The following is a 57,671-nucleotide window of genomic DNA, read 5'->3' as shown; positions in this document are numbered from 1 at the left end:
CTTGGAATTGTGCGTGGCTGAGCCGCTGAAATATATCGGTATGGTGGATAACGCCGGTTCTGTATTTCTGGGCAATTGGTCCCCGGAGCCCTTGGGCGATTATTACGCAGGCCCCAATCATGTGCTGCCCACCAGCGGTACGGCTCGGTTCTTTTCGCCCCTGTCGGTAGATAGCTTTGTGAAGAAGTCATCCTTTATTTATTACACCCCGGAAGAGCTGAAAAAGGCCAAGGACGATATTATGCTTTTGGCAGAGACGGAGGGCCTGACCGCCCACGCCAACTCAATAAAAGTACGGTTTGAATAAGAGGTGCGGTTTATGCGAACGGCAACGGTAGAACGAAATACGAAAGAGACCCAAATTGCGGCCACCCTGTGTCTGGACGGCGGGGAAGTGGCCGTGTCCACCGGCAACGGCTTTTTTGATCACATGCTTACCGCCTTTGCGGTGCACGGCGGCTTTGGGCTGCAACTGTCGGTGCAGGGAGACCTGGAGGTAGACACCCATCACACGGTAGAAGATACCGGTATTGTGCTGGGGCTGGCACTGCGCCGGGCGCTGGGCGACTTTGGCGGCATTGCCCGGTACGGCAGTTTTGCGGTGCCGATGGACGAGAGCCTGGCACGGTGCGATCTGGATTTGTCCAATCGGCCGTTTTTGGTGTTCCGCGCCACATTCCAGCAGGAACGGTGCGGCGATTATGAAACCTGCGTAACAGAGGAATTTTGGCGCGCCTTTGCGGTGAACGCCGGGATCACTCTGCATATTGATGTGCCTTACGGCGCCAACGCCCACCACCAAATTGAGGCTGTCTTTAAGGCTGTTGGTCACGCCCTGCACGGCGCGGTACAGCCCACCGGCGGTGCGGTGTTGTCTACCAAGGGCGTATTATAAACAAAAATTAGAGAGGGTAACGACTTATGATTATTTTTCCCGCCATTGATATTATGGACGGTACGCCGGTGCGGCTGCTGCGAGGCGATTTTGACACCGCAGAGCAGGTGGCAGAGGATGTACTGACGACTGCCAAGCAGTTTGCCCGGGTGGGCTGCACCTGGGTGCACATGGTGGATCTGGACGGCTCCCTGCAAAAGAAGCCGGTAAACACAGACCCGATTTTGCAGGTGGTGGAGCACACCCCGCTGAAAGTGGAAGTTGGCGGCGGTATTCGCACCATGGAGGATATTGCGTTCTACCTGGATCGGGGCGTGGATCGGGTCATTCTCGGCTCCGTTGCCCTTAAAAATCCGGAGCTGGTGCAGCAGGCGGTAGACGCCTATGGGGACAAGATCGCCGTAGGGATCGACGCCAAGCAAGGTATGGTGGCCACCGAGGGCTGGACCGAGGACTCCCAAATGGACTTTATCGACCTAGCAAAGGCCATGGAGAAGATGGGCGTTGCCACCATTATCTATACGGATATTGGTCGGGACGGTACCCTCAGCGGCCCGGATGTGCAAGGGCTGGATCGGCTGAACAAAGCGGTGGGCTGCAATGTGATCGCCAGCGGCGGCGTTACCACCATTACAGATATTTTGGTGATGAAAGATAAGAAAATGTATGGCACCATTTGCGGCAAGTGCATTTATAAAAAGACGCTGGATTTGCGTGAAGCGGTAGGTATTTGCAAATGACAGAAGATTTGGAGCAGTATTTTGCCAAGGGTGAGTTGATCCCTGCGGTGGTGCAGGAGGCCTCTACCGGACAGGTGCTGATGCTGGCTTATATGAATAAGGAATCCTTAAAGCGCACCCTGGAGAGCGGCTACACTTGGTTTTGGTCCCGCTCCCGGCAGGAGCTTTGGAATAAAGGCGCCACCAGCGGCCACCTGCAAAAGGTGGTGGCCATGTACAGCGACTGCGATAACGACACCCTATTGGTGCAGGTGGAGCAGACCGGCGCCGCGTGCCACACCGGGCACCACAGCTGTTTTTATACCAAGATGGAGGGCAATTTCAATGACTGCGATTGAGCGTGAATATCAGGTGATTCTGGATCGTCGGGCGGATCGGCAGGAGGGGTCTTATACCTGCTACCTGTTTGACCAGGGCATCGACAAAATTTTGAAGAAAGTGGGCGAGGAATGCACCGAGATGGTCATTGCCGCCAAGAATAATGACAAGGACGAGACGGTGTATGAGATCACGGATTTGATCTACCACACCCTTGTCATGATGGCCAATCAGGGCATTACCCCGGCGGACATTCAGGCGGAGCTGGACAAGCGCGCCGAAAAAGCCGGCAATCTGAAAAAATTCCACCAGGTGGATAAGAATACATAATGCTGCATAAAAAATGGGTGATCCGGCAGGCAGACAAAGAGGCTGCCTCTGCCATTAGTGAACAATTCAATATCGACCCGTTTTTGGCATTTTTGCTGGTGTCTCGCGGACTGACGGACGACCTGGCGGTGCAGGAATTCCTCCACCCCGGTCAGGCGCTATGCGCTCCGGAGGGCTTTGCGGATATGGAGGCGGCGGCGGCCAGACTGCAACAGGCGCTGGACAGCGGCGAAAGAATATGCGTGTACGGAGATTATGACTGTGACGGTGTGACCGCCACAGCTTTGCTATACTCTTTTTTAGAGGCCATGGGCGGCAATGTGATCTACTATATCCCGGATCGGGAGACAGAGGGCTACGGCCTAAACAAAGGCGCCATTGACACCCTGGCCGCCAAAGGCACCGGCCTGATTGTTACGGTGGATAACGGTATTTCGTCTGTGGACGAGGCAGAGTATATCTACCGGCTGGGTATGCAGCTGGTGGTGACCGACCACCACCAGGTAGGAGAGCAGCTGCCCCGCGCAGAGGCCGTGGTGAACCCACACAGAACGGACAATCAGCTGCCCTTTACGGATTTTTGCGGCGTGGGCGTGGCCTTTAAACTGGCTTGCTGTTTATATGACGGTGAGCCGGCGGAATTGTTGGAACAGTTCGGCGACTTGGTTGCCATCGGCACTGTGGGTGATCTGGTTCCCTTGGTAGGGGAGAACCGGGCGCTGGTGCAGGCCGGTTTGCGAACCCTGCAAGAGGAACCGCGCCCCGGCGTATATGCCTTGTTACAGGCAGCCGGAGCCGGAGAAGAGCTGAGTGGCACTGATGTGGCCTTTAAGCTATGCCCGCGCATTAACGCAGCCGGGCGAATGGATAGTGCCCTGCGGGCGCTGGAGCTGCTGCTGGCGGAGGATGAAGAAACGGCTGCGGCGCGCGCCCGCCAGCTGTGCGACGATAACGCCCTGCGGCAAGAGCTGGAACGTAAAATCATAGATGATATTACTGCCAAGCTGGCTGCAGATTCGGCACCCTTGCGCCAGCGTGTACTGGTGGTGGCCGGGGAGGATTACCACCCGGGGGTCATCGGCATTGTGGCTTCCCACTTGGTAGAGCGCTACGGCAAACCCACTGTGGTGCTGGATATGAAGGCGGACGGCACCGCCTGCGGCTCCGCCCGGAGCATTGAGGGCTTTGACCTGTACCGGGCAGTGGCGGCGTGCAGCCATGTGCTCACGCGCTTTGGCGGTCACCCCATGGCTGCGGGTATGGGCTTGGCAGTGGCAGATATTCCTGTTTTTGCCCGAGCCATCAACGCTTATGCTGAGAAGGAATATCCTCGTATGCCGGCTTTGCAGCTGCATCTGGACTGCAAGCTGTCCCCGGCGTACTTGACCTTAGATTTGGCAGAGAATTTGCAGCTGCTGGAGCCTTGTGGCACAGATAATCCGGCGGCGCTGTTTGGTCTGTTTCACTTGCAGCTGGTGTCTGTCAGTCCCCTGGGGGCAGAGGGCAAGCACTTGCGTCTGGAGGCGGAGAAAAAGGGTCGCCGTCTGCGAATTGTGCAGTTTGGGGTGAAGCCAGAAGATTTCCCCTATGTGCCCGGTGATTTTATCGACTGCGCGGTACAGATTTCTAAAAATCCCTATAAGGGCAAGGTCTATCTTTCTGTGCGGGCGGCAGATGTGCGCCGCAGCGGCACGGACGATGACCGGTATTTTAACGAGCTTTATGATTACAGAGCCTTTTTGCAAAACGGTACCCACCAATACCCGGTGTACCCTGATCGGCAGGTTTGCGCCGCGGTATATCGGTTCTTAAAGAGCCGGGGCGGTTGGGATTTTGGCACCGAGGAGCTGTATTTTGCCCTGCAAAAAGGGGCAACCTACGGACAGGTGCTCGTGGCGCTAAAAGCCCTGCACCAGGCGGGACTGATTCGCCGTGGTAAAAGCCAAATTCGCCTGGCACAGCCTGCGGGCAAGGTTGATTTGGAAGCCACGCCCATTTTGCGAAAACTGAGAGAGGGTGCAAGCCTTGGAGAATAAAAAAACAATACCCCCGGTGCCGGCAGCGGCAGAGCTGCCCCCGGAACAGACGGCGGACCATAAGCCCTATGACGATGGGTTTGCGCCGTTCTTTGCGGAAATACAAAAGAAACCCCAGTATGACAGCGCCCGGATCGAAAAGGCCTATTCCTTGGCCCGCTCTGCCCACGAAGGGCAGTTTCGCCGTTCCGGGGAGCCGTATATTATGCACCCGGTGGCGGTGGCGAAAATCCTGTTTGAACTGGGCATGGACAATGAGTGTATTATCGGCGCACTGCTCCACGATGTGGTAGAAGACACGCCCTATGACATTGACTATATCTCCCGCGAGTTTGGCCCGGAGGTGGCGCTGTTGGTGGACGGCGTAACCAAGCTGGGTCAGATCCCCCTGTCTACCCGGGAGGAAGTGCAGGCGGAAAACATTCGCAAAATGTTTATGGCCATGAACCGGGATGTGCGGGTGATTATCATTAAGCTGGCGGACCGGCTGCACAATATGCGCACCGCCAAGTTTTGGCCCCCGTATAAGCAGCGGGAGAAGAGCCTGGAAACGCTGGAGATTTATGCCCCCATTGCCCATCGGTTAGGTATTCGTGCCATTAAAGAGGAATTAGAGGATCTGGCGATTTTTTACCTAGATCCTATTGCTTATAAGGAAATTGAGCAGAACCTGCGCTTAAAGCAGGTGGAGGGCGAGCGTTTCTTAGCGGATATTAAGGCGCAAATCCGCGCCAAGTTAGAGCCGATCATGAAGAATGTCCAGATCACCTCCCGGGTGAAGTCCGTTCACGGAATCTTTCGCAAGGTGTATATCAAGGGCAAGGATTTTGAACAAATCTTTGACATTTACGCCGTACGCATTATCGTGGACTCTATGATCGACTGCTACAATGCCTTGGGTATTGTGCACGATATGTTTACGCCCCTGCCCGGTCGGTTTAAGGACTATATCTCTACCCCCAAACCCAATATGTACCAGTCCCTGCATACTACGGTGCTGGGCCCCGGTGGCATTCCCTTTGAAATTCAGATTCGCACCTGGGATATGCACCGCACGGCAGAGTACGGTATCGCTGCCCACTGGAAGTATAAGCTGGGCAAAGGCGGCAAGGACTCCATCGACAATCGGTTGGAGTGGATTCATAAAATGCTGGAGACCGGTGAGGCGTCTACCAACGCTGAGGATCTGGTGCGCAACATTAAGGGCGACCTGTCCTCGGATGAGATCTTTGTGTTTACCCCCAATGGGGACATTAAGACTTTGCCCAGCGGCGCCACGGTGATCGACTTTGCCTACGCCATTCACTCGGCGGTAGGCAACCGCATGACCGGTGCCAAGGTCAACGGCAAGATCGTACCTATCACCTATAAACTGAAAACCGGCGAGATCTGCGAGGTGCTTACCAGCAATCAGCCGGGCAAAGGCCCGTCCAGAGACTGGCTGAAAGTGGTGACCACCGGCGAAGCCCGGTCCAAAATTCGCTCTTGGTTCAAGAAAGAGCGGCGGGACGAGAACATCGTCCAGGGCAAGGCTGAGGTGGATCGAGAACTGCGGCGGAACTTTATCCGCCTGGACGGCGAGCAGTACGACGCCTTTTTGCAGCGGATTGCCGAGCGCCAGCACTGCGCTTCCGTGGAGGATTTCTACGCCACCGTGGGCTATGGCGGGCTGGTCATCAGCCGTATGATGCCCGGTATCAAGGACGAATATAACCGCAACTGGCGCCAGGCGGAGGAGTCTACTCAACCGGCAAAAGCGCCGGAGCGCCCCCGCAAATCCGGCGGCAGCAGCGGCGGTGTAATCGTGGAGGGCATTGACAACTGCCTGATCAATATGGCCCGTTGCTGTGCGCCGGTGCCCGGTGAGGAGATCATCGGCTTTATCACCCGGGGGCACGGGTTGACCATTCATCGGCGGGATTGTGTGAATGTGCCTCGAGATTTGGCAGAGTGCCCGGAACCGGAGCGCTGGGTCAAGGCTCGGTGGGACGACTCTGTGCAGGTGGAGACCATGTCCACCTTGGAAGTCTACGCCATTGACCGGGACGGCTTGGTGCTGGATATTGCCAACGCCATGTCCAAGGCCCATGTGAAAATCCAGTCTATTAACGCCAGACCCATTAACGAAGGCAACTGCCTGACCACCCTGACATTGTCGGTAAACAGCCGGGAGCACCTGGAAAATGTGGTCAAGATTTTGAAGAAGATACCCAGTGTGTATCATATTGAGCGAGGTGCAGGACGATGATTACCGTATTACAGCGTGTGCAGCACGCCAAAGTGGAAATAGACGGCAAGACCGTGGGCGCCACCGAACAGGGGCTGTTGATTCTCCTGGGCGTGGCCGAAGGGGACACTCGAGCAGAGGCAGACAAGCTGGTAAAAAAAATTGCCAACTTGCGGATTTTTGAAGATGAAAACGGCAAGATGAACCTGTCGCTCTTAGACATTGGCGGCGGGGTGCTGGTGGTGAGCCAGTTTACCCTGTGTGCGGACTGCACCCACGGGCGGCGCCCCAGCTTTACCCGTTCTGCCCCGCCGGCACAGGCCAACGAATTGTACGAATACTTTACCCGGGCACTGGGGGAGCAGGGCGTGTCCCATATTGAAACCGGTGTGTTTGGCGCCGATATGGCGGTGACACTCCTAAACGACGGCCCGGTGACCATTATACTTGACTCAAAGGACTTAAAATAATGCAGATCAAATCAGCCACCTTTGGCCAGTTGCAGAACAACTGCTACCTGGTTACGGACGAAGCCAGCGGTCGCAGTGCCCTGGTGGATTGTACGGAATACAGCGACAAGATGAAAGATTTTATCGGCGACGCCAAGCTGGATTATATTCTGCTGACCCATGGCCATTTTGACCACATCGGCGGCGTAGCGGCGGTAAAGGCTGCCACCGGCGCCAAGGTCGTCATCAGCGCCGAGGATGCCCCGATGCTCACTTCTTCTCGCAAGTCGCTGGCGGCGTTTTCGTTCCTCTCTCAGGCGCCGGCGCAGGCGGATATTTTAGTGCAGGATGGCGATACCGTCACCTTGGGCAACACGGCCTTTACCGTGCTGGCCACGCCCGGTCACACCCCCGGCGGTGTGTGCTATATTGCCGGGGACTGTATTTTTAGCGGCGACACGCTGTTTTTCTGCTCTTGCGGGCGCACGGATTTTCCCGGCGGCAGCAGTAGAGAAATTATGGATAGCCTGCAAAAACTGGCGGCCCTGCCCGGGGACTACACCGTCTATCCCGGCCACGATCGCTTTTCCACCCTAAATTTTGAACGGCAACATAACCCGTATATGAAGAAATTATGATTTTACGCGTCATTAACCACCCTTATGAATTTGATATGAAGAACCTGTGCATCACGTTCTTCCCCCATGAAAAGATCCGTTTGGAGGGGGAGGAGGACCCGGTGGTGGTCACCACCCGCCGGGAGACGGACGGGTCCTTTTTTGTGTCTGCCAAGGTATACGATGTGTACCGGGAGACAACAGCCAAGCCGGAACCGGCAGACGAGGAGCACCTTGTGCTGTCCGTTACCCTTTATCGGCTGCTTAGCGGTATATTAGGCTTTGCGCCCCCTTGGGGCGTGCTGTACGGTGTGCGCCCGGCTAAATTGATGCACCGCCTGTGTGCCCAAATGGGGGACGATGCGGCGGTTGCACACTTCCAGACTGCCTTTTTGGCCCAAAAAAGCAAGGCGGAGTTGGCGCATGAGGTGATGCTCCATGAAAATCGCTCCATTGCTCGTTCCGGGCCAAAGTCGTTCTCTCTCTATGTGTCTATTCCGTTTTGCCCCACTCGGTGCGCTTACTGCTCTTTTGTGTCTCATTCGATTGAAAAGACCCACAAGCTAATGACCCCTTATGTGGATCTGTTGCTGCGGGAGCTGGAGGAAACCTCCAAGTACGCCAAAGAATTGGGGTTGGAGCTGGCCACCGTGTATTTCGGCGGCGGTACGCCCACCACATTATCGGCGCAGGATTTAGGGCGTATTTTCAGCACCATTGAACAGAATTTTGACCTTTCGCACCTGATGGAATACACAGTGGAGGCCGGTCGACCGGATACGGTCACCCGGGAGCGGCTGGAGGTCATTCAAGCCGCCGGCGTGCAGCGGATCAGCATTAACCCCCAGAGCTTTAACGACAAGGTGCTGGAGGCCATTGGTCGCCGCCATACGGCGCAGCAAACGCTGGACGCCTTTGCATTGGCGCGGGATTGCGGCTTTGACCATATCAATATGGACTTTATCGCCGGGCTGCCGGAGGACGATCTGCCGTCTTTTCAGCGCAGTATTCAAACGGCGCTGGACTTACAGGCAGAGTCCATCACCGTGCACACCTTGGCTCTGAAAACCTCTGCCTATATGGTTACAAGAGAACAGACCTTTGATTTGAAAGATCGGCTCACTGTGTCCAATATGGTGGACTATGCTGGGCAGACCCTTCACGGCGCCGGGTACTATCCCTACTACATGTACCGGCAGAGCAAATCTCTGGGCAATTTGGAGAATGTAGGCTGGTGCAAACCGGGTTATGATTGTCTCTATAATGTGTATATGATGGACGAGACCCACACGGTTTTGGCAGTTGGCGCCGGTGCGGTGACCAAGCTGCGAGGCCAAAACAGCGGCATGATCGAGCGGATTTATAATTATAAATACCCCTATGAGTACATTCGGGATTTTGACACCCTGTTGGAGCGCAAAAAACGCATACCCGGCTTTTACGCGGAATATGATTAAACAGACGGTTGAAATAGACATTGTGGGCGGATTGTATAGCGCAATTCTACAAAAACTTTGCAACTTGTATTGCAATTCTTTACCCTCTGTAATATAATAACAATACGGAGGGATATTATGGCTAAGAAATTCGGTGATCTTTTTGGCAATATGGACGATGTGTTCTCCGGTGCCAAGATTTCTAATTTTGATTTAGACGATATGTTGAGTCGTACCCGTACCTTTACGGAGGAAGTCAGCAAAAGAAGTGCGGAGGCGTTGGAACTGTCCCGCAAAAAAGTGGAGTGTCTGGATATAAAGGCCAAGCTGAGTAAGGCGTATGAGAGATACGGCCGACTGGCGTATGAAGCGGTGCAGCAACCTCAGTTGCAGCAGACGGAGGCGTTGGAGAGCTGTGGGGCGGAGATTACCGCTCTGCGTACCAAGCTGGATCAGCTGACGGCGGAGCTTGAGGCCGCCAAGAATCCGACGGTCACCACTGTTAGTGATGACGATGTGAGCGTATCCTAACCCCCACGCAAATAGAGGAAGAAGAAAGCAGTGTATGGACCCTATGGTCTGTGCGCTGCTCTTTTTTCACACCGGGTGATGGAATGGAACGGACAACCAAACAAAAGTACCTGTCCGCTGCAGGGCTGCTGTTGGTAGCTACGGCTGCCGTTAAGGTTATTGGTGCGGTGTATAAAATCCCGCTGACCGGCCTGATCGGTGGCACCGGGCGGGGCTATTTCTCTACGGCTTATACGCTGTTTATGCCGGTGCATGCCATCACATTGGGCGCCTTTCCCGTTGCGTTGTCCGGACTGGTGAGCAAGTACCGTGCTACCGGTGACAGTGCCCGGGTGGCTGCTTTGCAGCGCAGTGCCTGCGGGTTGTTTTTTTGGGTAGGTCTTGCCGGCACGGCACTGATGGTGCTGTTGGCCAGACCGTACACCCGGCTGGTGGCCGGTGCGCCAAAAGCGGTTTATACGGTGCTGATCCTGGCGCCTACGGCGCTTTTTTCCGCCATGGCGGCAGCCCACCGTGCCTTTGCGGAAGGACACCTGAATATGGTGCCGACTTCTGTTTGCCAGGTACTGGAAGCACTGTTCAAGATGGTGTTCGGTCTGCTGTTTGCCAAACTGTCTATGGGGCGGTTGTACCAAATTTACTTAGATACCGGCATGGTACTGGGCAATCGGGCAGAGAGCGAGACGGCGGCTCTGTCTATGATGTACCCGGTAACGGCAGCCTACGCCATGCTGGGGGTAACCCTGGGGGCGTTGGTGGCTTGGGTGTATGCGGCGCTGTACGATCGGTTCCGGTATCCACACCGTCTGCCGCGGCAGCAGTTGCCCGGTGGCTCGACCCGAGAGCTGGTACGGTTTGCCCTGCCGCTGGTGGTGGCAACGGTGATCCAGAGCCTGTCCGGCTTTGCAGATACTGCCAGTGTACAGATGTGTCTGGGGCTGTGCGGTACGGCGCAGTTGCAGCAAATTTTTGCAGTGCCGCTGTCGCTGACCAAGGTAGCGGAAAAAGATGTGGTTACTTATGTATACGGTCTGTATTCTACCGTGCAGGATTTTGCCCACCTGGTGCCGTCCTTAACTATGGCGCTGGGGGTGGCGGCGGTTCCGGCGCTGTCCGGCGCTTATCAGGACCAGTCCGCGCGTTTTGGCAGCCTGTATGCGGGCATCCTGAAATATACGGTTATCTTAGGCGCCGCCGGCAGTGGGGGACTGGCGCTGTTCTCTTATGAGGTGCTGTCTTTGTTTTACGGCACTTCGTCGCCGGACCTGGTACTGGGGTGCCACCAACTGCTGTTTTGGTTTGCCTTTACTGCGTTGCCGGCAGCTCTATCCTCTACCTGTGTGTTCGCTTTGCAGGCGCTGGGCTATGCCAAACGGTTGCTGCTGCCTTTTTCTCTGACGGCGGTACTGCGGGTGGGGCTGAACTTTCTTTTGATCCCCAATGGGCGGTTCCATCTTTACGGCTCGGCTATCGCCACTGCTGTTTCATTTTTGTTTCTTTCCGTTTATTGTTTGGTGCTGATGCGTGGGATTACCAAGGTCAAATTCTCCCGGACAGAGGTGTTCGTAAAGCCGGTGTTGGCGGTGATTTTTTCTTGTCTGACGGTGAAAGGTGTGGCCGGTGTGTTCTTTACCCAGCTGCAAAATACCTGGAATTTTGTCTTATCCGCGGTTTTATTTTCGGCAGTTCTAACAATTTTGTTGCTGCTCTTTGGTACACTTTCCACAAAAGATCTGCATTTTGCCGGAGAAAGGTAAAAAAAACCGCTTGGCTACTTGAAATTTCCCGTTGTATCATATATAATTTCTTGGAACGAGTTGATCAAAAGAGGCGTCGGTATGGCATTGGATTTTATACGCAAAGAGCACTATAATACGGAGGATTTGATTCGCATTGTGGCGCTGCTCCGTGCCCCCGGCGGCTGTCCCTGGGATCAGGCGCAGACTCATGCTTCTATCAAGAAGAATTTTATTGAGGAGACCTATGAGGTCATTGAGGCCATCAACCGGCAGAGCACTGCGGGATTGCAGGAGGAGCTGGGCGATGTGTTGCTTCAGGTTGCGCTTCATGCCCAAATGGAGGCAGAAGCAGGTCGCTTTGATTTTAACGATGTAGCGGACGGGATTTGCAAAAAGTTGATTTTCCGTCACCCCCATGTGTTTGGCGATGTAAAGGCCGAGAATACGGACGATGCACTTGCCAGCTGGGACGCTGCCAAGTTAAAAGAAAAAGGAATGAAAAAAGTCAGCCAGTCCATGGTGAGTATTCCCCGAGAATTGCCGGCACTGATGCGCGCCCAAAAAGTGCAGCATAAGGCCGCGAAGCAAGGGTTTGATTGGCCGGATCGCTCCGGCGCAATGGACAAGCTGGATGAAGAGATTAACGAGCTCAAAATCGCTTTGGACCAAGGAGAGCCTACCAGCATTGCGGACGAATTCGGCGATGTGCTGTTCTCCTGCGTAAATATTGCCCGCTTTATCGGCGTAGACAGTGAAGAGGCCTTGACCGCAGCCACGGACAAGTTCCTTTCCCGCTATGTGCTGGTGGAGCAGCTGGCAGCGGAGCGCGGCATGGAGATGAAATCGTCTTCCTTGCAGGCGCTGGACGCCCTTTGGGACGAAGCAAAACAAATATTATCCGATCAATCGGAAATGGAGGAAATGTAAATGAACAAAACTGAACTGGCAGCTGCCGTAGCTGCAAAGACCGAACTTTCTAAGAAAGACGCTGAAGCCGCAGTAAACGCTGTTCTGGCTTCCATCACCGACGCACTGGCTGAGGGCGACAAGGTTGCTCTGGTTGGCTTTGGTACTTTTGATGTGAAGACCCGTGCTGCCCGCACCGGCCTGAACCCCCGCACCAAGGAGACCATCCAGATTCCCGAGGCAAAGGTTCCGTCCTTCAAGGCCGGCTCCGCTCTTAAGGACGCTGTGAAATAAGTCTTGTTTTTATGTGCAGGCATCCGTATCTTGCGGGTGCCTGTCTTTTTTGGAGGTCAGTATGCGACTGGATAAGTACCTGAAAGTCAGTCGAATCATCAAGCGCCGCACGGTGGCCAACGAGGCCTGCGACGCCGGACGCGTCAGCGTGAACGGCAAGGTGCAGCGTGCGTCCTACGATGTAAAGGTTGGGGACAAGATTGAGGTGGCTCTGGGCCAAAACCGCCACACCTACTTGGTCAAGGCCGTGCAGGAGCACGCGCTGAAAGAGGACGCCGCCCTTATGTACGAACCCCTGGACTGACATAATCACCCGCCGGAGCGCATAGGCTCTATCGGGTGATTTTTTTATGGAACAGAAAAAGACGACCGGTCACAGCCTGACCCTGTGCGATCGGGAAAAGTTGACCCTTACCGGCGTGACCGATGTGGACGCTTTTAATGAAGAAGAAATCACGGTAATTACGGATTTTGGGGAATTGACAGTAAAGGGTGAGCTGCTGCATGTGGAGGCGTTGGACCTGGAGTGCGGCAGTATGCAGATCACCGGCAAGGTTACGGCGCTGCTCTATACCCAGCACCGGGAGGGCGGCGGATTGTTTGGCCGTCTGTTCCATGGTTAAGGCGCTATGGGCCTTTTTCCTATTGGGACTGGCGCTTTTCTTCTTCTATGATGTGCTGCGGTTTTGGCGCAGCGTGTGGGGGAGCAGGCGAGCGACATTTTTAGCGGATGTGCTATGGTGGTTGGTTGCCGCCTTTAGTTGCTATACGCTGTTTTTGGCCTACACCGACGGGGTGATCCGTGCCTTTTGTCTAGTGGTATGCGGCGGTGGTTTTGCCTGTGGATATTTTACGCTGGGTACGCTGACCGGGCACCTGTGGGCACGCCTGGGGAAGCGCTTGGCGGGCAAACGCAATAATCGGCGAAAAAAACGGAAAATCCTGCAAGAAAAAGCAAAAAAACTATTGCAATCCGCCTATAATATATTATATAATAAATTAAACGCACGAAAGCGAAAACGGAAAAGAAAAAGACATCTCGCAGCCACGGCTGCGCCGGAACAAAGAAGTGTTGAGTATGATTCAAAATTTGAAGAACTCCATGAAGCGGAGTAAGTACCTGCGCCTGCTTTTGGTGGTGCCTATGGTGGTGCTGTTTCTCTATTGCAGTGTGACTCTGGTGAATCAGTCTGCGGACATTAGCCGCATGCAAAAGCAAAAGCAGACCCTGACTGCCCAACTGGCTTCCGTCCAGCAGGAAAATGCCCGACTGGAAGAAGTGGTAGGCGCCGACAATAAGGATGACTACATCGAGCAAAAAGCCCGGGAGAAGGGCTATGTAAAAGGCGACGAGATCGTGTTTTACGATATTTCCGGCACGGAATAAACAGAACAAATACAAGGGGGCAGCAATCAGGTTAGTACTTTTTGCTGCGCCCTCTTTTTATTGCAAAAAGGTGGACAAGCGTATGAGAGAGATCAAAGCAGAAGTGGTCACCGCGGCGGTGCGGCAGCTGTGCATCACGGCCAATAAAGTGCTGCCGGAGGATCTGGTACAGTGTATCGGTTGTGCCCGCCGGACGGAGCCGAATTCCACGGCCAAGAGCATTCTCGGTGATTTAGAGAACAATTTGGCAGCAGCCAAAGAACTGGATCTGCCCATTTGTCAGGACACCGGTATGGCTGTTGTGTTTGCAGAAATTGGGCAGGATGTGCATATTGACGGCGACTTTGAGGCGGCGGTGCACGCCGGCGTATCTGCCGGCTATACGGACGGCCTGCTGCGCAAGAGCGTCGTGCGAGACCCGTTCTTTGACCGGGTAAATACCGGCGACAATACGCCTGCCGTGATCCACACCCGCCTGGTGCCAGGGGATCGGGTACGGCTGACAGTAGCACCTAAGGGCTTTGGCAGTGAGAATATGAGCGATTTGCGTATGTTTACCCCTGCCGCCACACGGCAGGACCTGGTGGATTACATTGTGGGCGTTGTGCAAAAGGCCGGCTCCAATCCCTGCCCGCCGGTGGTGATCGGCGTTGGAATCGGCGGCGATTTTGAAAAGTGCGCCCTGCTGGCGAAGGAGGCGCTGTGTCGCCCACTGTCCCGTCGCAATCCAAACCCGGACTATGCGGCGCTGGAGCAGGAGCTGCTGGAGAAGATCAACGCACTGGACATCGGGCCTCAGGGATTTGGCGGCCAAACCACAGCGCTGGGTGTAAATATTGAGACTTACGCCACCCACATTGCCGGGCTGCCGGTGGCGGTGAATGTAGGCTGCCATGTGACCCGGCACGCAACAAAGGAACTTTAATTTTATGGAATTACAAATGACTGCCCCCTGTCTACTGGGCCTGGAGGGCTTGGTGGCAGAGGAATTAAGACAAATGGACGCCCGGGAGGTGACCGCCGAAAACGGCCGGGTGTTCTTTAATGGCGACCAGGCCATGCTGGCCCGTGCCAATATCAACAGCCGCTTTGCGGAGCGGATCCTGATTGTGCTGGATCGCTTTACGGCGGTGACTTTTGAGGAACTGTTCCAGACGGTACGGCGATTGCCCTGGAGCGAGTTTATCGGCAGTACAGACACATTTCCTGTGAAAGGGTACTCTATTTCCTCTACCCTGCACAGTGTGCCGGATTGCCAAAAAATCATCAAAAAAGCTGTGGTAGAGAGCCTAAAAGAGGACTACCACATCAGCTGGTTTGACGAGACCGGCTCGGTGCACCAAATTCAGTTCTCCATACTGAAAGACCAGGTGACCATTATGCTGGACACCACCGGCACCGGCCTGCACAAGCGGGGCTACCGGCCGGAGAGCAATGCCGCTCCCATTCGGGAGACTTTGGCGGCGGCGTTGTGCAGCCTGTCCCGCCTGCGGCATTACCACACTTTGTATGATCCTTTTTGCGGCAGCGGCACGATTCTTATTGAAGGTGCCATGCTGGCAGCCAATGTGGCGCCGGGGATCAACCGTAATTTTGCCTGCGATCGCTGGGGCTTCGTGCCGGAGGCGGCCTGGAAGCAGGAGCGCGCCCGTGCCCATGAGAGCATTAAGACAGACATTGATTTCCGGGCGTTCGGGTCCGATTTGGACCCTCACGCCATTGAACTGACCGCCATCAATGCCAAGCGGGCCAGGGTGGGGCAGTACCTGCACCTGGACACGGCGGATATTGCCGATTTTAACCCCCAAACGGAGCGGGGCACCTTGGTGACCAACCCGCCCTATGGCGAGCGTATGCTGGATATTCGAGAGGCGGAACGGCTCTATCGCATAATGGGCGAGAAATTCAGTCCTCGCAAGGGCTGGAGCTACGGCGTCATTTCGCCGGATGAACAGTTTGAAAAGTGCTTTGGCCGCAAGGCGGATAAACGGCGCAAGCTGTATAACGGTATGATTAAATGCCAATTTTATATGTACTTTAAGTAAAGGATAATAGGATGAATTACAAAGAGATATACCGGCAGTGGCTTACCTTTGCCGACCCGGACACCAAGGCGGAATTGGAAAGCCTGACAGACGAAAAAGAGATCGAGGATCGGTTCTATAAGGACCTGGCCTTTGGCACCGGCGGCCTGCGGGGCATTATGGGTGCCGGGTCTAACCGGATGAACCGCTACACCGTAGGTAAGGCCACCCTGGGCCTTGCCAATTATTTGAAATCCACCGGCAAGGCGGACTTGAAAGTGGCTATCGCTTACGACTCCCGCAACAACTCGGCAGATTTTGCCAAGACGGCGGCGGGCATTTTTGCAAACTGCGGTTTGCAGGTGTATCTGTACGACCGGCTGGTGCCGGTGCCGGTGCTGTCTTTTACCACCCGGTATTTGCACTGTGACGCAGGGGTGATGATCACCGCCTCCCACAATCCCAAGGAATATAACGGCTACAAGGTGTATGACGCCAAGGGCTGCCAGCTGTGCACCGCAGACGCGGCGGCAGCACTGGATTACATTAACGCAGTAGACGATTACAATGCCATTCCTTTTTGCAGCGACCATGCAAATATCCATCCGGTAGGGGACAGGGAACTGGACGCCTTTATCGCTGCTGTGGAGCAACAGAGCCTATATACGCAGCCGTCGGATTTGAAGATCGTTTATACCCCGCTCCACGGCACCGGCAATGTGCCTGTGCGACGGGTGCTGCGGAATATGCATGTATCTGTGGTCAAGTCCCAGGAACTGCCGGACGGCAATTTTTCTACCGTGCGCAGTCCCAACCCGGAGGAAAAGGACGCCCTGACTTTGGCTATCGCGCAAGCAAAGGCAGAGGGAGCAGATTTGGTGCTGGGCACTGACCCGGACTGTGACCGTGTGGGCATTGCGGTGCGTGACGGCGACGATTATGTGCTGTTTACCGGCAACCAAACCGGCGCACTGCTGGTGCAGTTTGTACTGACCATGAAGAAAGCGCTGTTAAACGAAAAATCTACGCTGGTCAAGACCATTGTGACCAGTGATCTGGGCGCTAATATCGGTCGCAGTTTTGGTTTGCAGATTGAGGAGACCCTCACCGGGTTTAAGTATATCGGCGACAAAATCAATACTTACGAGCAGACCGGGGACAAGGAATTTGTCATCGGCTATGAAGAGAGTTACGGCTACCTGGTGGGTACCCACGCCCGGGATAAGGACGCGGTGGTGTCCGCTATGCTCATTTGCCAAATGGCCGCCTGGTATAAAAATCAGGGCAAGACTTTGGTGGACGCGCTGCATGCTGTTTATGAGAAATACGGCTACTATTTGGACGCGTTGGACAGCTTTGTGCTGAAGGGCAAGGACGGCGCCGAAAAGATCGGGGCGCTGATGCAGACTTTCCGCGCCGGCGGGGATCAAATGTTTGCCGGTGTGGAGCAGGTACAGGATTTTGCCAAGGGGATCGGTGATCTGCCTAAGGAAAATGTGCTGAAATTCCTGTTTACCGACGGCTCCTGGCTGGCGGTTCGCCCCTCCGGCACGGAGCCGAAGATCAAGGTGTACTACTCCATTGTGGATCCGGATAAAGCAGCCGCCCACAGCCGCCTGGCCGCCTTGCAGGCGCAGATCAAAGAGATGATCGGAGAATGAATATGACAGCGAAGAAAGAGGCCGTACAGGCGTATATAGACCGGGTGCTGGCGCCAAAGATTCAAGGCGACGGCGGCTGGGTAGAATTTATATCTTTAGAGGGTGACCGTTTGACCCTGCGCTTTCGGGGCGAGTGCTCCAAGTGCCTGATCCTTCACCGGTGCGTGGCATGGATTGAAGAGCAGCTGAAGGCGGATCTGCATTTGCAGCTGACGGTGGAGCCGGTGCGGAAGAAACCCTATTTTCAGGATCGTTAAGGAGGTGCAGGTATGGCACATATTAAAGTGGAACGGCGCTCTATGCGCCCGGAGGAGTGGACGGACCTGCGCTTCTGTTGGCTGAAACACTATATTTACAGCGAAAAGTGGGAGATCCAAAACCTGATGATTCGGGACGCCCGCCAGGTGGCGGAAATGGAATTCCAGTTCTATCCCGGTGAGCCACGGCCCTTAAAGCGGGGGGATATGTATTTCACCCCGGACGGTACCGCCTTTATGACGGCGGATGTGCAGGTGCCAAAGCACTTGCAGGGGCAGGAACTTTGGTTCTCTCTGAAAACAGCGGCAGAAATTTGCGTGAAGGTCAACGGCCGCTATGTTGGCGGCGTGGATCCTAACCGGGAGCGTATGCTGCTGTCGCCCTATGCGGATACCAGAGAGACCCTGCATTTTGAGATGATGGGCTATAACCGCTCCAAGCCGGATGATGAGCGTAACCCGGAGAGCCTGTCTGTTCGCGGTTGTCGCCAAATCTTTGAGGGCGCGTATCTGTGCACTGTGGATCACGCCGTGCAGAATTTGGTCTATGACTTTGAGCTGCTGCTGGATATTGCCGGCAGTGACCTGTTTAATGAAGATTACCGTTCGTTCCTGAACCGGGAGCTGAACAATGCCATGAACTGCCTGGACTTTACCGATGATGGTGTGACCGGTGTGGCAGCGTGCCAGGCGTATCTTAACGATGTGGTCTTTGCTAACGATACTTACAAAGGCGCCGGGGATGTGGCGCTGATCGCCCACAGTCACCTGGATATTGCCTACTACTGGCGGCGGATTCATGCGGTGCAGAAGAACTTGCGCACGGTGCTCATCCAGCTGCGGCTGATGGACCGCTACCCGGACTTTAAGTACACCCACACTCAGCCCTATGTGTATGAAACACTGGAGAAGTATTACCCGGATGTGTTTGCCGAATTGCAGGAGAAGGTGGCCCGGGGGCAATTCGAGCCGGTGGGGGCTATGTATGTGGAGCCGGACTGCAATATCCCAGCGGCAGAGAGTCTCATTCGTCAGTGTCTTTACGGCCAGCAGACCTATCAGCGTATGTTTGGCAAGCGAGTGAATAATGCTTGGCTGCCGGATGTGTTCGGCAATAGCTGGATTCTGCCGCAGATTTTGAAAAAATGCGGTGTGGACTACTTTGTCAGCAACAAAATGTCCACCTGGAATGATACCAATCGCTTCCCCCACAACAACTTTATTTGGCGGGGCATTGACGGCAGCAGCGTACTGGCTTGCGTGCCGCCCACCCACTTTATCACCTGGAACGCACCCTCCCAAATTCAGGCCAACTGGGAGGCGTATATTGATAAGGACACCGGCGGCCAGACGATGAATATGTTTGGCTACGGTGACGGCGGCTCCGGCTGCACGGAAGAGATGATCGAACTGATGCATCGGTTCTCCAAGGTGTCCGTACTGCCCAAGTGCACCCACATGGGCGGCGCCGAATTCCTGGAAAAGAATTTGAAGGACAACGAGAACTTGGAAACCTGGGACGGCGAGCTGTACCTGGAAATGCACCGGGGCACCTTTACCACCAAGAGCGACTTAAAGCGCGCCAATCGGCGGCTGGAAAATAAGTTCCGCTTGGCGGAAATGCTCACTGTGCTGCGTGGCGAGAATCGCACACCGGAGATCACGGCACTTTATAAGAAGCTGCTGATCAACCAATTTCATGATATTTTGCCCGGCTCCCATATTCACCCGGTGTTTCAGGACGCCATGGCGGATTATCGAGAGATTGAGACGGCGTTGGATGCCATAATCGGCACCGGAAACCGCTATTTTAACCCGCTGAACTTTACTTATGATGCCCTAACTTTTGTGGAAAACAAACGGGGTACCGCCACCCGTATGGGCAAGCGAGGCAACTGGCTGTTGCCCAATTTGGCACCCCTGGGCAGCGGCACCCTACGCAAGACCGCCTATCGCGGCGACTGGCTGCAAGTGGACGGTAATCGGGTGGAGACGCCTTTCTATACCGTTCGTCTGAATGAGGACGGCTCCGTTGCAAGCCTGTATGACAAGAAAATGCAGCGTGAGTGGGCAGACGGCGCCTTTAATAAACTGACTCTTTATGAGGATAAACCCGGCAACTATGACGCATGGGACATTCTGCCGAATTACAGAGACAAGCAAGTGCCCCTGACCGTGGCGCAGCCGCTGACTTTGATCGAGCAGGACAGCGAGAGCGTCACATTTAAGACCGTGCTGCAAACAGATCAATCCACCTGGACCCAGTACCTGCGGCTGTTCCGCAGAGACGGCGCCATTGAGGTGGAAAATCAGGTGGACTGGCAGGAGAAACATGTGTTGGCCAAAGTGCTGTTTGACTGCAATGTGCTGGCACGGCAGGCGCTGTGCGATACCTCCGCCGGTTATATTGCCAGGGACACCCACCGCAATACCACTTGGCAGCAGGCTCGCTTTGAGTGCTGCCACCACAAGTGGTGCGATCTCAGCGAGACGGACGGCGGCGTCGCCATTCTGAACGACGGGAAGTACGGCGTAGGCTTTTTGGAAAATCAGATCAGTCTGTCTCTGCTGCGCGCTCCCATTCGTCCGGATGTAACGGCGGATATGGGTCACCACAGCTTTTGCTACCGCATTGTGCCCCATGCCGGCGATCCGGTACTGGCGGGGATTAACCGCCGCGCGCTGCAATTCAACCAGCCGCCCATCAAGAGCGACGTGGCCTACAACGGCACGGACTTTGCGCCGCTTTATTTACAGGCCATGAAGTTTTCTGAGGATGGGAAGCGCATTGTGGTGCGCTTGAGCGAGCAGGACGGCCGCCGTGGCACCCTGCGCCTGCCCCGCAAGGTACAGGTGCTGAATATGCTGGAAGATGTGGAGCGGGAGACGGATTCCGTTGACTACACGCCCTTTGAAATTCTGACCCTGGGGTGGTCGGTAGAATGAGCGGCTGGCAAATTGCACTGATCGTTGCCGCCGTGCTGTTGATTGGCCTGGTGCTGCTGCCGGCATTTAACCGCTGGCAGGTGCGGCGCATGCCTGCGGATCAGCAAATTCTGCTGATTATGAAGCAAGCCAAGGGGCTGCATTACATTCGCAATGTATCCGGCGGCAAGCAGGGCTTTCTCTACTATGTAAAGAACAAGCGCAAAATTCTGGTTTATCCTTGGGTGTGCCGGGGTCGTGTGCGGGTCATTACCAAGAAAGACCCCTTTGACCGCTGGGACTACCCGGAGGAGCAGGCACCCTTGACCCGGGAGGAGCGGACGCAGGCACGGCAGGTGCTGGCAGACTATGCCCGGCGCTCAAATCAGCGGATCGTTTGGAATGACAAAACGGAACAGTAAAAAACTAAAGCCCAGCCAAATCAGCGTAAAGGGCAGGCAGATTTGGCCCCATAAATTCAGCGGCACCCGGCTGTAATCCCAAACGCCCATACCCAGCGCCCGGTTAAATACCAGGCCAAATACCAGTTCTATCCCGGTGATGATCCCGGCACCCATTAGGCACTTGAGCGCCAGCCGCAAATCCGGTTGCGTGCGCTCCAGGCAGTAAAAGGCTGCTAAGATGATCCCACCGGCAAAGAACATGGAGTAATGTGTGCGGCCCCGGTATACCAACTCTATGGTACAGTAGGCGGCGCCGCCGAACAGAAAGCGAAAAAGATAAAAGAAAAAATCAGTCATACCGTTAGCATACCCCTAAGGCAGGTGATTATTTGCAACTGGATAGAGAAGCCCGGCAGCTTTTAGATCTGCTGGAACAGGCAGGCTACCGCGCCTATGCGGTGGGCGGCTGCGTGCGGGACGCCTGTATGGGTCGGGCGTATGCGGATATTGATCTGTGCACCTCTGCACTGCCCCGGCAGACGGAGGCGGTGCTGGCAGCGGCCGGCATACGGTATATTGAGACCGGCTTACAGCACGGCACGGTCACCGCGGTCCTAAATGGCAAGACTTATGAGATCACCACCTTTCGTACCGACGGCAGCTATACGGACAGCCGCCATCCGGACGGGGTGACCTTTGTGCCGGAGGTGGAGACGGATCTGGCGCGCCGGGATTTTACCGTCAACGCCATGGCTTACCACCCGGTGAGAGGATTGGTAGATCCCTTTGGCGGCCAGGCGGATATGAAAGCGAAGTGCTTGCGGTGCGTGGGAGAGCCGCGCCTGCGGTTTACCGAGGACGCTCTGCGTATTCTCCGCGCCCTGCGCTTTGCTGCCGTTTTGGGCTTCACCTTGGAGGAAGAAACGGCAAAGGCTGCTTTTGAACTGAAAGAGCGACTCCACCTGGTGTCCGTCGAGCGGATCTATGTGGAGCTGAAAAAGTTGCTGCTTGGCGACTGGGCCTTTGATGTGCTGGTAGAATACAAAGAGATTATCGGTGTGGTGGTGCCGGAGTTGGTACCCGCTTTTGATTGCCCCCAGCAAAATCCATGGCATGTATACGATGTGTTTACCCACATTGCCAGGTCTGTGGAGGCGGCGCCTAAGGACGCGGACTTGCGGTTGGTCATGCTCTTTCACGACACCGGCAAACCGGCGTGCAAAACTACGGACGAAGAAGGCATTGACCACTTTTACGGTCATCCGACTGTCAGCGAACAGCTGGCAAAAGCGGCGCTGGAACGGTTGAAAGCAAGTCGAGCCAGTATGCAGCGTATTTTGCCTCTAATCCGTTACCACGACGGCCATATTTTAACGGACGAAAAGAGTATCAAGCGTTGGCTGAACCGGCTTGGCCAGGCGGGCACGCTGGATTTGATTGATGTTAAGACGGCGGACCTGGCGGCACAGAATTTGGCCCGTACCCAGCCGGAGATTGAGGAACTGTACCGGACTAAAGCGCTGCTGCGGCAGATCTTGGAACGGGGCGACGCCTTCGCTCTCCGGGATCTAGCCATCGGCGGCAAGGAATTACTGGCGCTGGGGTACCATGGCAAGGCCATCGGCGGAGCGCTGGATGCGCTGCTTTCCGGGGTAATTGCCGGAGAAGCAGAGAATGACCGGGCGGCACTGCTACAATATTTGGCGGCGCTGAACTTGCCCAAATCAGAATAATCCTTAATAAATAAGCGGACAAACCCTTTGCGAAATTTGGCGCAATTTTGGGGTTTGTCCGCTTTTTTTTGTTGCCCGGATATGACAAAATCGGCCTGCCTTGCCGGCTATACTGGGAGCAAGGGGGCGAGGGCGTGCAAGTGGTGTATGTGGATGTGTTGCTGGTGGTCAATTTCTTTATGACCCTTCTACTGTTGCTGCTGACGGCAGCGCTGACCAAGCAGCCTCGGCGGATCGTTCGATTGTGCATAGCCGCGATGCTGGGGGCGGCGTATAGCCTGATCTTGTTGGCGCCGAAGCTGCCCACCTGGGTAGTGGTGCTCTCTAAAATCGCCGTTGCGCTGGTACTTGTACTGGCAGCCTTTGGCTTTGGTTCCGTTAAGAAGTACCTGCGGTGCCTTCTGTGCTTCCTTGCTGCCAATTTTGTCCTGTTGGGCTTCATTGTAGGAGTGTGGTTGCTGTTTCGTCCGCGGCGTATTGTGGTGAAGAACAGCGCCGTCTATTTTGATCTGCCCGCCCGCACGCTGTTGTTGCTGGCTCTGGCGGCGTATGTGCTGGCGCTGCTGATCCTGCGGCTGTATGAGAAGCACGCCGGGCGCCGTGCGCTCTTGGAGCTGACCGTAGATACCGGGGCGCGCCAAGTGCGTTGCTTTGCTCTGGCAGACAGCGGCAACCGACTGCGTGAGCCATTCTCCGGCGCACCGGTGATCGTGGCTCGTCGCAGTTTGTTCCCGGATACGGAAACGCCTCGGGTGATCCCGTACCAAACGGTGGGTGGAGAGGGTATGCTTACTGCTTTTCGTCCCCATCGGGTAACGGTACATAGCGGCAAGCGGCGTGGCACAGTGGGGGAGGTGTATGTGGCACTGAGCGAGCATATTCAAAATGAGGACTACCAAGCGGTGGTCGATCCGAAAATTTTTTCCTGGGAGTGACAAGCATGTTTGCAAGAATTATGGACTGGTTGCGGCGACTGTTTCGCCGAGAGTGCCATTATATCAATGGGCCGGAGACTCTGCCGCCTCCCTTGACCCGTGAGGAAGAAGAAACGGTGATGAATGAACTGCGGGCTGGGGACAACACCCATCGGGAGCTTTTGGTGGTGCGCAATCTGCGGCTGGTGGTGTACATTGCCAAGAAGTTTGACAGCTGCCAAACCGCCACGGAGGATTTGGTGAGTATCGGCACCATTGGGCTGATGAAAGCGGTGCGCACCTTTGATCCCAATAAAAATATTAAACTGGCCACTTACGCCTCTCGCTGCATTGAAAATGAAATCCTCATGCACCTACGCAAGGTGTCCAATATGAAAACGGAAATGAGCTTTGATGAACCCCTTTCTGTGGACTGGGACGGGAATGAATTGACCCTAAGCGATGTGCTGGGTACAGAGCCGGATGCTGTGTCGGAGCTGCTGGAGGACGACGACGAAAAGCGGCTGCTGCGGGGGATCGTTCGGCGCTTGCCGGAGAAAGAGCGGCAGCTGATGGTGCAGCGATTCGGTTTGTTTGGCGCCCGGGTACATACGCAAAAGCAGTTGGCGGATCAAATGGGCATTTCTCAGTCTTATATTTCTCGGCTGGAAAAGCGCATTTTATCAAAGATCCGCAAGGAAATGCTGCGGGAATGTGCCAAATCTTAGTTGACAAACGGCTGCGTTTGTGGTACTCTATCTTACGCAGTCGGTGCTGATTGTGATGAGGGTCCACCCGTTCCCATCCCGAACACGGTAGTTAAGCTCATTCACGCTGACAATACTTGGAGGGCGACTTCCCGGAAAGATAAGTAGTGCCGACATAAAAACACGGTCCGTAGACAAAGCTATGGACCGTGTTTTTTTGCGCTTATTCTTCTGTGATCTTGCCCTTGCCAAACAGCAAGCTGATACACCACACGGCAGCAAGACCCACAATGGCATAGATAATTCGAGCAAAGATTGCGTCTTGCCCGCCGCAGATCCACGCCACAATGTCAAATTTGAATAGCCCGATGCTGCCCCAGTTGATCCCACCGATAATGGCTAGGATCAGTGCAATATTGTTGAGTACACGCATAAATTTCATCTCCAAAAAATTAAGTCATTGCTATCTTGCCCATAGCAATGACTTTTTATGCATGTTGCTGGATTTTCGGTTAAATAGAGGTGACAAGCAACTCTAATTGACCGCTGACGGCAAAGTTGCCGTACCCGGCAGGTACCAGGAAGCTGTCGCCTTTTTGCAGCAAACGGCCGTCAATGGTGCCGTTGCCGTCGGTGACTAAGATGTGCTGAAAGCTCTCTGTACCGGCAGTCAGTTGTACCGTGTCGCTGACGGCATAATGATAAACGGTGAACAGAGGGCAACGCGCCAGCAGTTGCCGGCTGCCGCCACCAATATTTTCTTTTTGCCCCATAGGCTGCGTATCGTATTTGGGCGGTTCCGGCACGGCTACATCCAGCGCTTTGGCTACATGCAGCTCCCGGGGCTTGCCGTCTGCGCCCCGCCGGTCATAGTCGTACACCCGGTAGGTCACATTGCTGTTTTGCTGAATTTCGGCGATCAGCGCGCCCTTGCCGATGGCGTGCACCGTGCCTGCTTCAATAAAGAATACATCGCCCTTGTGAATATCCACATGGTTGAGCACCTGCGGCAGCGTGTTGTTCTCAATGGCGGCTTTGAATGCTTCCTTACTGATCTTCTCCTTAAAGCCATAGATCAGCTGGGCGCCGGGGGCTGCGTCCAGCACATACCACATCTCGGTCTTGCCGAATTCGTTCTCCACACGGCGGGCATAGTCGTTATCCGGGTGCACTTGAATAGACAGGTTGTCCTTGGCATCAATCAGCTTAATGAGCACCGGAAAATAGGGGAATCGGGCGGCGTTGGTGCCGCAAAGCGCTTCTTTGCCCACGGACTCTACCACCTGCTCCAGAGGCTGACCGTCATAGCTGCCGCCGTCGATGGTGTTCATACCCGCCTGGTGGCAGGCAAGCATCCAGCCCTCTGCCAGTTTGGGCAGGTCACTTTGGAACCCTAAGTCCTCTCGCAGGCGCTGACCGCCCCAAATATAATCCTTAAAGATGGGCTGTAATTTTAAAATCTCCATAGTTGTTTCCTCTGTTTTTATTGATTTCCTAGATATAATAACAAAAAAGGACTTCACTTTCAAGCCGGGATAGTGTAAAATATGGGCAAATCTATTTTGCAAACCGGGAGGTGGGCGCCTGTGGCCGTTTTAGATGTACAAAACTTAACCTTGTCTTTTGGGGAGCGCACGCTGTTTGCCGGTGTGTCTTTCTCCATCAAAGAGCGGGAGAAAGTGGGCTTTGTTGGCGCCAACGGCGTGGGTAAGACCTCACTGTTTAAGGTGATCTGCGGCGACTACACGCCGGACAGCGGCGGCGCCTTTCTCTCTAAAAATTGCAAGTTGGGCTATATGGAGCAGCACACCTGCTCTGCCGGCAATACCGTGTGGAACGAGTTGGTCAGCGTGTTTGCGCCGTTGATGGAACTGGAGCGCCAGCTGGAAGAAGTGGGCGATCGCCTGCGCAGCGGGCAAGGGGATACAGCGGCGGATATTGCCCTGCAAGACCGTTTGACGGAGCAGTTCCAGCGTGAGGGCGGCCTGACTTATAAATCCATGACACGCTCGGCGCTGCTGGGCCTGGGCTTTACGGAAAAGCAGTTTGATATGTCCACGGACAAGCTGTCCGGCGGACAGAAGTCTAAGTTGATTTTGGCAAAGCTGCTGCTGTCCAAGGCGGATTTTTTGCTGCTGGACGAACCAACCAACCATCTGGATATTCACGCAGTGGAGTGGTTGGAGAGCTTTCTTTCCGATTTTAAGGGTGCCTGCCTGATTGTGTCCCACGATCGCTATTTCCTGGATCGTATTACGGACAAAACCATTGAACTGGAAAATCAAAAGATCCGTTGCTTTAGCGGCAACTACTCCGTTTTTCTGCAAAAAAAAGCGGCGGAGCAAAAGGCCATTGCCGAGAAGTACGACAATGATATGAAAGAAATCGCCCGCCTGGAGGGTATTATTGCCCAGCAGCGGCAGTGGAACCGGGAGAAGAATATCAAAACTGCTGAGAGCAAGGAAAAGGTGATCCAGCGTATTCGTGACCAGCTGGTGGTGCCGGACGCCAAGTTGCAGAAAATCCGCTTTGACTTTACTCCCAAGTGTGTCAGCGGTGAAGATGTGCTCAGCTGCGACGGCTTGTCTAAGTCCTTTGACGGCAAAGCGCTGTTCCGTGATGTGTCCTTTGACATTAAGCGGCAGGAGCGGGTGTTCCTGCTGGGGGATAACGGCTGCGGCAAGACCACGCTGCTCAAAATATTGACCGGTGAATACCCTCGCCAGGACGGCACTTTTCGCTTTGGCAGCAACTTACTCACCGGCTACTTTGACCAGGTGCAGGCCAAGCTGGACCTGACGAAAACGGTGATCGGCGAGGTGTGGGACACCTTCCCTCAAATGACGGAGACCCGCGTGCGCAATGCGTTGGCGGCGTTCCTGTTTAAGGGAGAAGAGGTGTATCGGCCTTTGTCCGTGTGTTCCGGCGGTGAGCGTGCGCGTGTGGCACTGCTGAAGTTGATGCTGGGCGGCTATAACTTCTTGTTGCTGGACGAGCCTACCAACCACTTGGACGCTGCCTCACGGGAAGAACTGGAAAACACGCTGCTTCATTATGACGGCACCATGCTCATTGTGTCCCACGACCGATATTTTATCAATAAGCTGGCAACCCGGGTGCTGGAGCTGACGCCTAACGGGGTGCAAAGCTATACCGGCAACTATGACGACTATATGGCGCATCGTGCGGTCACACAGCAGAGGACAGCTGCCGTCAAAGAAAAACCAAAGACCAATTCTTATAAAGAGCAAAAGGAGCGTGCCTCCCGCCTGCGCAAGCTGCGTACCGCCGTTACCCGGTTGGAAGCGGAAATTGAGGAGACGGAGGCAGAGATTGAAGAACTGCAAGCGCAGCTGTCTGCCGGTGCGGACTATCAGGCGCTGATGGACCTAACCGCCAAGCTGGACGCCGCCACTGCCCGCAGAGACGATCTGTACGCCCGGTGGGAGAATGCAAGCGAGGAACTGGCCGCCGGTGAGGAAGAAGTATGAGTGAACCAAAAATTGTCATCGGCGCCGGTGCTGCCGGGCTGACCGCCGCAGCGGTGTGTGCCGAGAGGGGCAGCCGTGTGCTGCTGATTGAAAAAATGGAGCGCCCCGGGCGCAAACTGCGCATTACCGGCAAAGGGCGCTGCAATGTGACCAATGCTACCTTTGACCTGCAAGGGTTGTTGGAGCATATTCCCACCAACCCGCGGTTTTTGTATTCCGCCTTTTCTAATTTTATGCCTTATGACACCATCGCTCTGATGGAGGACTTGGGCGTGCCCACTAAGATTGAGCGAGGGGAGCGGGTATTCCCGGTATCGGATAACGCAACGGATATTGTAGACGCCTTGGTGCGCCGTGCCAAAAATGCCGGTGTGCAGTTTCTGCAAGGCACGGTAGAGCGGCTGGAGCTGACCGAGGACGGTCGGCGGGTACAGGCGGTGCATTTGACCGATGGTCGCCGCTTGACCTGCCATAGCGTTGCCGTATGTACCGGTGGGTGTAGTTATCCTGCCACCGGCTCTACCGGCGACGGCTATACATTTGCTCGCCAGTGCGGCCACACCATTGTACCCATTCGCCCGGCGTTGGTGCCTCTGGTGTGTGATAATAATTTTATCCCGGAGTTGCAAGGCCTGAGCCTGCGGAATGTTGAGATTCGGGTGACCCAAGGAAACAAGGAAGTCTATACGGATTTCGGCGAAATGCTGTTTACCCACTATGGGGTTAGCGGACCGGTGGTGCTCTCTGCCTCCAGCCATTTGACACAGCCGGAGCGGGGGGTGTATAATCTGCATATTGACTTAAAGCCCGCACTGGCCTTTGATGTGCTGGATCGGCGGGTGCAGCGGGACTTTTCCGCGTTGCAAAATAAAGATTTGATCAACGCCTTGGGCGGGCTGCTGCCCCGGAAGCTGATTCCGGTATTTGTACGCCGCAGCGGGCTGGAACCGGGCAAGAAGGTCAATCAGATCAGTCGGGAGGAGCGCCACGCGTTGGTGCGGCTGATGAAGGACTTTGCTGTGCATATCACCGACTTTCGCCCGGTGGAGGAGGCCATTGTTACCGCCGGAGGCGTAGATGTGCGCCAGGTGTCGCCAAAGACTATGGGCTCTAAGCTGGTGGAAAATTTGTATTTTGCCGGCGAGGTGCTGGATGTGGACGGCTATACCGGCGGGTTCAATTTGCAGATCGCATTTTCCACCGGCACTCTGTGCGGCCAAAACCTGTAATTCTAAAAGGGGGATTTTTTTATGATGATCAATGTTGCCATTGACGGACCTGCCGGCGCAGGCAAGTCCACCATCGCCAAGGCGGCAGCCAAGGCGCTGGGCTATATTTATGTGGACACCGGTGCGCTGTATCGCACGGTGGCGCTGGGCGCGGTGCGCGCCGGCGTCTTGGAGTCGGACGACGGCATTGCTGCGTTGCTGCCAAATTTGCAGGTGGAATTGAAGTTTGTGGACGGCAGCCAGCATGTGTACCTGAACGGAGAAGATGTGTCCGACCTGATTCGCACGCCGGAGATTAGTATGGGTGCATCCAAGGTCAGCGCCGTGCCGGTTGTGCGGGCGTTCCTGTTAGACTTGCAACGAGATTTAGCGAAGAAAAACAATGTAATTATGGATGGTCGGGATATTGCCACCGTGGTGTTGCCCAATGCCCAGGTGAAGATCTTTTTGTCCGCTACGCCGGAGTGTCGCGCGCGTCGCCGGTATAAAGAGTTGGTGGAAAAGGGACAGACGGTGACCTATGAAGAGGTGCTGGCGGATGTGAACCGCCGGGATTACCAGGACAGCCACCGGGAGATCGCCCCGCTGAAACCCTCTGCCGACAGCATTATGGCAGATACCTCGGAGCTGGATTTGCAGCAGTCCACCGACCTAATCATCAATATCATTCGGGAGCATACAAAATGAAAGAATTTGACTACACCCAGGTAAAACATTACAAAACCTATGGCTTCATCAAGACCGTATTTCGCCCGCTGGTGAAGCTTGTGTACAAAATGCGCTTTAAGGGGCTGGAGAATATTCCCAAGGGTCGCACCAACTATATTGTTGCCATCAACCACACCTGCGCGGTTGACCCGGTGTTTGTGGCGTTACCCAAGGAGGTGCCGCCCCTGCATTTTATGGCCAAGGCGGAACTGTTTAAGAATCCCATTGCCGCCTGGTTTATGACCCGGATGTATGCCTTCCCGGTGCGCCGGGGCAAGGGTGATACCTCTGCTATTGACTACGGCGTGAAGATTATAGAGGAAAATCATGTGATGGCCATTTGTCCGGAGGGTCGCCGCATTAAAGACAAGGACGGCGTGCCCCAAAAGGCCAAGGCCGGTGTGGCAGTGATCGCCAAGGCCACAGGCGCCGATGTGCTGCCGGTGGCCATTTGCTGTGACGGCAAAATCAAAGCGGGCAAGCAGGTGACTGTCCGCTACGGTAAGCTGCTGACCCAGGCAGACCTGGGACTGGATCGAGAAGAACTGGGCCCCCACGATATTAAGGACGCTGCCGGCAAGGTGATGGACGCCATTACCGCCCTGTGGGAGGATGAGAGAGCGTGCAAATAAAACTGGCCAAGACCGCCGGCTTCTGCTTTGGCGTCAACCGGGCGGTGGAACTGTTATATGATAAAGTGGAGGCAGGGGAGCAGGTGTGCACCCTTGGCCCCATTATTCATAATGCCCAGCTGGTGGGTGATCTGGCGGCGCGCGGGGTCAAGATCATTGATCGGGTAGAGGACTGTCCGCCCGGGTATCAGATTGTGGTACGCACCCATGGGGTGGACAAGTGTGTGGTGGAGGAAATGGAGACACGCCATTTGCCTTTTACGGATGCTACATGCCCCTTTGTTTTGAAGATTCATCGTATTGTGGGCAGCCAGTCGCCGGACACCACGGTGCTCATTGCCGGAGACGCGGATCACCCGGAAGTGGTTGGTATTCGTTCTTATTGCCCCGGCGCCAGTTATGTGTTTAAAAATGCCGAGGAATTGCAGGAGATCCTAAAAAGTGGTGCAATTTCACCAAACAACCCGATGATTTGCGTTTCTCAGACCACATTTAGCCTAAAAGAATGGAAAAAGTCTGAGAAAATTCTTAAAAAGGTATGTACAAATACCAAAATTTATAGTACAATATGCAATGCTACTTCTGAAAGACAGGAAGAAGCGGCGGCTCTGTCCAGGGAGTGCGACGCGATGCTTGTGATCGGAGGTCGCCATTCATCAAACACCTGTAAGCTGCGAGATGTGTGTGCTGCGAATGCGCCCACCTTTCTGATTGAAACGGCGTCGGAGCTGCGCGGTCTGCATCTTAGTGCCTATGCGGTGGTTGGTGTTACAGCCGGGGCGTCTACGCCGTCGGCAATCATCAAGGAGGTACTCAAAACCATGTCCGAAGAAATTAAAGAAAAGGAAGTTGAAACAACTTCAGCCGCTACTGAAGAAGTTGTGGAGACAGCAGATGCGAATCAGGCCGCTGAGGCTGCTGTCAACACATCTGCTGATGGTGAGGCATCCTCATTCGCAGAAATGCTGGAAGAATCCTTTAGCGAAGATGATAACAGCAAGGTCGTAAAGGGCACTGTTGTAAACATCACACCCACCGAGGTATTCGTTGATGTAACCGGCAGAAAGCAGACCGGTGTGATCGCATTGGCTGATCTTTCCGCAGAGCCGGTGGATAAAGCAGAGGATGTTGTCAAAATCGGCGATGTACTGGACCTCGTCATCATGAAAACATCCGATGAAGAGGGCGTTCTGAAGCTTTCCAAGAAGCTGGTGGACGCATTCAAAGGCTGGGACGAAATCGTTGCAGCACATGAGAACGATGAAGTGCTGGAAGGCACCGTCGTTGCTATCGTAAAGGGCGGTGTTCTGGTAACCGCCAAGGGCACCCGCGTGTTTGTGCCCGCTTCTCTTACCGGCGTACCCCGTGGGCAGGAACTGGATGTGCTCAAGGGCACAACCGTTCGCTTTAAGGTTATTGACCTGAACCCGGCTCGCCGCCGTGCCGTTGGCTCCATTAAGGTGGTAGCCAATGAGGAGAAGAAAGCCCAGCAGGAGGCTCTGTGGGCTACCCTGTCCGAGGGTCAGAAGCTGACCGGTACCGTGAAGTCCCTGACCAGCTACGGCGCGTTCGTAGATATCGGCGGTATTGACGGTATGATTCATATCAGCGAGCTGAGTTGGAACCGCATTAAACACCCCAGTGAGGTGGTTAAGGTTGGCGACACCGTAGAGGTGACCATCAAGAAGCTGGATGACGAGAACAAGAAGATCTCTCTTGGCTTCAAGAAGCTGGAGGACAACCCGTGGGAGATTCTCAAGCGCGATTATCCTGTGGGCACCGTTGTGGATGCTAAGATCGTTGGCCTGGCTGCCTTTGGCGCCTTTGCCAATGTAATCCCCGGTATTGATGGCCTGATCCATATCAGCCAGATCAGCTGGGATCGTGTAAAGACCCCCGGCGATGTGCTGAAGGTGGGCGATGAAGTGAAGTGCGAGATCACGGACATTGACTTTGACAAGAAGCGTGTCAGCCTGTCCATGAAGACTTTGCTGCCCAAGCCGGAAGAGGGCATTCCCGCTCTGTCCGACCAGGACTAATGGATTAAAAAAAGATCCCGCTTGCGGTTGCAGGCGGGATCTTTTGTGCTTGTATTTATAAAAAAGAGCCGCTGATGTCAGCGGCTCTTTTCGCCTCAGTCAATGGGCGGATCCTGTTCCTCACTAAAAAGTGTGTTAATTACCGCTTCATAGACGCGCACCGGATTGGCCTGGAACTTCTCTTTAACTGCCTGGGCCTGTGCCTTGGTGGGCATATAAAGTTTGAGCGCCATAAAGTCCCGGTCAATATCGCTCACATGCAGCGTCACCTGGAAAGCGTTGCCGTCCGGCTCAATATCCACTCGATTCTCTCGCTGATACGTCTCTTTGGCCAGCGCCCGTTGGCAACAGGCAATGCTCTTTTCTCGCATGGTCAGAGGCAGGTCGTTCTCGATCAGTTCCACCGCCGCTTTGCACTGGGGTGTAGCGTACAGCCGGTCGTCTTTTTCTACAATTTGACCGGCGGCTTTCAGCCGGTCAATGGAGTCGCAGATCTCAAAATAATTGGCAATGCAACCGGCAGTCAGCGCGTCGGTAATATTTTTAATGCTTAGGGGCTTTTCAATATTGGCAAGAATGTAGCACACCATAGCAGAAATGGAACTTTTTGCACGCAGGCCGCCGTCCTCAATGCCTGCTGTAAAGGCGTCGAATTGCAGCCCAGGATTGTAAGCGCCGTCTTTTGGATTTAGATTTTGCATAAAATCACCTGATTTATCCATAGAAATAAGGCCATAACTTGAACCGGTGACTATTTTACCACAATCGGCTTGAACTTGCAATTCATTTGTGCTATTATGTCAAAGTAGGTTATACTATATATAGTATAACGGATTTAATACTACCGGAGGACAACAAAATGACGGAAATTACAAAAGATACGGTGATCGGCGATATTTTAGACATTTGCCCGGATGCGGCCCCTTACTTTTTACAGATGGGTATGCACTGCTTGGGCTGCCCTGCATCTCGGGGTGAGACGGTGGAGCAGGCTTGCGCTGTGCATGGCGTAGATACAGACGATCTGCTGGAGCAGATCAATGCTCTGATCCGGAAATGATCGTTTTAACTCCGCGATTGCAGGCTGTGGCGGACATGGTGCCGCCCGGCTGCGCGGTGGCGGATATTGGCTGCGACCACGGCTATGTGAGCGCCTATTTGGTGCAACAGGGGATTGCGTCCCGTGTGGTGGCTGCCGATGTGCGCCCGGGCCCGCTGGGTGCCTGCCGCCGATTGGTAGAAGAACTGGGCTTGACCTTCCAAATTCAAACCCGCCTTTGCAGTGGGCTGACGGATATTGCAGATACCGAGTGCGATGCGGTAATTTTGGCAGGTATGGGCGGAGAACTGATTGCTGAGATCTTGTCCGCCTGCCCGTATATACATAAAAAAACATTGATTTTGCAGCCCATGACCCACCCGGAGGTCGTGCGGCAATTTTTGTATACAAATGGCTTTGAAATTCGCTGCGCCCGGGTGGTGCAGGAGGGACGGCATCATTATTTGGTGCTGCTGGCTGTACCCGGCGGTGCGCCGGAGGGCTATACCCCGGCGGATTTGTATTTGGGCGGAATTACGGATTTTAGCGACAAGGCTTATTTTGAGCAGCTAATCCGCTACCTGCGCAATCGCCAAAAGGGCGGCGTGGATACGGCGGATGTGATCCGCGCCATTGAGGAAAAATTATGACGACTGTTGCAGATATTAACAACTGGATCAATTCTATTGCGCCTTATGACACCATGGAGGAGTGGGACAATTCCGGCTTCTTGGTGGGGGATATGCAGGCGCCTGTGCGCCGTTGCGTGCTGTCCCTGGACGCAACCCTGGCGGTGGTGGACTTTGCCGTGGGTATGGGGGCAGAGCTGCTCTTGACCCACCATCCGCTGATTTTTCACGGACTGAGGCAGGTCTATACCGGCACGCCGGTCAGCGAATTGGTGCAAAACGGCATTGCGCTTATTAGCGCCCACACTTGTTTTGACAAGGCACCCGGCGGTATTGGTGATTGTTTGGCTGCTTTGCTTGGGCTTACGAACCTGACCCATAGCGCCGACGGATTTTTGACCGTTGGCCGCCTGTCCCAGGCTATGAGCGTGGACGATTTTGCCGCTATGGCCGGTGAAGTGCTGGAAAGCGATGGCTTGCGCTATACAGACACGGAGGCGCTGATCGAAACGGTAGCCGTTTGCGGCGGCGCCGGTGGTGAGTTTTGGCGACAGGCGCAACAACTGGCAGACTGCTATCTTACCGGTGAGGTGCGTTACCATGATCTGCTGGAAGCGGCAGAGGCGCAGTACCCGGTACTGGCTGCCGGTCATTATGAGACCGAGTATGCCGCCTTTATGACCTTAAAAGAAAGATTGGAACAGGCGTTCCCGGATGTGGAATTTATTTGTGCACCCCAGAAGAACCCTGTGCTGACGGTGTAAATATGGCTCTGGACGGTATTTTTTTGCACTGCTTGCAACGGGAGATCGCAGACGGTGCGGTGGGGGATCGGGTGGACAAGATCCACCAGCCTACCAAAGAGGAGATCGTGCTGACCCTGCGGGGGCGCAGCGGCGCCAAAAAGTTGCTGCTCAGCTGTCGCCCGGACAGTGCCCGTGTGCATTTTACAGATTATGCGCCGGAGAATCCGGCGAGACCCCCTATGTTTACCATGCTGCTGCGTAAGCTGCTGCAAGGGGCGCGGCTGGACGATGTGACCCAGCCCGGTTTGGAGCGAGTGCTGGAACTGCACTTTACCGGCACCAATGAGCTGGGAGATCTGGTGACCTACCGACTGGTGATCGAGATTTTAAGTCGTTACGCCAACATTTTACTCCTGGACGGCAACGGTAAAATTATAGATTGTATTCGCCGTATGAACGGCGAGACCGGCAACCGGCGGCTGCTGCCCGGGGTGGACTACACTTTACCGCCGCCCCAGGACAAATTGAATATTCTGACCGAGGATTTAGACACCATTATCCATCGGTTGCAAACCTGCGGTGCCACCGGCGCCAAGGCAGTGCAAAGTACCCTTTTGGGTGTGTCGCCCATTATCTGCCGTGAGGTGGAGCATGGGCTGACCTTGGAACAGCTGCGCGCCTATGCGCTGGCGCCGTCGCCCACGGTGGTGCTGGACGGGGTGCCCAAGGACTTTGCCTTTACGCCGATCCATCAATATGGGGATTTGCTGGAATGCCGCAGCTTTGACAGCCCCAGTGCGCTGCTGGACTTCTTTTTTTACGAGCGGGTGCGGCTGGCGCGGATCAAGAGCCGCAGCGCCGATCTGTTTCACCACCTGACCACCCTGCAGGAGCGGGCAGTACGCAAGGCGGAGAATCGGCGGCAGGAGCTGCTGGACTGCGCGGATAAGGACAAGTACCGCATTTACGGCGACCTAATCACCTCCAACCAATATGCGCTGGAGAAGGGCGCGCCTTTTTATGATTTAGAGAATTATTATGAGCCGGGCACGGTGGTGCGTATTCCGGCAGACCTGGCGCTGAGTCCCTCGGCGAACGCCCAAAAATATTATAAAGACTATCGCAAAAAGCAGGTGGCGGAGCAAAAGCTCACCGGCTTTATTGCCCAGGCAGAGGCGGAAGCGGCGTATTTGGACAGTGTGCTGGACGCCTTGAGTCGTTCCTCTACCGATGCGGAGATTTCTGCCATTCGAGCAGAACTGACCGCCGGGGGCTATTTGCGCCATCGGGGCAAGGAGAAGCCGGCCAAGGCGCTGAAGCCGTTGGAATACCAAACGGCGGACGGCTTTCGCATTTTAGTAGGCCGCAACAATGTGATGAACGACAAGCTGACCTTAAAGACGGCAGCGGGAGAGGACTACTGGTTCCATACCCAGGACACGCCCGGCTGTCATGTGGTGCTGGTCACTGCCGGGCGGGCACCGTCGGAGTCGGCGCTCCATGACGCGGCGGTACTGGCTGCCTATAACAGCAAGGCTCGCGCGTCCTCCAATGTACCTGTGGACTATACCCGAGTCAAATATGTAAAGAAACCTGCCGGTGCAAAGCCCGGTCGGGTGATCTACACAGATTATAAAACGATTTTTGTGACCCCCACCCGGGAGGAGACGGAGAGGATGATTCAACTTGGCTAATGTGGCTGTGATCGTGGCTGCCGGTTCCGGCAGTCGTATGCAAAGTGCAAAGAACAAGGTGTTGCTGCCCCTGTGCGGCACGCCGGTGATTGCCCGCACGGTGGCCGCCTTTGCGGATCTGCCCCAGGTGGACGAGGTGCTGGTGGTTTGTCGCCCTGCGGATGTGGACGCTATGTCCGCCCTGTTGCCTCAGGAGAAAGTGAGCTTTGTCTTTGGCGGCAAGACTCGCCAAGAGAGTGTGCAAAATGCAGTAGACACCATTGACGACTGCGATCTGCTGCTGATCCACGATGGTGCCCGACCCCTGGTGACCCGAGACGAGATTTTAGACACCCTGCATCGGGCGGAGGAGACCGGCGCAGCGGCCACCGGCGTATTTGTAAAAGACACGATTAAGGTGATCAATGATGACTACGAGATCACGGATACCCCGGATCGTTCCCAACTGATCGCCATTCAAACGCCCCAGATTTTTCGCTTTGACCTGTACAAGCAGGCAATGGAGAAGGCCAAGACCCAGGGCGGGAATTTTACCGACGATTGCAAGCTGATGGAGAACCTGGGCGTGCCGGTGTCCGTTGTGATCGGCGAGTATACCAATATGAAGATCACCACCCCGGAGGATCTGCCCATGGCAGAGGCAATCTTAAAAGCAAGGGAGGCAGAGTAATGCGTATCGGCCACGGCTATGATGTACATAAACTGGTGGAGGGCCGCCCGCTGATCTTAGGCGGTGTGACCATTCCGTTTGAAAAGGGTCTGCTGGGGCACAGCGATGCGGATGTGTTGCTTCACGCCGTCTCTGATGCCCTGCTGGGCGCGGCGGCGCTGGGTGACATTGGGCACCTGTTTCCGGATACAGATGACCGCTGGAAGGGGGCGGACAGCCTAAAATTGCTGGAAGAAGTGGTGCGGGTACTGGCCGACCGGGGTTATCAAATCGAGAACATAGACGCTACGCTTTTGGCCCAGCGGCCAAAGCTGGCGCCGTATATAGATGAAATGCGGGGCAACATTGCCGATGCCTGCCGGGTGGATATAGCGCAGGTCAGCGTAAAGGCCACCACCGAGGAGGGACTGGGCTTTACCGGCACCGGCGCGGGTATGGCAGCCCACGCTGTGGCGCTGATTGAAAAAGCGTAAGTTGCTGCAAAGAGGGGGAGTATGTCACAGATGATGGAAACAAAGGCACGGATGCGGGCGGCTGTCTTCGGCATCTGCGTCAACCTGTGCCTGTTTATGGTGAAGCTGTATGTGGGTATTTCCACCAACAGTATTTCGATTTATGTAGACTCGCTGAATAACGCGCTGGACAGCGTGGTATGTATCATCGCGCTGGTGGGCTTTTGGCTTTCCGTGCGCACTTCGCCGAAGTACCCGTTCGGGTTAGGTCGGGCGGAGGATCTCACCGGTTTTATCACTGCCGTGGTGATCGTGGGCACCGGCTTTGGCTTCGGTTATGTGTCCTTAGAGCGAACCCTGTACCCGGCGCCGGTGTGGTTTTCGGTTCGCTATGCGGTGATCATTGCGGTAACGGCGGTTGTGAAGCTGCTGCTGGGCGCGTACTATAAGTTTAAGGATCGGCGCCATCCGTCGCCGGTGCTGAAAGGGCTGTTTACGGACAGCGTGCTGGACTTCTTCATCACCTTGTCCACCCTGATCTCCTTTACCCTGACCCGGGTTGCGGGGGTACCGGTGGACGGCTACTTCGGTATTGCCATCAGCGCGGTGTTGCTGATCAGCGGCGCTAAGTCCTGTGTCTCCTCCTTTGCCTGTATTTTGGGCAAGCGAGAGACGGAGAATTGCGACCGTGCCCAGGCATTGCTTACGGCACAACCGGGGGTGACCGGTGTAGCCAATGTGCAGTGCCACCGCTACGGACGGCACCTGGCCTTTACGGCAGATATTACCACGGATCAAATGACGGTAGAAGCAGTGGCGCAGTTACAAGAGGGGCTGCGGGCGCTTTTGCAGACAGAAATGGGTGCGGATTTTACGGCGGCAATCAGCCCCGGCACATCTACTGTCCAAATAGAACAAAACAAAAATGGGGGAGTAACAAATGTCTAACAAAAAAGGGGCTCTTTTGACAGAAGAGCAAAGATTGGAAAAGGCGCTGACCAAAAAGAAGCGCAGGAAGATTGCACTGAAAATTTTTATCGGCTTTTTAGTTATTTTGGCGCTGTTCGTGGGGATCACTACCTTGATCTCCGTAATCGGTGTTCAGTCTAACATCAACAAAGCCCACAACTACGGTTCTGCCGGTTGCGCCCAGCTGGAATACAGCGTAGAGGACAACGGCTATGTGAACATTAAGAGTGACAAGGGACTGAAAGTGATGCAGCTGACGGATGTACATATCGGCGGCGGTTGGATGTCTATTAAAAAGGACGCTATGGCGATCAATACCGTAGCTACAATGATTCGGGTAGAAAAGCCGGACTTCGTGGTAGTCACCGGCGATATTTCTTACCCGGTGCCGTTCCAGGCAGGCACTTTCAATAACAAGTCCGGCGCCAAGATTTTTGCAGAGCTGATGGAAACGCTGGGCGTGTACTGGACTTTGGCTTACGGCAACCATGATACAGAGGCGTACAGCTATTACACGCGCGAGCAACTGACGGACTTTTACCGCAGCGAGCAATACAAGCACTGCCTGCTGCAGCCCGGTCCGGAAGATGTGGACGGCGTGGGCAACCAGGTCATCAACATTGTTAACAGTAACGGCGTGATCACACGCTCTTTAATTACGCTGGACAGTCACTCTTATATTGACGGTGATGTTTTGGGTATTCGTTGGCTGTACGATAATATCCACGAGAATCAGATCAATTGGTACAAGAATGTAGTGCTGGATCTGGCAAAACGGAACCAAGACGCGGCCAAGGCTCTGCCGGCTGCCAAGCAGAAGTCGTATGCAGAACTGGAAAAAGTGGTGCCCACTTCCGTCTTTTTCCATTTCCCCATGGAGGAGTACCGCTTGGCCTGGACTGAGTATGTGGAGAATGATTATAAAGATACGAAGAATGTGAAGTACCGTTACGGCTTGCCCGGTGAGAGCGGCAAAGTGGTGTACTGCGGTATCCACCCGGATCAGCTGTTTGAGACGATGCAGGAGTTGGGTAGCACGGACAGCACCTTCTGCGGCCATGATCATTACAACAACTTCTCCCTGAATTACAAAGGAATCAACTTGACCTACGGCTATTCTATTGACTACCTGGCTTATGTGGGTATTTATAAGCAGGGCACCCAGCGCGGCTGCACCATCTTGGACTACGACAAAAACGGCGGTCTGGACTTCCACCAGGAGAATTATTATCAGGACAAGTACCAGAATGACGCCCGTGAGTCCGTTACCATGCAGGAGATCACCACCTCCGGATTGCCGGTGCTGGACGCGCGATAATGCCTCTTTTGCGCACTGTCGGTTTTTGCCGACGGTGCGTATTTTTTGTTGCTTTTTGACGATTGGATTACGGATTATCGGATTTTTTATGAAGAATTTTGAAATCCTATTGACAAATGGAAAAAACTTGCTAAAATAAATATTAGCACTCGGAAGTGAAGAGTGCTAACATAAAACAAATACTTTTGACGAGGTGAAAAGTTATGACTATTAAACCGCTTGCAGACCGTGTTCTGCTAAAAGCCTGTGAGGCTGAGGAAACCACCGCTTCTGGCATTATTCTGGCAGCTTCTGCACAGGAGAAGCCCGAGGTGTCCGAAGTTGTTGCCGTTGGTCCCGGCACCGACAAACACCCCATGACTGTTGCTGTTGGCGATAAGGTGATTATCGGCAAGTACAGCGGCACCCAGATTAAGGTGGACGGTCAGGAGTACACCATTTCCGAGGTCAAAGACATTTTGGCTGTAGTTGAGTAAGGAGGAGTTCCGTTATGGCAAAAGATATTATTTATGGCGAGGATGCTCGCAAGGCGTTGCAGACCGGTATTGACAAGCTGGCCAATACCGTTAAGATTACCCTTGGCCCCAAGGGCCGCAATGTGGTACTGGATAAGAAGTACGGCGCACCGCTGATCACCAACGACGGTGTGACCATTGCCAAGGAGATTGAGCTGGAGGAGCCTTTTGAGAATATGGGCGCCCAGCTGGTGAAGGAAGTTTCTTCCAAGACCAATGACGATGCCGGTGACGGTACCACCACTGCTACGCTGCTGGCGCAGGCGCTGGTGCGCGAGGGCATGAAGAATGTGGCTGCCGGTGCCAATCCCATGGTTGTGAAGAACGGCATTAAGGCCGCTGTGGACGCTGCTGTGGCCGGCATCCAAAAAGAGAGCAAGGCCGTTAGCGGCAGCGATGATATTGCCCGCGTGGCTACCGTGTCTGCTGCAGATGAGACGGTTGGCAAGCTGATTGCTGAGGCCATGGAAAAGGTATCTGCCGACGGCGTGATCACCGTAGAGGAGTCCAAGACCGCAGAGACCACTTGCGAGGTGGTTGAGGGTATGCAGTTCGATCGTGGCTACATTTCTCCTTATATGGTGACCGATACCGATAAGATGGAAGCTGTGTTGGATGACGCTAAGATTCTCATTACCGATAAGAAGATCAGCACTGTACAGGATATTCTGCCCCTGTTGGAGGCTGTGCTGAAGAACGGCCAGAAGCTGGTAATCATTGCAGAGGATGTAGAGGGCGAGGCCTTGCAGACCATTCTGCTGAACAAGCTGCGCGGCACCTTTACCTGCGTGTGCGTTAAGGCTCCCGGCTTTGGTGATCGCCGCAAGGATATGCTTCAGGATATTGCCGTGCTGACCGGCGGCCAGGTGATTACTTCTGACCTGGGTCTGGAACTGAAGGACGCTACTATGCAGATGCTGGGTACTGCCCGCCAGGTGAAGGTGACCAAGGAGAACACCATTATCGTAGACGGCGCCGGCAACAGCGATGATATTAAAGCGCGTGTGGGTCAGATTCGCACTGCCATTGAGGCTTCTACCTCTGACTTTGATCGGGAGAAGCTGCAAGAGCGCCTGGCAAAGATGGCCGGCGGCGTAGCCGTTGTTAAGGTGGGTGCTGCTACCGAGACAGAGATGAAAGAGAAAAAGCTGCGCATTGAGGATGCTTTGGCTGCTACTAAGGCTGCTGTGGAAGAGGGCATCGTTGCCGGCGGCGGTGTGGCACTGATCAACACCATTCCCGCTGTGGAGAAGCTGCTGGATACCGATGACGCAGACTTTAAGACTGGCGTGAAGATCGTGCTGAAGGCTCTGGAGGAGCCGGTGCGCCAGATCGCTGCAAATGCAGGCCTGGAGGGCAGCGTGATCGTAGACAAGATCATGGCTTCCGGCAAGGCCGGTTACGGCTTCAACTTCGCCACCAATACCTATGGCGATATGATCGAGGCCGGTATTGTGGACCCGGCAAAGGTGACCCGTTCTGCAATTCAGAACGCCGCTTCCGTGGCTTCCATGGTGCTGACTACCGAAAGTTTGGTGACTGACATTAAGGATCCGCAGGCTGACGCTGCAAATGCTGCTGCGATGGCCGCAGCATCTCAGGGCGGCATGTACTAATGCCGCATGAGATGATGCGGCACAAGGCTCCAAATCTTTGATTTGGGAGCAAAGGTCCGGTGGACCTTTGCGTAGCCGCATGGTCGATGTGTTGCGGAAATAACCGCATACCACCGAGAGCAGTGCGGAGAAAGCTTAATCTGCCAGGGCGGCATGTACTAATGCCGCGTGAGATGATGCGGCACAAGGCTCCAAATCTTTGATTTGGGAGCAAAGGTCCGGTGGACCTTTGCGTAGCCGCATGGTTGATGTGTTGCGGAAAGAACTGCATACCACCGAGAGCAGTGCGGAGAAAGCTTAATCTGCCAGGGCGGCATGTACGAATGCCGCATGAGATGATGCGGCACAAGGCTCCAAATCTTTGATTTGGGAGCAAAGGTCCGGTGGACCTTTGCGTAGCCGCATGGTCGATGTGTTGCGGAAATAACCGCATAAATATAGCAAAATTTGGCCGTTGTGCGTATGCACGGCGGCCTTTTTGCGTGATGCTGATCGGTTTTGACGAAACACAGACAGATACGGGTGGTAAAGCAGTCATCAAAATTGAACAAACAGAAATATCTGTACCACTTATCTACAATGTATTGACTTTTGACCCCTTTGGGGGTACTATATATCAGATTTTGGTGCAGTCTGTTTTTTTCTGCCCAAAAAGGAAATCGGAGGTGCAAATCTATGCGCAAAAAATTAACCGGCAAACGGCTGCTTGCAGTTTTCCTTGCAGTGCTGATGGCGCTCACTTGCTTTACTGCTCTGCCTTTTGCTGCTTCTGCCGCCACCCCGGCAACTTCTGCCGGCGGTAAGTATGTTTTTGCCTATTTTACCGGCAACAATACCAGTGAACAGAAGATTCGTTTTGCTGTTTCTGACGACGGCTACAACTTTACTGCCATTAACGGCAACCGGCCTGTTGCAGAGCAGACTACCGGCACCGGCTGTGCCCGTGACCCATATCTGTTCCGTGGTCAGGACGGCTACTTCTATATGGTAGCAACGGATATGGATGCTTCCCTTGGCTGGTGGGATGTGAACGACGCTATGACCGTGTGGCGTTCTGCGGATCTGGTAAATTGGTCCGAGGAGTCTCATATCTCCATTAAGGATGTGAAGAATGCAGACGGCACTCCTGCTTTGCCTGCCAATGAAACTGTTCATTGCTTTTGGGCGCCTCAGGTGATCTGGGACGCTTCCACCGGCAAGTATATGGTGTATTTCTCTCTGTCCACCTCCAGCTTTACCGGCGGTTCGGAACAGAAGATTTATTATATGCTTACGGACAATCTGATGGATGTGACCCATTACAGTGCGCCTCAGTTGCTGTATAAGAATCCCAATGGTGACGCCTCTATTGATGCGGATATCATCTACGATTCCGCTAACGGCATTTATTATATGTATTATAAGAATGAGGCGGACGGGGAAAAGACCATCTACTATGTGTCCTCCACGGGTCTGAAAGACGCGGAGCAGTATTCCGCCTGCACGCCTGTTAAGGTTTACAACAGCCGTTCCACAAAAATGGAGGGGTGCAATTCCCACTTTATTACCGGCACCAACACCATGGTGATGCTGGCAGATGAGTACGGCAACAGCGGTCACTATCTGGCGTTCCAGTCTACGGACTTTAAGAACTTTGAAAAGCTCACGGACAGCCAGTATACCTTAAACCAGCTGTCTCCCCGCCACGGCTCCGTGCTGGCCATTACCGATGAGGAATATAATACCATGCTCAAGGCCCAGCGCTCTACGGATATGCGCTATCGCTTTGACTCCGACCTAAACTTGACCTCTGACTGGACCTATACCAAGCAGACGGATTCCAGCGGCTACACCTATGAGTACCAGATGAACAAGGCCGGCATTGCAGAGCAGGGCGGCAAGCTGTGGCTCAATCAGGGCCAAGTGTTCGTCAATGACCCGGTGATTCAGGCACTGATGAAAACGGACAGCTTTACCGTGTCCTTTAGTCATACCCGACAGACGGACGATAACGACCTAGGCACCAGCGGCACCGTGTTTGCACTGGCTGCTGCGGACAAGGACTTTATCCGCCTGGGCTGCGACGGCACGCTTTCCGTTTATTCAGGCGGTACAAATAAGACCGCTGCCCAAAAGGTGACCGTACCTGCCGGCCAAGAGGCCAATTATACCATTTCTTATAATGGCAAAGAAACGGTTCTGTATGTGAATGGCAAGCTGGCTGCCACGGTTGCGGGCGTGATCGACGCCCGGGAAGTGGCCGACGGCGCTGCATTTTATGTTGGCCTTGGCTATTCTGACGCAGCCAACAAAGATAACGCTGTTCGTATGATCGGCAATTACGGCAACTTGCAGTTCTCTGCCACTTCTGCCCAGGGCACCCAGTCTGAGCTGACTACGCAGGTGGCTGCCTTTGAGGCACTGCTGCAAGGCGGCAAGCTGTACACCAACGCTTCTGCCGCTTACGCTGCTTATGTGCAGGCCAACCGTCTGCTGGACGCTGCCCGTTACGGCGGGGCCGATGTGTCTGCTGCCCGGCTGAAAGCAGCCACGGACGCACTGATTGCCGGTATGGCTGCCATGCAGGAATACACCCGGCCCCAGATGGGCAAGGGCTACTTTGGCACCACAGAGGCCACCGACGGCTACACCGATGTGCTGTACAGCACCAAGGATTATGTGTACAGCGGCGAGACCACCGCTGACAGCTATCAGAGCGTCGGTTATGTAAACTTTAAGATCGCAAGTCCCAGCACCACCGTGCTGCTGAAAAACGGCGACAGCAATCCCGGTTTCCCGGTGGTTGTGGAGAGTAAAAAGATAGAGAACAGCAGTGGCAGTATCTTCAACAAAAAGACCACTTACGGCAAAATTGCTTATGTTGCACCCCTGAGCAGTGACCTGATGCTCAGCCACCTGTGGTATGGTTATGCGGAAGGTGCGTATAGTACCTGGCCCGGCAAGACCGCCACCAGCAACAACGCCACCTTTGGTCACCAGGCGGGCACCACGGCAGATATGACTGCCAATCAGGATAATACCGGTACTTCTCGTTTCTGGAACAACCAGGCATTCCTGAACCCCACCTTCGGCACCAATGAATATGCCAAGACCTACACCGGCTTGCAGTTCACGGCTAAGGTGATCGGTAACCGGAACAATGAGAATACGGACAACGCAGCGGAGAACCTGACCCTGAACAGCACCCAGTACGTGCTTAATTACACGCCCCTAGCAAATGCTGTGGCCGGTCTGGACACCACCACCCAAAAGCAGGTAGCCGCCCAGTACAAAGAGGGCGGGCTGGCAGATCTGCTGGCCAAGGCGGATACCGTTAGCGGTGTCAACCCGGCAGCTTATAACTATGCCTTTGATCTTGCCGGTGCAGTGACCGGCTATCAGGCTGACGCAGACGCAGCGATGACTGCTTATAACGCAGCTACGGTAAACACCGCTGCCGATGTTTATACCAACTTGCGCACGGTAATGGACAACTGCATGAGCACCTACGCCGTAGGCAACACGGTGCTGGATAACGGTTCTACCAAATATGTAGCCGCTTTGTGGAGCGACTTTGTACAGGCTTATCAGGCAGCGCAGAGCGCTTTTGTCGACCTGAAAGATAATGACTATAAAAAGGACGGCAGTGCCCTGCAAACCTTGGCCGATCACTTGCAAAAGGCGTATGACGCCCTGTGCGGTTATGGTGCATACGAGGCACTGGACAGCGCAGTCAGCCGGGTAAAGACTGTGGTGGCTGCCGGTAAGGACGGCTACTATGCCGCCGACAAGTACCAGGCACTGGAGCAGGCTTTGACCGAAGTGTTGGCTACCGCCTATACCAATGACGGCACCGCTTATGCGCTGAGCGAAAAGCAGCAGGCTACCATTGATGCTTGCACGGCTCAGCTGCTGTCCGCCTATACCGACTGTATGTATAGCAACCGGTTTAAGGTGACCTTTATTGCAGACGGTCAAACGGTCAGCACCGATTCTTGCGACGCCAACGCCGCCGTGACCTTGACTGCGCCCAATGCCACCAACGGCACCTGGACCGTCAACGGTGTAACCGTAGCAGGGGAGGGCGCCAGCTACACCTTTGAGGTGGTGGCTGACAGTACCGTGACCTTTACCTCCGCTGCCAAGGCAGATACCGTGACGGTGACGAACCTGTCCGCCTTCGGTGACAGCGTGTACAGCCAGTATGCGGTGACTGCGAACAAGACCCTGTCTACCGTACTGGCAGCAGCGCCTGCCCGCACTTTGGTGGGCTACCACTTGGACGGCTGGCTGGTGAACGGCAAAAACGCCGCCAAGCTGGATGGCAGCCTGGCAGTGACCTCCTTTGCCAAGAACGGCACCGTCCTGATCAAACCTGTGTACAGCGCCAATGCAGGTACATACACCTTTGACGCACCGTATACCCTCACTTCCGACGCAGCGGACTTCCTGTGCTGGGCGCTGCCGGTAGACGGCAACACCTATCGTGTGGTCAGCTACTCTGCCACCTACAACTGCTACGCTACCGGCGCCAAGAGCGACTTTGTGGCAATCACCCAGTCCAACTTCAATCAGTACACCCTGCAGGGTGTGACTTCCATTGCCCAGTTACAGCAAAAGGCCCCCATTGCTTCCCTGCGCGGCGCTGCGGAAGATGCTTCTTCCCAGAACGGTCAGGTGTGGAACACAGAGATCGGCAAGCTGACCTTTGTGGCGCAATACACCCAGGGCGCAGACCCGGCCTATACGGTCACTGCCTGCGGTTTGGAGTTTAATAATGGCTCAGATGGTAAGGGTGCCAAGACGGTGATTACCAAGTCCAACAGCCAGACGGACAGCTGTCAGTACCTGATCAGCTACACCTTCAGCAATCCGGCAGGGCAGACCTACTCTGCACGCAGCTATGTGGTTTACACAGACGGGCAAGGCCAGCGCCATACCTCGTACAGTCCCTGGACGAATGTGACTTTGGCAAAATAAGGAGAAACAGTATGAAGAAACTGAAATATATCAAGCCTGAGGCGGAAGTGGTACACTTCCATCTGATGGACGGGGATCTGTACACGCTGTCCGGCGGTCAAAACGGAAACGAAACCGGCGGCGGCAGCGACCCCTTTGACGACAGCCAGTTTTAATGGCAACCTTGCAGACGGCAGCGCTTTTGCTGCCGTCTGTTTTTATGTCTAAGACAAAAATGTGAAAGACCGTGCGCATAAAATACAAAACTCTTGGCGAATAACGCATAAAAATAGAGAAAATCACGAAAAAATAATAAAAAAATCGTGAGTAATCGCTCACTTTTCTGTTGCAATTTGCATTTAATGATGTTATGATGAATTTGGCAAGGAGTACTGGACAGAATTCTGTTTCTGTTCAGTACCAAATTATAACTGCCTGGGGGATTTTGTATGAATGCATATATTCAAAGCGTAATTGATACCGTTAAGCGCCGGGATAATGCCAAGCCTGAGTATATCCAAAGCGTGGAAGAAGTGTTTAGCTCTCTGACACCGGTGATTGAGCAGCACCCAGAGTATGTGGAGGACGATATTCTTACCCGTATGGTGGAGCCGGACCGACTGATCACTTTTCGTGTGGCTTGGGTGGACGACGACGGCAAGACCCGTATCAACCGAGGCTACCGTGTGCAGTTCAATTCATCCATTGGCCCGTATAAGGGCGGCTTGCGGTTCCATCCCAGCGTGAACTCCAGTATTATGTATTTCCTTGGGTTTGAACAGACCTTCAAGAACAGCCTGACCGGCCTGCCGATGGGCGGCGCTAAGGGCGGCTCGGACTTTGACCCTCGGGGCAAGAGCAAGGGTGAGGTTATGCGCTTTTGCCAGGCGTTTATGACAGAGCTGTACCGGCATATCGGCCCCAATGTGGATGTGCCTGCCGGCGATATTGGCGTAGGCACCCGGGAGATCGGCTTCCTGTTTGGTCAGTATAAGCGTATTTCTGATGCATTTGAGAACGGCGTGATCACCGGCAAGGGCCTGTCCTACGGCGGCTCTTTGATTCGCCCGGAGGCCACCGGCTACGGCGCGATTTACTATACCTGTGAGGTGTTTAAGCACCAGCACGATGATATCAAGGGCAAAACCTTTGTGGTTTCCGGCTTCGGTAATGTGGCCTGGGGCGCGATTAAGAAGATCACTGCGCTGGGCGGCAAGGCGTTGACCATCAGCGGTCCGGATGGGTATGTGTACGACCCGGACGGTATCGCCACGGAGGAGAAGATCAATTATCTGCTGGAGATGCGGGCCTCTGGTCGCGACCGCGTGCAGGACTATGCAGACAAATTCGGCGCAGAGTTCCACCCGGGAGAGAAGCCCTGGGGCGTTAAGGGCGATGTGATCCTGCCTTGCGCTACCCAAAACGAGGTGACATTGGAGGACGCCAAGAAGATCGTTGCCAACGGCGCGAAGTACTACATAGAGGTATCCAATATGCCCACCACTGCGGACGCCCTCAATTACTTAATGGATCAAAAGAATCTGATCGTTGCACCGTCTAAGGCTGTCAATGCCGGTGGCGTTTGTGTGTCCGGTTTGGAAATGAGTCAAAACTCCCAGCGCCTGTCTTGGACGGCGGAGGAAGTGGACGCCAAACTGCACCAGGCGATGATCAATATTCATAAGCATTCCGTAGAAGCCGCAGAGCGCTACGGCCTGGGCTACAACCTGGTGGCCGGTGCCAATATCGCCGGTTTTGAAAAGGTTGCAGACGCTATGCTGGCGCAGGGCATTTATTAAAATTCAATTTTATCCCATAAATTTGTAACCCCCGGTACGCCTTGTACCGGGGGTATTTAATTGGCAGTTATTGCTAAAATGTACCGCAAATGTTTGTGTGAATTGTATAATGAATTTTTATTGTAAATGTGTTATTGTTTAGTTGAGAATAAAGAATGAAGAAATGATAAAGTTGGAGGTGATTTGCACATATTTTGTGTTGCTGTTTCATTAACTGACAAAAAGGAGAGAAGAACAAATGAAAAAGACATTATCTGTATTTTTAAGTTTTGTAATGCTGCTTACCTGTCTTTGCGTAGGCGGCATATCTGCTCAGGCGGCGGAAAAGAAGACAAAAATTACATATTTATATGAGCCGGAAACGCAGACGCTGTATATTCGCGGTAAGGGCGTGATTCCGGAGAAATTCCTGGGCTGGGATACTTTTCAGTATGAAGATTATTTGGAAAGCGAGCTGTATGCGCAGGAGGGCTATGTATTGTCTTGGCCCGAAGACGATGGTGAAATTCACACCTTTAGAAGTCGCGAAATGGACGATGAAATCAATTTGCGCAGAATTTATCCTGAACCGTATGTGTCCATTACTCGTCATGTGAAGAAACTGGTGATCGAAGAGGGGATCACAAGAATTAGCCGATTCGCGTTTAGCTATTCTTTCCCCAATCTGCAAAAAGTGGTATTCCCATCTACTTTGCGGAGTATCGCTGATTGTGCATTTGCTATTTGCAAGATGGATTGTGTAGTATTCCCCGCCAATTTAGAGACTGTTGATAATTTCGCTTTTGATGCGAATGTATCTAACTGTATTTTCCTCGGCAAGAAGACAAAGGTAAGTGATCTGCGAGTCGGCGACCTTGCAAAGCATGTCTATTGCTACGCCGGTTCTGCTGTTGAAAAGCAGTGTAAGGCAAACTTGGCTGATAAGAATCCGGATATTCGAAAAGTAAACTATTCAACCATCAAAACGCCGGCGCAGGTGAGTGGTGTAAAAGCCGGCACCACCGGCAGCACGGTAAAACTCACCTGGAAAAAGGCCAAGTACGCCAATCGGTACAAGGTGCAGCGGTATGTGGCCAGCCAAAAGAAGTGGAAGACTTATGCCACTGTTACCGGCACTTCTTACACCTTTAAGAATATGGCCGGCTCTACCAATTACCGCTTCCGAGTAATTGGCGTGAACCGCATTTGCGACGCAGACTTTAGCGGCAAAGCCAGTAAAGAGTGCAAGGCCAAGACCAAGTTCGGCAAGGTGCTGGGCGTGAAAGTCAGCGCCAAGAACGGCACGCTGAGTGCCAAGTGGAACGCTGTGCGAGAAGCGAAAAGTTACCAGGTGTATTACGCTACCAAGAAAGACGGCAGCTACAAGAAGCTGGGCACTGCCTCAGGCACTTCCTTTAAGAAAAAGGTCACCAAAGGCAAGACCTACTATGTAAAAGTCCGTGCAGTTAAAAAGAACAGCAAGGGCAAAACCGTCTACGGCGCGTACTCCGATGTAAAGTCCGTGAAAGTATGAGTATAAATTAAAACAAGAAAGAGAGGTGCTTGTTATGAAAAAAACATTATCTGTATTTTTAAGTTTGGTTATGTTGCTTAGTTGCTTGTGCTTTGGCAGTATAACTGCCCAGGCGGCTAAGGTGAAAGCGGATAATTTAACATCACTTTATGACGCTGACACACAGACACTGTATATAAAAGGCAAAGGCAAAATTCCAGCGTATTACATGGGCTTTAGCGGGAGAGAATACGACAGCTATGTAACTGAAAAAGATTATATATCGGACGCCTCCATAACCATTCGTAATCCTAATGGCGATATTGCCGAAGTGATTACGGATCCAAATGATCCGCGTTTGCAGGAGCTTATTATACGCCGCACTTATCCCAGTTGGTATGTGGATATTACCCGTCATGTGAAGAAACTGGTGATCGGCGAGGGCATTACGGAAATAGGTGCAGCTGCTTTTAGTGGCTCTTTTGACGCCTTAGAAAAGGTTGTGCTGCCCAGCACATTAAAGACGATAGACGATTCGGCACTGTGTAATTATAGTTTAAAAAGTATTGTAATACCTGCGTCTGTTGGTTATTTGAATGATAGATTTTTGCGCAACTATCAGGGCTGCGATGTAATCGGTGATGCGACAATTGTCATAAAAGGCAAAAATACGCATTTTCAAGAGGACAGAAAAGGCGACATCAGTTTAGTAAACTATAAAATTTACTGCATGCCCGGCTCAAGAATGGAAAAGCAGTGCAAGAAATACAATAAAAACAATAAAAACAATTCTTTCAAGATCGACTATAAAGTTATCAAAACGCCGGCGCAGGTGAGCGGCGTAAAAGCCGCCACCACCGGCAGCACGGTAAAACTCACATGGAAAAAGGCCAAGTACGCCAATCGGTACAAGGTGCAGCGGTATGTAGTCAGCCAAAAGAAGTGGAAGACTTATGCCACCGTTACCGGCACCAGCTATACTTTTAAGAACATGGCCGGGTCTACCAATTACCGCTTCCGTGTAATTGGCGTGAACCGCATTTGCGACGCAAACTTTAGCGGCAAAGCCAGTAAAGAGTGCAAGGCCAAGACCAAGTTCGGCAAGGTACTTGGCGTGAAAGTCAGCGCCAAGAACGGCACGCTGAGCGTTAAGTGGAACGCCGTGCGGGAAGCGAAGAGTTACCAGGTGTATTACGCTACCAAGAAAGACGGCAGTTACAAGAAGCTGGGCACTGCCTCAGGCACTTCCTTTAAGAAAAAGGTTACCAAAGGCAAGACCTACTATGTAAAAGTCCGTGCAGTTAAAAAGAACAGCAAGGGCAAAACCGTCTACGGCGCGTACTCCGATGTGAAGTCTGTATATGTAGATTGGTAAAATCGTTGCGGCGGTCGGGCGTGTGCTTGACCGCCGCTGCTGCGTATGTTAAAATGAAAAAAATCCTTTTGGCGGTGATTTTATGGCCCATTATGAAGCCTATATTGCCCGGTATGGCGACCGGGATTTTAACGAAATGCCCTTTAATGAGGTAGATGGGCTGATCTTTTCTCAGCTGGCGTATGTGGACTATGCGGGGATCGTTGGGGGCGCAGACGCCCAGTTCCAGACCCTGCTGGACGATGCGGCGCGGCAGTATTTTGCTCTGCACCCGGCGGAGGAGATCGACAATGAGATCGGCATTGTGCAAAAGGCGATTTATCTTTTGCAGCTGTGTGCAGACACGCGCCGTTACGGCAACACCCGGCTGTCCGCTTATGTGAATAATGTAAACATCAAGATCGACAAGCAGTTTTCCGCCGTTGGCTTTCACCTGAACGACGGCAGCCTGTTGGTGGCGTTCCGAGGTACGGATACCAGCATTACCGGGGTGAAAGAGTCGGCTATGCTCAGCTATATGTTCCCGGTGCCGGCCCAGATCGAGGCGTTGTACTATTTTCAAGAGACGGCGTCTCTGACCGAGGGCGATGTGCGGGTGTGCGGCCACTCCAAGGGCGGCAATTTGGCCGTTTTTGCCGCCGTGTCCTGCTCCAATTCACTGAAAAAGCGCATTCGAGGCGTGTATGAATATGATGCTCCCGGGTTCCCGGAGCCTATGGTGCACCGTTATGACTACCTGGAAATGCGGGACCGTCTGTTCTCTTATGTGCCGGAGCGGTCGGTGATCGGCTGTCTGTTGGAGCACAATGCAGATACCAAGATTGTACAAAGCGAGAACGAGGGCTTAAAGCAGCACCAGGCTGCCTCCTGGGTGGTGGAGGACGACCGCTTTTGCTATGTGCCCAGTCGAGACGAGGCGTCTCTGTTTATTGAAAAGTACATCAAGATGGTGATGGACGATGTGGGGCCGGAAAATATGGAGACGGTGTTTGAGACCCTGTTTGACTTTTTCGAAAGCGCCGGCATTACCGATTATGAGGCTCTGCGGAGCTTTGACGCCGGGGATATGCTGCGCACGCTGTACTCCGTGACCGGCATTACCGAGGATCAGCGTCACCTGCTGGAGCATACATTGAAGTTGGCGGTGAGCGATTTGTCCCGCCTGCTCTATAAAGAGAAGATTGAGAGTTACATTAAGCGTCTGGACGCGGTGATTGCCCCGGAGGAGGCAAGCCGCACCAAATCCGGTTTGCGCCGCACTTCGCGAGAGAAGAAAGAACCGGCCGATAAAGAGAAAAAAGAAAAGGAAGAGAGAAAAGAGCCAAAACCGAAAGAAAAGGCGAAGAAAGAACCAAAGCAGAAGAAAGAAAAGCCGGAAAAGCCGGCAAATAAATAGGCAAAAGCCGCTGACAAGTGTCGGCGGCTTTTGTATATTCTTAATTCGATTCGTCTTTGGGTTTCAGATACTGGTTATTATACTTTTCAAGAAATAGCAGTACACTTTGCTTGAGCACTTCTATCTGACTTTTCAGATAATACTCATCCTCAAACATAGCATAGTGCACACTGGCGCGCACAAAAATAAAGATCAGCGGCGTGATGACCGTATAGGGAATGCCGATCTTCGGCTCCAGCTCTTTTGCGTACTGGGTGTAACGCTCGTTGACCCCCTGAAAGAACTTCTTGCCGTGTTCAATGTACTTGGGCAAGGTGTAAACCTGGTACATCAGGCGATATTTTTTGCCGTGCTTTTTGGCGGTCCAGTAGGGAACTTCCTCAAGAAACCGCATTACATCTTTTGGGTCTGTGGGCGCCATGGCCAAAAAGTCGTCCTCCACCTTGGACATACAGTAGGCGGTGGAGTCGATAATCAGCTCGTCCAAATTCTTAAAATAAACATACAGGTTGGCTTTGGTGCAGCCGCAGGCTTCTGCCAGCGCCTGGGTGCCGGTTCCGGTTAATCCGTTTTCCGCATAGCAGGCAAAACATTTTTCCATCATTTCCTGCCGTTTCATATCATGCTGTTGAGGAATTCGCTTCATTGCTTGTTGCTCCTATGAGATAAATCCATTCGATTACTTAGGATAGCATATCTTGTCAAAAGAAGCAAGTCACTTTCTGTGAAAAAAGGGACGGTACACAAACCGCCCCTTTTTTATAGAAGATTTATAGGCTCAAACGCGAGTCACCTGAAAGCCGGTACAAGCATAGGCAGTGTCCGTAACCGGGTACTGCTTAAAGAACTGATATTGGGAGTAAGAACTGGAAAGAATCTCTCTGCCGTCCTCCTCAATGAACTCCACAATGTGGGGCACAAAACGCAGCGATTCAATATCCTCCGGGGTACAGCCCTCGTGGTACTCGGTCATTAACGCTGTGAACTCCTCCTTGGTAAACGCCTTTGAGACGATTCGCTTTGGGTCAATGGGCGCAAACAGGGGAGAAATGATAAAGCGAGTCTTGCCCACTTTTAATGTGACGCAGTCGGTGAGCACCAGTACATCTTTTCCGCTTGCCTCCAAGGCTCCCAAAAAATCGCTCTTTAAGGTCTTGTAGTCACCGGGCAGAATCAGGTAAGTTTTGCGGTCTATCATCGCGGGTCCTCCTTAATGGCTATGACAGGTTGTGTAATGGGCAAATCATTGGAAATTGTAAAATAATTTTGTTCTATTTTACTATATTCTCTTCACAATTTCAATAGAATGTGGTAAAATAAGCCAAAGAATAGGGCAACTCTATTCTGTTTTAGGGGGAATGACTATGAAAGCAAAGAATCCGGGCGCTTTGTCAGGGCGCACCTGGACCTCCATTCTGCTGTTTGGGCTGATCGGCCAGATTGCCTGGGTGGTAGAGAATATGTATTTCAGCCGTTTTATGCAAAATGAGATTACCCGCGCGCCTTATGCCACTACGCTGATGGTGGCGTTCTCCGCACTGTTTGCTACGCTGTCTACGCTGCTGGGCGGCGCCATCTGCGACCGTACCGGCAAGCGCAAGGTGTTTATCACCTGGGGGTATGTGATCTGGGGCTTTACCATTATGGCCTTTGCCTTGATCCCTATGCAGCCGGCGCCGGATAAAGTCAAGGCCATGGTGATTTTGGTGGTTGTCATGGACTGCGTGATGTCTGTGATCGGTTCCATCAGTAACGATGCGTCCTTTAATACCTGGATCACAGATATAACGAATACCGCCAACCGCAGCAAGGTAGATACCATTTTGGCAGTGCTGCCGCTGCTGGCCATTGCCGTTGTGTTTGTTGGCTTTGACGGACTGACCAATGCCGCTGCCACTACCGACGACTGGAAAAAGTTCTTTATGCTCCTGGGTATTATTCCCACTGTCGGCGGCCTGATCGGCGTGTTCTTGATGAAAGACAAGCCGGGTCTGCAAAAAAAGACGGACGGTAATTTTCTGGCCGACTTTGTGTATAGCTTAAACCCGAAAGTCATCAAAGAAAACAAGTTGCTGTATGTTTGTCTGTCCGGCAATATGGTGGCGGCTATTGCATACCAGATCTATGTGAACTATTTGTTCAATATTATTGAGGGCACGCTGCAAATCAAGGACTATATTGTCCCGGTGGCTATTATTGGCCTGGCGGCGGCCGTAGGCTCCGTTTTGGTGAGTACCGCTATGGATAAAGTGGGCAAAAAGCACTTTTTCTATCCCACCATTATTGCCGGGATCATCGGCTGCGTAGTTATTTGGAGCGCTAAGTTTTTCGTAGGCAAAAACCTAAAGGCGGAACTGGCGATTTTAATTGTCGGCGGCATTTTGGTGATTGGTGTAACCCTGGTGATGGCAGGGTTGTTTACCGCTTCCTATCGGGACTGCATTCCAAAGGGCCGGGAGGGTCTGTTCCAGGGCTGTCGTATGGTGCTGTATGTGTTGGTGCCTATGATTATCGGACCGCTGATTGCCCAGTTTATTATCAATCGGTATAATAAAGGCGTTACAGACAGCGCGGATATTGTGTATCCCATGGAGCTGTTCTTGGGTGCCGCCGCGGTTATGGTGTTCTGCTTTATTCCTGCCTCTGTTGTGCGCAAAAAGCAGGATGCGGTGCATGAAAAATTGCTGGAAGAAATGAAAGAGGAACAGGCGCAATCGTCCGCAAAATAAATGCCGATAAGCCCTCTCCCCGGAGGGGGCTCGCGCATTGCTTTTGCGGCGACGGAATTCACCGTTTTGTAATCAAATTATGTCTTGACTTTAGGTCTTGTGTCCAGTATAATATCTGTTTAGAACGAACAGCAATTTTGATGGAGAGTACAGAATATGACATTGCTTATTCAGAACGCGCGCTGCTGGAACGGCGGCGGGTTTCATACGGCAGATGTCCTCTTACAGGGAGGCAAAATAAAGTCCCTCGGCACCTCCATTTCCTCTGATGGGGTCAATGCCCTTTTTGACGCAAGGGGTCAGTATTTCCTTATACCGGGTTTCGTTGATGTGCATGTGCATCTCCGTGAGCCCGGTTTTTCTTATAAGGAGACCATTGCCACCGGGTCCGGGGCGGCAGCTGCGGCGGGTTATACCACCGTTTGCGCAATGCCCAATCTGACCCCGGCGCCGGACACCCTGGCTCATTTGGCAGAGGAACAGGCGATCATTGACCGGGATGCCAAAATTCAGGTTTTGCCCTTTGCCTCTATTACCAAGGGGCGCAAAGGTAGTGGCGAATTGGTGGATTTTGAAGCGCTGTCACCAAAGGTGGTGGGCTTTTCCGACGATGGTTGCGGTGTGCAGGACGAGGCCTTAATGCGAGAAGCGATGGTGCGATGCAAGGCGCTGAACAAGGTGATCTCCGCCCACTGTGAGGTCAACGATCTGCTGAATGGCGGCTACATTCACGACGGCGCTTATTGCAAGGCGCACGGTCACCGGGGCATTTCTTCCGCCTCTGAGTGGAAGATGATTGAGCGGGACTGCCGCCTGGCGTCGGATACCGGTTGTCGTTACCATGTGTGCCACATTTCCACCAAGGAGAGCGTGGAAGTGATTCGAGAAGCGAAAAAAAGCGGCGTGCCCGTCACCTGCGAGACCGGTCCCCACTACCTTGTTCTGTGTGATGAGGACTTACAGGAGGACGGTCGGTTCAAGATGAACCCGCCCTTGCGCAGTCGCAGCGATAGGGAAGCCCTGTTAGAGGGTGTAGCAGACGGCACGGTGGATGTGATCGCCACCGACCATGCACCTCATAGTGCTGCGGAAAAAGAGAAGGGTCTGTCCGGTTCCGCCATGGGTATTGTGGGTCTGGAAACGGCATTCCCGGTGCTGTACACCAAGCTGGTGCGCACCGGCGTGATGACCTTTGAAAAGCTGATTCAAATGATGGCCGTGCGGCCAAGAGAAATATTTGACCTGCCGGTTGGCGAGATTGTTACCGGCGCACCGGCGGATCTGTGCCTGCTGGATACGGACTGCAACTGGACGGTAGACCCGGACAAGTTTGTGACCATGGGCAGGGCAACGCCTTTTGCCGGTTGGCAGGTGCAGGGCAAAAACAGATTGACGGTATGGAGAGGAGAAGTAGTATATGAAGCCTTACGATAAGCAGTTGGTTCTGGAGAACGGCAAGCAGTTCTTTGGCTACGGCTTTGGCGCAGATAAGAGTGCCATTAACGAGATCGTGTTTAACACCTCTATGGTGGGGTATCAGGAGATTGTTTCCGACCCCAGTTATACAGATCAAATGGTTGTGATGACTTACCCGCTCATCGGCAACTACGGTATGACCGATGAGGATTATGAGACCAAGATTCCCACCATGGGCGGCCTGATTGT

At 53.6% G+C, this 57,671-nt stretch carries 57 protein-coding genes and 1 rRNA gene (2 of these 58 only partly in view); 52 read left to right on the top strand and 6 right to left on the bottom strand.

Annotated elements, in window-relative coordinates:
* The 24 genes from hisD to OGM59_04550 form a co-directional block, all read left to right on the top strand.
* A protein-coding gene (gene hisD / locus OGM59_04665) for a histidinol dehydrogenase (GenBank protein ID UYI90005.1) crosses the window boundary here: on the top strand, positions 1-307 show its 3' end. It extends 977 nt beyond the left edge of the window; only the last 307 of its 1,284 coding nucleotides appear in the window; its start codon lies beyond the left edge, outside the window; its stop codon occupies positions 305-307.
* A 12-nt stretch (positions 308-319) separates the two neighbouring features.
* Positions 320-895, top strand: a complete 576-nt coding sequence (hisB, locus tag OGM59_04660) for an imidazoleglycerol-phosphate dehydratase HisB (GenBank protein UYI90004.1) — start codon at positions 320-322, stop codon at positions 893-895.
* Between the two features lie 26 nt (positions 896-921).
* Positions 922-1,635: a 1-(5-phosphoribosyl)-5-[(5-phosphoribosylamino)methylideneamino]imidazole-4-carboxamide isomerase gene (gene hisA / locus OGM59_04655; GenBank protein ID UYI90003.1), complete on the top strand. Its 714-nt coding sequence runs from the start codon at positions 922-924 to the stop codon at positions 1,633-1,635.
* On the top strand, positions 1,632-1,973 hold the full coding sequence (gene hisI, locus OGM59_04650; GenBank protein ID UYI90002.1) for a phosphoribosyl-AMP cyclohydrolase: 342 nt from the start codon (positions 1,632-1,634) through the stop codon (positions 1,971-1,973). The genes hisA and hisI overlap by 4 nt, the downstream gene beginning before the upstream one ends.
* On the top strand, positions 1,960-2,283 hold the full coding sequence (gene hisE / locus OGM59_04645) for a phosphoribosyl-ATP diphosphatase (protein UYI90001.1): 324 nt from the start codon (positions 1,960-1,962) through the stop codon (positions 2,281-2,283). The genes hisI and hisE overlap by 14 nt, the downstream gene beginning before the upstream one ends.
* Positions 2,283-4,319 (top strand): single-stranded-DNA-specific exonuclease RecJ, encoded by a 2,037-nt coding sequence (gene recJ, locus OGM59_04640; GenBank protein UYI90000.1) that lies wholly within the window; start codon positions 2,283-2,285, stop codon positions 4,317-4,319. The genes hisE and recJ overlap by 1 nt, the downstream gene beginning before the upstream one ends.
* A complete protein-coding gene (locus OGM59_04635) occupies positions 4,309-6,567 on the top strand; it encodes a bifunctional (p)ppGpp synthetase/guanosine-3',5'-bis(diphosphate) 3'-pyrophosphohydrolase (protein UYI89999.1) in 2,259 nt (752 codons plus the stop codon). The genes recJ and OGM59_04635 overlap by 11 nt, the downstream gene beginning before the upstream one ends.
* Complete coding sequence (gene dtd / locus OGM59_04630; protein ID UYI89998.1) at positions 6,564-7,016, top strand: D-aminoacyl-tRNA deacylase; 453 nt, start codon at positions 6,564-6,566, stop codon at positions 7,014-7,016. Before OGM59_04635 ends, dtd begins: the two co-directional genes overlap by 4 nt.
* The gene (locus OGM59_04625) at positions 7,016-7,633 is read left to right on the top strand and encodes an MBL fold metallo-hydrolase (protein ID UYI89997.1); all 618 of its coding nucleotides are present in this window, start codon (positions 7,016-7,018) and stop codon (positions 7,631-7,633) included. The genes dtd and OGM59_04625 overlap by 1 nt, the downstream gene beginning before the upstream one ends.
* Positions 7,630-9,069: a coproporphyrinogen dehydrogenase HemZ gene (gene hemZ, locus OGM59_04620; protein ID UYI89996.1), complete on the top strand. Its 1,440-nt coding sequence runs from the start codon at positions 7,630-7,632 to the stop codon at positions 9,067-9,069. Before OGM59_04625 ends, hemZ begins: the two co-directional genes overlap by 4 nt.
* A gap of 117 nt (positions 9,070-9,186) precedes the next feature.
* Positions 9,187-9,579, top strand: coding sequence for a hypothetical protein (locus tag OGM59_04615; protein UYI89995.1), 393 nt, complete (start codon positions 9,187-9,189; stop codon positions 9,577-9,579).
* A gap of 83 nt (positions 9,580-9,662) precedes the next feature.
* Positions 9,663-11,336 carry a polysaccharide biosynthesis C-terminal domain-containing protein gene (locus OGM59_04610; protein ID UYI89994.1) on the top strand — a complete coding sequence of 558 codons (1,674 nt, stop codon included), beginning with the start codon at positions 9,663-9,665 and terminating at the stop codon, positions 11,334-11,336.
* 81 nt (positions 11,337-11,417) lie between these two features.
* Positions 11,418-12,245: a nucleoside triphosphate pyrophosphohydrolase gene (mazG, locus tag OGM59_04605; protein ID UYI89993.1), complete on the top strand. Its 828-nt coding sequence runs from the start codon at positions 11,418-11,420 to the stop codon at positions 12,243-12,245.
* Positions 12,246-12,518 carry an HU family DNA-binding protein gene (locus OGM59_04600; protein UYI89992.1) on the top strand — a complete coding sequence of 91 codons (273 nt, stop codon included), beginning with the start codon at positions 12,246-12,248 and terminating at the stop codon, positions 12,516-12,518. It abuts the gene before it with no gap.
* 61 nt (positions 12,519-12,579) lie between these two features.
* Positions 12,580-12,822: an RNA-binding S4 domain-containing protein gene (locus OGM59_04595; protein UYI89991.1), complete on the top strand. Its 243-nt coding sequence runs from the start codon at positions 12,580-12,582 to the stop codon at positions 12,820-12,822.
* A 46-nt stretch (positions 12,823-12,868) separates the two neighbouring features.
* On the top strand, positions 12,869-13,141 hold the full coding sequence (yabP, locus tag OGM59_04590; GenBank protein UYI89990.1) for a sporulation protein YabP: 273 nt from the start codon (positions 12,869-12,871) through the stop codon (positions 13,139-13,141).
* The gene (locus OGM59_04585; GenBank protein UYI89989.1) at positions 13,119-13,634 is read left to right on the top strand and encodes a spore cortex biosynthesis protein YabQ; all 516 of its coding nucleotides are present in this window, start codon (positions 13,119-13,121) and stop codon (positions 13,632-13,634) included. Before yabP ends, OGM59_04585 begins: the two co-directional genes overlap by 23 nt.
* On the top strand, positions 13,597-13,905 hold the full coding sequence (locus OGM59_04580; GenBank protein UYI89988.1) for a septum formation initiator family protein: 309 nt from the start codon (positions 13,597-13,599) through the stop codon (positions 13,903-13,905). The genes OGM59_04585 and OGM59_04580 overlap by 38 nt, the downstream gene beginning before the upstream one ends.
* A gap of 82 nt (positions 13,906-13,987) precedes the next feature.
* Positions 13,988-14,830, top strand: a complete 843-nt coding sequence (locus OGM59_04575) for a fumarate hydratase (GenBank protein ID UYI89987.1) — start codon at positions 13,988-13,990, stop codon at positions 14,828-14,830.
* Between the two features lie 4 nt (positions 14,831-14,834).
* The gene (locus OGM59_04570) at positions 14,835-15,950 is read left to right on the top strand and encodes a class I SAM-dependent RNA methyltransferase (protein UYI89986.1); all 1,116 of its coding nucleotides are present in this window, start codon (positions 14,835-14,837) and stop codon (positions 15,948-15,950) included.
* An 11-nt stretch (positions 15,951-15,961) separates the two neighbouring features.
* A complete protein-coding gene (locus tag OGM59_04565; protein ID UYI91735.1) occupies positions 15,962-17,590 on the top strand; it encodes a phospho-sugar mutase in 1,629 nt (542 codons plus the stop codon).
* A gap of 2 nt (positions 17,591-17,592) precedes the next feature.
* Positions 17,593-17,847: a NifU family protein gene (locus tag OGM59_04560; protein ID UYI91734.1), complete on the top strand. Its 255-nt coding sequence runs from the start codon at positions 17,593-17,595 to the stop codon at positions 17,845-17,847.
* A gap of 12 nt (positions 17,848-17,859) precedes the next feature.
* Positions 17,860-20,793 (top strand): glycosyl hydrolase-related protein, encoded by a 2,934-nt coding sequence (locus OGM59_04555; protein ID UYI91733.1) that lies wholly within the window; start codon positions 17,860-17,862, stop codon positions 20,791-20,793.
* A complete protein-coding gene (locus OGM59_04550) occupies positions 20,790-21,194 on the top strand; it encodes a hypothetical protein (protein ID UYI91732.1) in 405 nt (134 codons plus the stop codon). The genes OGM59_04555 and OGM59_04550 overlap by 4 nt, the downstream gene beginning before the upstream one ends.
* Here OGM59_04550 and OGM59_04545 read toward each other — a convergent pair.
* Positions 21,153-21,533, bottom strand: a complete 381-nt coding sequence (locus OGM59_04545; GenBank protein UYI91731.1) for a putative ABC transporter permease — start codon at positions 21,531-21,533, stop codon at positions 21,153-21,155. The two genes, OGM59_04550 and OGM59_04545, sit on opposite strands and share 42 nt — an antisense overlap.
* A gap of 32 nt (positions 21,534-21,565) precedes the next feature.
* Between OGM59_04545 and OGM59_04540 the strand changes: the two genes are divergently transcribed.
* From OGM59_04540 to rrf, 4 genes are all read left to right on the top strand, one after another.
* Positions 21,566-22,909, top strand: a complete 1,344-nt coding sequence (locus OGM59_04540) for an HD domain-containing protein (GenBank protein UYI91730.1) — start codon at positions 21,566-21,568, stop codon at positions 22,907-22,909.
* 134 nt (positions 22,910-23,043) lie between these two features.
* Positions 23,044-23,844, top strand: a complete 801-nt coding sequence (locus OGM59_04535) for a sigma-E processing peptidase SpoIIGA (protein UYI91729.1) — start codon at positions 23,044-23,046, stop codon at positions 23,842-23,844.
* Positions 23,845-23,849: 5 nt separating this feature from the next.
* Positions 23,850-24,551 carry a sigma-70 family RNA polymerase sigma factor gene (locus OGM59_04530; GenBank protein UYI91728.1) on the top strand — a complete coding sequence of 234 codons (702 nt, stop codon included), beginning with the start codon at positions 23,850-23,852 and terminating at the stop codon, positions 24,549-24,551.
* Between the two features lie 39 nt (positions 24,552-24,590).
* A 5S ribosomal RNA gene (gene rrf / locus OGM59_04525) occupies positions 24,591-24,706 on the top strand.
* Positions 24,707-24,753: 47 nt separating this feature from the next.
* Here rrf and OGM59_04520 read toward each other — a convergent pair.
* Both OGM59_04520 and OGM59_04515 read right to left on the bottom strand, forming a co-directional pair.
* Positions 24,754-24,963 carry a DUF378 domain-containing protein gene (locus OGM59_04520; GenBank protein UYI91727.1) on the bottom strand — a complete coding sequence of 70 codons (210 nt, stop codon included), beginning with the start codon at positions 24,961-24,963 and terminating at the stop codon, positions 24,754-24,756.
* 79 nt (positions 24,964-25,042) lie between these two features.
* Positions 25,043-25,996 carry a class I mannose-6-phosphate isomerase gene (locus tag OGM59_04515; GenBank protein ID UYI91726.1) on the bottom strand — a complete coding sequence of 318 codons (954 nt, stop codon included), beginning with the start codon at positions 25,994-25,996 and terminating at the stop codon, positions 25,043-25,045.
* Between the two features lie 120 nt (positions 25,997-26,116).
* Between OGM59_04515 and OGM59_04510 the strand changes: the two genes are divergently transcribed.
* The 5 genes from OGM59_04510 to OGM59_04490 are packed head-to-tail and all read left to right on the top strand — an operon-like array spanning position 26,117 to position 32,629.
* The gene (locus OGM59_04510; GenBank protein UYI91725.1) at positions 26,117-28,021 is read left to right on the top strand and encodes an ABC-F family ATP-binding cassette domain-containing protein; all 1,905 of its coding nucleotides are present in this window, start codon (positions 26,117-26,119) and stop codon (positions 28,019-28,021) included.
* Positions 28,018-29,250 (top strand): NAD(P)/FAD-dependent oxidoreductase, encoded by a 1,233-nt coding sequence (locus tag OGM59_04505; GenBank protein ID UYI91724.1) that lies wholly within the window; start codon positions 28,018-28,020, stop codon positions 29,248-29,250. The genes OGM59_04510 and OGM59_04505 overlap by 4 nt, the downstream gene beginning before the upstream one ends.
* A gap of 21 nt (positions 29,251-29,271) precedes the next feature.
* On the top strand, positions 29,272-29,937 hold the full coding sequence (cmk, locus tag OGM59_04500; protein UYI91723.1) for a (d)CMP kinase: 666 nt from the start codon (positions 29,272-29,274) through the stop codon (positions 29,935-29,937).
* Positions 29,934-30,590, top strand: a complete 657-nt coding sequence (locus tag OGM59_04495; protein ID UYI91722.1) for a 1-acyl-sn-glycerol-3-phosphate acyltransferase — start codon at positions 29,934-29,936, stop codon at positions 30,588-30,590. Before cmk ends, OGM59_04495 begins: the two co-directional genes overlap by 4 nt.
* Positions 30,581-32,629: a bifunctional 4-hydroxy-3-methylbut-2-enyl diphosphate reductase/30S ribosomal protein S1 gene (locus tag OGM59_04490; GenBank protein UYI91721.1), complete on the top strand. Its 2,049-nt coding sequence runs from the start codon at positions 30,581-30,583 to the stop codon at positions 32,627-32,629. The genes OGM59_04495 and OGM59_04490 overlap by 10 nt, the downstream gene beginning before the upstream one ends.
* A gap of 95 nt (positions 32,630-32,724) precedes the next feature.
* Here the strand turns inward: OGM59_04490 and OGM59_04485 are convergent, their stop codons facing one another.
* Positions 32,725-33,330, bottom strand: coding sequence for a DUF4364 family protein (locus OGM59_04485; GenBank protein ID UYI91720.1), 606 nt, complete (start codon positions 33,328-33,330; stop codon positions 32,725-32,727).
* A gap of 158 nt (positions 33,331-33,488) precedes the next feature.
* On the opposite strand from OGM59_04485, the gene OGM59_04480 reads away from it, so the two are divergent.
* The 16 genes from OGM59_04480 (at position 33,489) to OGM59_04405 (ending at position 53,277) form a co-directional block, all read left to right on the top strand.
* Positions 33,489-33,689, top strand: a complete 201-nt coding sequence (locus OGM59_04480) for a DUF1858 domain-containing protein (protein ID UYI91719.1) — start codon at positions 33,489-33,491, stop codon at positions 33,687-33,689.
* Positions 33,686-34,318 (top strand): class I SAM-dependent methyltransferase, encoded by a 633-nt coding sequence (locus OGM59_04475; protein ID UYI91718.1) that lies wholly within the window; start codon positions 33,686-33,688, stop codon positions 34,316-34,318. Before OGM59_04480 ends, OGM59_04475 begins: the two co-directional genes overlap by 4 nt.
* Complete coding sequence (locus tag OGM59_04470; protein UYI91717.1) at positions 34,315-35,061, top strand: Nif3-like dinuclear metal center hexameric protein; 747 nt, start codon at positions 34,315-34,317, stop codon at positions 35,059-35,061. The genes OGM59_04475 and OGM59_04470 overlap by 4 nt, the downstream gene beginning before the upstream one ends.
* A gap of 2 nt (positions 35,062-35,063) precedes the next feature.
* Positions 35,064-36,737, top strand: a complete 1,674-nt coding sequence (locus OGM59_04465; GenBank protein ID UYI91716.1) for an NFACT family protein — start codon at positions 35,064-35,066, stop codon at positions 36,735-36,737.
* Between the two features lies 1 nt (position 36,738).
* The gene (ispD, locus tag OGM59_04460) at positions 36,739-37,407 is read left to right on the top strand and encodes a 2-C-methyl-D-erythritol 4-phosphate cytidylyltransferase (GenBank protein ID UYI91755.1); all 669 of its coding nucleotides are present in this window, start codon (positions 36,739-36,741) and stop codon (positions 37,405-37,407) included.
* Entirely contained in the window at positions 37,407-37,880 is a 474-nt protein-coding gene (gene ispF, locus OGM59_04455; GenBank protein UYI91715.1) for a 2-C-methyl-D-erythritol 2,4-cyclodiphosphate synthase, read from the top strand. Before ispD ends, ispF begins: the two co-directional genes overlap by 1 nt.
* Positions 37,881-37,910: 30 nt before the next feature.
* Positions 37,911-38,807: a cation diffusion facilitator family transporter gene (locus OGM59_04450; protein UYI91714.1), complete on the top strand. Its 897-nt coding sequence runs from the start codon at positions 37,911-37,913 to the stop codon at positions 38,805-38,807.
* Complete coding sequence (locus OGM59_04445) at positions 38,800-40,146, top strand: metallophosphoesterase (protein UYI91713.1); 1,347 nt, start codon at positions 38,800-38,802, stop codon at positions 40,144-40,146. The genes OGM59_04450 and OGM59_04445 overlap by 8 nt, the downstream gene beginning before the upstream one ends.
* Positions 40,147-40,349: 203 nt before the next feature.
* On the top strand, positions 40,350-40,622 hold the full coding sequence (locus OGM59_04440) for a co-chaperone GroES (protein UYI91712.1): 273 nt from the start codon (positions 40,350-40,352) through the stop codon (positions 40,620-40,622).
* Between the two features lie 14 nt (positions 40,623-40,636).
* The gene (gene groL, locus OGM59_04435) at positions 40,637-42,277 is read left to right on the top strand and encodes a chaperonin GroEL (GenBank protein UYI91711.1); all 1,641 of its coding nucleotides are present in this window, start codon (positions 40,637-40,639) and stop codon (positions 42,275-42,277) included.
* Positions 42,278-42,952: 675 nt separating this feature from the next.
* Entirely contained in the window at positions 42,953-47,236 is a 4,284-nt protein-coding gene (locus OGM59_04430) for a hypothetical protein (GenBank protein ID UYI91710.1), read from the top strand.
* A gap of 11 nt (positions 47,237-47,247) precedes the next feature.
* Entirely contained in the window at positions 47,248-47,391 is a 144-nt protein-coding gene (locus OGM59_04425) for a hypothetical protein (GenBank protein UYI91709.1), read from the top strand.
* Positions 47,392-47,664: 273 nt separating this feature from the next.
* On the top strand, positions 47,665-49,014 hold the full coding sequence (gene gdhA, locus OGM59_04420; protein UYI91708.1) for an NADP-specific glutamate dehydrogenase: 1,350 nt from the start codon (positions 47,665-47,667) through the stop codon (positions 49,012-49,014).
* Positions 49,015-49,252: 238 nt separating this feature from the next.
* Positions 49,253-50,527, top strand: a complete 1,275-nt coding sequence (locus tag OGM59_04415) for a fibronectin type III domain-containing protein (GenBank protein ID UYI91707.1) — start codon at positions 49,253-49,255, stop codon at positions 50,525-50,527.
* A gap of 34 nt (positions 50,528-50,561) precedes the next feature.
* A complete protein-coding gene (locus OGM59_04410; GenBank protein UYI91706.1) occupies positions 50,562-51,881 on the top strand; it encodes a fibronectin type III domain-containing protein in 1,320 nt (439 codons plus the stop codon).
* Positions 51,882-51,963: 82 nt separating this feature from the next.
* Positions 51,964-53,277, top strand: coding sequence for a DUF2974 domain-containing protein (locus OGM59_04405; protein UYI91705.1), 1,314 nt, complete (start codon positions 51,964-51,966; stop codon positions 53,275-53,277).
* A 40-nt stretch (positions 53,278-53,317) separates the two neighbouring features.
* On the opposite strand, the gene OGM59_04400 is transcribed toward OGM59_04405, so the two are convergent.
* Both OGM59_04400 and OGM59_04395 read right to left on the bottom strand, forming a co-directional pair.
* The gene (locus OGM59_04400; protein UYI91704.1) at positions 53,318-53,923 is read right to left on the bottom strand and encodes a TetR/AcrR family transcriptional regulator; all 606 of its coding nucleotides are present in this window, start codon (positions 53,921-53,923) and stop codon (positions 53,318-53,320) included.
* Between the two features lie 132 nt (positions 53,924-54,055).
* Positions 54,056-54,475, bottom strand: coding sequence for a hypothetical protein (locus OGM59_04395; GenBank protein ID UYI91703.1), 420 nt, complete (start codon positions 54,473-54,475; stop codon positions 54,056-54,058).
* Between the two features lie 166 nt (positions 54,476-54,641).
* Between OGM59_04395 and OGM59_04390 the strand changes: the two genes are divergently transcribed.
* The 3 genes from OGM59_04390 to carA all read left to right on the top strand — a co-directional run.
* Positions 54,642-56,006 (top strand): MFS transporter, encoded by a 1,365-nt coding sequence (locus tag OGM59_04390; GenBank protein ID UYI91702.1) that lies wholly within the window; start codon positions 54,642-54,644, stop codon positions 56,004-56,006.
* Positions 56,007-56,162: 156 nt separating this feature from the next.
* Positions 56,163-57,440 (top strand): dihydroorotase, encoded by a 1,278-nt coding sequence (locus tag OGM59_04385; protein ID UYI91701.1) that lies wholly within the window; start codon positions 56,163-56,165, stop codon positions 57,438-57,440.
* Positions 57,424-57,671: the 5' portion of a glutamine-hydrolyzing carbamoyl-phosphate synthase small subunit gene (gene carA / locus OGM59_04380; protein UYI91700.1), read on the top strand. It continues 847 nt past the right edge of the window; the window shows 248 of its 1,095 coding nt (coding positions 1-248); it begins with the start codon at positions 57,424-57,426; its stop codon lies off the right edge, out of view. The genes OGM59_04385 and carA overlap by 17 nt, the downstream gene beginning before the upstream one ends.

This window comes from Oscillospiraceae bacterium (assembly GCA_025757685.1).
Taxonomy (GTDB): Bacteria; Bacillota; Clostridia; order Oscillospirales; family Acutalibacteraceae; genus CAG-217.
This window is presented reverse-complemented; position numbering and strand designations above follow the sequence as displayed.

Excerpts from the sequence above, each read along its gene's own strand:
- hisB (UYI90004.1), top strand. The coding sequence starts at position 320 with ATGCGAACGGCAACGGTAGAACGAAATACGAAAGAGACCCAAATTGCG.
- OGM59_04410 (UYI91706.1), top strand. The coding sequence starts at position 50,562 with ATGAAAAAAACATTATCTGTATTTTTAAGTTTGGTTATGTTGCTTAGT.
- OGM59_04400 (UYI91704.1), bottom strand. The coding sequence starts at position 53,923 with ATGAAGCGAATTCCTCAACAGCATGATATGAAACGGCAGGAAATGATG.
- recJ (UYI90000.1), top strand. The coding sequence starts at position 2,283 with ATGCTGCATAAAAAATGGGTGATCCGGCAGGCAGACAAAGAGGCTGCC.
- OGM59_04430 (UYI91710.1), top strand. The coding sequence starts at position 42,953 with ATGCGCAAAAAATTAACCGGCAAACGGCTGCTTGCAGTTTTCCTTGCA.
- OGM59_04555 (UYI91733.1), top strand. The coding sequence starts at position 17,860 with ATGGCACATATTAAAGTGGAACGGCGCTCTATGCGCCCGGAGGAGTGG.
- hemZ (UYI89996.1), top strand. The coding sequence starts at position 7,630 with ATGATTTTACGCGTCATTAACCACCCTTATGAATTTGATATGAAGAAC.
- OGM59_04395 (UYI91703.1), bottom strand. The coding sequence starts at position 54,475 with ATGATAGACCGCAAAACTTACCTGATTCTGCCCGGTGACTACAAGACC.
- OGM59_04405 (UYI91705.1), top strand. The coding sequence starts at position 51,964 with ATGGCCCATTATGAAGCCTATATTGCCCGGTATGGCGACCGGGATTTT.
- OGM59_04485 (UYI91720.1), bottom strand. The coding sequence starts at position 33,330 with ATGCAAAATCTAAATCCAAAAGACGGCGCTTACAATCCTGGGCTGCAA.
- OGM59_04480 (UYI91719.1), top strand. The coding sequence starts at position 33,489 with ATGACGGAAATTACAAAAGATACGGTGATCGGCGATATTTTAGACATT.
- OGM59_04550 (UYI91732.1), top strand. The coding sequence starts at position 20,790 with ATGAGCGGCTGGCAAATTGCACTGATCGTTGCCGCCGTGCTGTTGATT.
- OGM59_04565 (UYI91735.1), top strand. The coding sequence starts at position 15,962 with ATGAATTACAAAGAGATATACCGGCAGTGGCTTACCTTTGCCGACCCG.
- OGM59_04445 (UYI91713.1), top strand. The coding sequence starts at position 38,800 with ATGTCTAACAAAAAAGGGGCTCTTTTGACAGAAGAGCAAAGATTGGAA.
- OGM59_04600 (UYI89992.1), top strand. The coding sequence starts at position 12,246 with ATGAACAAAACTGAACTGGCAGCTGCCGTAGCTGCAAAGACCGAACTT.
- OGM59_04625 (UYI89997.1), top strand. The coding sequence starts at position 7,016 with ATGCAGATCAAATCAGCCACCTTTGGCCAGTTGCAGAACAACTGCTAC.
- OGM59_04570 (UYI89986.1), top strand. The coding sequence starts at position 14,835 with ATGGAATTACAAATGACTGCCCCCTGTCTACTGGGCCTGGAGGGCTTG.
- OGM59_04425 (UYI91709.1), top strand. The coding sequence starts at position 47,248 with ATGAAGAAACTGAAATATATCAAGCCTGAGGCGGAAGTGGTACACTTC.
- OGM59_04450 (UYI91714.1), top strand. The coding sequence starts at position 37,911 with ATGATGGAAACAAAGGCACGGATGCGGGCGGCTGTCTTCGGCATCTGC.
- OGM59_04560 (UYI91734.1), top strand. The coding sequence starts at position 17,593 with ATGACAGCGAAGAAAGAGGCCGTACAGGCGTATATAGACCGGGTGCTG.
- OGM59_04475 (UYI91718.1), top strand. The coding sequence starts at position 33,686 with ATGATCGTTTTAACTCCGCGATTGCAGGCTGTGGCGGACATGGTGCCG.
- ispF (UYI91715.1), top strand. The coding sequence starts at position 37,407 with ATGCGTATCGGCCACGGCTATGATGTACATAAACTGGTGGAGGGCCGC.
- OGM59_04615 (UYI89995.1), top strand. The coding sequence starts at position 9,187 with ATGGCTAAGAAATTCGGTGATCTTTTTGGCAATATGGACGATGTGTTC.
- groL (UYI91711.1), top strand. The coding sequence starts at position 40,637 with ATGGCAAAAGATATTATTTATGGCGAGGATGCTCGCAAGGCGTTGCAG.
- OGM59_04580 (UYI89988.1), top strand. The coding sequence starts at position 13,597 with ATGATTCAAAATTTGAAGAACTCCATGAAGCGGAGTAAGTACCTGCGC.
- OGM59_04545 (UYI91731.1), bottom strand. The coding sequence starts at position 21,533 with ATGACTGATTTTTTCTTTTATCTTTTTCGCTTTCTGTTCGGCGGCGCC.
- OGM59_04470 (UYI91717.1), top strand. The coding sequence starts at position 34,315 with ATGACGACTGTTGCAGATATTAACAACTGGATCAATTCTATTGCGCCT.
- dtd (UYI89998.1), top strand. The coding sequence starts at position 6,564 with ATGATTACCGTATTACAGCGTGTGCAGCACGCCAAAGTGGAAATAGAC.
- OGM59_04610 (UYI89994.1), top strand. The coding sequence starts at position 9,663 with ATGGAACGGACAACCAAACAAAAGTACCTGTCCGCTGCAGGGCTGCTG.
- hisA (UYI90003.1), top strand. The coding sequence starts at position 922 with ATGATTATTTTTCCCGCCATTGATATTATGGACGGTACGCCGGTGCGG.
- mazG (UYI89993.1), top strand. The coding sequence starts at position 11,418 with ATGGCATTGGATTTTATACGCAAAGAGCACTATAATACGGAGGATTTG.
- OGM59_04515 (UYI91726.1), bottom strand. The coding sequence starts at position 25,996 with ATGGAGATTTTAAAATTACAGCCCATCTTTAAGGATTATATTTGGGGC.
- OGM59_04595 (UYI89991.1), top strand. The coding sequence starts at position 12,580 with ATGCGACTGGATAAGTACCTGAAAGTCAGTCGAATCATCAAGCGCCGC.
- OGM59_04465 (UYI91716.1), top strand. The coding sequence starts at position 35,064 with ATGGCTCTGGACGGTATTTTTTTGCACTGCTTGCAACGGGAGATCGCA.
- OGM59_04575 (UYI89987.1), top strand. The coding sequence starts at position 13,988 with ATGAGAGAGATCAAAGCAGAAGTGGTCACCGCGGCGGTGCGGCAGCTG.
- OGM59_04385 (UYI91701.1), top strand. The coding sequence starts at position 56,163 with ATGACATTGCTTATTCAGAACGCGCGCTGCTGGAACGGCGGCGGGTTT.
- OGM59_04530 (UYI91728.1), top strand. The coding sequence starts at position 23,850 with ATGTTTGCAAGAATTATGGACTGGTTGCGGCGACTGTTTCGCCGAGAG.
- hisE (UYI90001.1), top strand. The coding sequence starts at position 1,960 with ATGACTGCGATTGAGCGTGAATATCAGGTGATTCTGGATCGTCGGGCG.
- OGM59_04520 (UYI91727.1), bottom strand. The coding sequence starts at position 24,963 with ATGCGTGTACTCAACAATATTGCACTGATCCTAGCCATTATCGGTGGG.
- hisI (UYI90002.1), top strand. The coding sequence starts at position 1,632 with ATGACAGAAGATTTGGAGCAGTATTTTGCCAAGGGTGAGTTGATCCCT.
- OGM59_04495 (UYI91722.1), top strand. The coding sequence starts at position 29,934 with ATGAAAGAATTTGACTACACCCAGGTAAAACATTACAAAACCTATGGC.
- gdhA (UYI91708.1), top strand. The coding sequence starts at position 47,665 with ATGAATGCATATATTCAAAGCGTAATTGATACCGTTAAGCGCCGGGAT.
- OGM59_04440 (UYI91712.1), top strand. The coding sequence starts at position 40,350 with ATGACTATTAAACCGCTTGCAGACCGTGTTCTGCTAAAAGCCTGTGAG.
- cmk (UYI91723.1), top strand. The coding sequence starts at position 29,272 with ATGATGATCAATGTTGCCATTGACGGACCTGCCGGCGCAGGCAAGTCC.
- OGM59_04415 (UYI91707.1), top strand. The coding sequence starts at position 49,253 with ATGAAAAAGACATTATCTGTATTTTTAAGTTTTGTAATGCTGCTTACC.
- OGM59_04390 (UYI91702.1), top strand. The coding sequence starts at position 54,642 with ATGAAAGCAAAGAATCCGGGCGCTTTGTCAGGGCGCACCTGGACCTCC.
- yabP (UYI89990.1), top strand. The coding sequence starts at position 12,869 with ATGGAACAGAAAAAGACGACCGGTCACAGCCTGACCCTGTGCGATCGG.
- OGM59_04505 (UYI91724.1), top strand. The coding sequence starts at position 28,018 with ATGAGTGAACCAAAAATTGTCATCGGCGCCGGTGCTGCCGGGCTGACC.